Source organism: Candidatus Eremiobacteraceae bacterium (genome assembly GCA_035295225.1).
Taxonomy (GTDB): domain Bacteria; phylum Vulcanimicrobiota; class Vulcanimicrobiia; order Eremiobacterales; family Eremiobacteraceae; genus JABCYQ01.
Window position 1 is genome coordinate 1 of sequence record DATGJI010000023.1, and the last position, 57,671, is coordinate 57,671.

Consider the following 57,671-nt stretch of genomic DNA (forward strand, 5'->3'; position numbering starts at 1 on the left):
TTCTGCATCGTGATCCGGACTGCCGCGACGTTGTCAGACGTGACCGTCACGCCTTGCTGCGCGGTGGTCTCGTACCCGTCGGCTGAAGCAGTCACGGTGTAGGTATCCGGAACGAGAGAGACGATCGTGAAGTGTCCTCCCGAATCCGTCGTCGCCGAACTTGACTGCGACGGCGACGTCGCACTGATTCTTGCGCCCGCGATAGGCGAGCCGTTGGCCGCGTACACGGAGCCGCTCAACGTTCCGGTGGTTCCGGCCAGTGCCCATGTTGCCTGGCAGAACACCGCAACGATCGCGAGCAACGCGACGCGCAGTGACCGAGATCTCATCTGCGTTTCCTCCAAAGAGCAGAAGCGATGGAGCGACATCCGCTCCACCTTGCTGTCTTGGACGGTGTCCGCTAATTTGCTGCGGTGGTCGGTGCCAACATTGTGCCGCGCCGCCGAGGCGGGATGACGCCGCGACCGGAGACGGGGCGGCTGTGCGCGCGCGCAACCGAAAATGCGGCGGCGGTCATCGCTCGTGCATATGCTTCTCGGTCGGCATGGTCGATCGCGATCGCCACGAGCGGCGCGGCGCTTGCCAGTGCTTCCGCAGCGTCAGCGTAAGGACGAGCGGGTTGCACACCGCGCTGTTCGATGGCGTTCGGCAGCGCGGCTGCGAGCAGCGCATCCCGGACGAACGCGCGCTGAACATCTGGAGTTCCCACGGCGCGAAGGCCTGCCGGCGCGACGTCGACGATTGCCGCACAAAAACCATCATCGATCGCGATCGGCCCCACTCCGCGACGTATCTGACCCGAGATCGCGAAGAGGTCGTGATGCAAGACAGCGTCTTCGAGGAGAGCTGCCATGCGCCACGCGCGCACGCGCACGCGTTGCGCGCCGGCGACGTCGCCGCGGCGGTCGAGCACCGCGCCAAGCGTCGCCATCGCGTACGCGATTCCGGATGGAGAACCGTGGCGCTCCGCCAACTCCAGCGCCGCGACCGCGACGGACTCGGCCTCTCCGCACTCGCCGGCGGCAAGCAGGCGGCGCGCGTGGATCGCATCGACTTCGGCTCGAAGCCAAGAGTCGGGATATCGTTTCACCCAATCTTCCGGAGGCTGCCAAGATTTGCCCACGGCGAGCGCGGCCTTACCGGCGATCACCTGCGCGATGAGCGAGTAAGACCTATGACCGCGCAATCCGACCGCAGCCGCGAACGCAAATCGAAATGCACGCTCATACACGCCGCGGATGAACGCGAGACGCGCTTCACCAAGCGCAGAATTCGAGAGCAGGACGGCGTCGCGGCCGGCCATCGCCATCTGCCACGCCTGCTCGAGGCTCTTCGACGCACCGTCGGCGTCACCGCGATTGATCTGCACTTCCGCCTCGGCTTGACGGACTCGCGCCACGCTCCAATCGCCGCCCGCGTTGCGTTTCATCACTGCGACGTGCTGTGCGATCGCCGCAGTGTCGCAGCGCCGGCGCGCGGGCCAGCGCGATGCGTCAGCGATGTCGTAGAGAAGATCGGGCAACGCGGACGCGCCCAATTTCTCGGTCGACTCGCGCACGTCGGCAAGGATGCGTTCTGCGCGCGCGTAGTCGCCGCGGCCGTGCATCTCTCCGGCGATGCGAAGCATGGCCCGACTTCGGAAATGGTCCGAACAGCGCGCGAGGTCATCGTCTGTGACCGGCTGACCGGCCCACACGGCGAGCGTGACGCGAAAATGACCAAGCCGTCCGTAGGGGTCGATGTTGCTGGCATCGAGCAGGGCGAGCGCTTGTTCGGGAGCGGTCATCGAGATCTGATGCGCGATCGTCCAAAGGTAGACGGAGTCATCGGGCGGTGAGCTCAAAATGCGTGCGACGGTTGCGGCGAGGACGTCGAACGCCTCGGCGCGATAGCGGAAGAATTGGCGGCGCGATAAATTGAACTGGTGCGTCGCGGCACCGGTCGTTGCGCCATGGACGTCGCATGTGAAGATGATGTCGCGGAGCAGTTTCGTCCGGTTTCCTGCATCCGTGAACGACATCTCGAGCAGGTGCATGACAGCTTCTTGGCATGTGGCCATTCCGAATGCGTGGCGCAGAAGAAGCGCTAATGGCTGGCGTTCGAGTTCGTGCGGCTTTCCGACCACGCGCAGCATGTTGCGCAGATCTGCGTGCGAATAGCCGTTGCGCCGGTGGTTGCTTTCCATAGTCACAAATCTCCGCCGAAGCCTCGAGAAACGTTGAACTACTAATTCCTTCGGAGATGCCGTCGCGGCATCCCAGCGGCAATCGGCTTGCAAAGCCGCCAATATGTGCCAGCTTTGTGCCATGGCGCAAACCTGCAAAAACGCGACGTGTGCCGTACGTGTGCCCGCGTGCAGGGCGCGACGCATCGCGTTGCGCAAAGACCGCGACTATGAAAGTCTTTCTCGAGTCTAGAACTGTCGCGAACGTCACGCTCTATCCAGACTTGGCGTCGCTCACGGTCGATGGCCGGCCGATCTCGGTGAGTTCCACGGAGTTCGCCTTAGCGCGGGCGCTTTTCGACGAACCGGGAACCATCGTGTCGCGCGAACGATTCTACACCGTGTTGCGCGGCAGCGGCGGTCGCGAGGCAGCGAACTTACTGAATGTCTTCATTCATAGCGTTCGGCGCAAACTGCGCAACGCGGGCGCGCGCGCCAAACTAGCCACCGTGCGAGGCCGCGGCTACGTGGTCACCGCGCCACAACCGTTGGAACAACCTGCCTACCGTCACGCCAGTCCCATTCGGAACGGTCGAAAGGCTCATAACCGGGGACAATGACCTCCGGCGCGTTTTGGTAAACGAGCCTTAAGAGTAAGTTTCGTTTCCGTTCGCGCTTGGAGTTGAAGATGAAACCAGCCGGAGCACACCTCCGCCGCATCGCCATGTCGATCGCCGCGTTCTTCCTGCTTATCATGCCGGGCGGTGCGACGAAGGCGTTCGCCGATCCATTCGCATCGAGACCGCTCTGGGTGCAGATCGGACCGAGTGGCGGAAATGTCGGTTCGGGCAAGCTCAACGCGTTCGCCTTTGTGCAGAGCAATCCGAACATCATGTTCACCGGCGGCGGCTGGGGCAACACGCCGCGCGAATCTCCCTCGCAGTCGGGCGTCTATCGGACGATGGACGGCGGCGCGCATTGGACGCCGGTCAACGCCGGTTTGACGAATCCGGATGGGACGATCTCATCGGTCGTCAACGGGCTCTGGCTCGACCAATCGAACCCCTCGGTCGTCCTTGCGGCGACCGAATTCGGCGGCACATTCCGCTCGACCGACGGCGGCAACACCTGGCACAACGTCGATCTTTCGGAAGCGACGCAGTTCGCGAAGGTCGGGACTTCGCTCTACCTCGCCACCCGGCGCGGCGTGTTGGTCTCTGTAGACGATGGCGCGACATGGGCGGTCTCGCTCGCGGTCACGAACGGCGCGTCGACCGTCGTCAGCGCGTCGGGCGCAACGTATGCAGGCACGGCTGACGGCAATGTCTTCCGGCTGAAAGCCGGCGTTTGGACTTTGACCGGTCATGTGGGCACGGGCCCCGTCCACAATCTTGCGGTGGATCCGTTCAATGCAAAGATCGTCTATGCAAACGTGGACGACCAGGCGGCGTGGAATCAGGATCTCTACGGCTCCGTCAACGGCGGCAAGACATGGAGGTTCATCAACTGCCCGTGCTCCATCGGCGCGCAGGCCATCGCGTTCAGTCTGGTCGTGCCGAACCGCATGTATCTCGGCGACGACGGCGGCGGCGTGATCTACTACTTCACCGCCGATGGCAATCCCAACCCGGCCATCCAGTACGGCGCGCAGCCGTATGGGGTCGACATGCGCTACATCGTGCCGGCGGCCGGCCCGAGCAAGTCCGACGACGCCTGCTACCTGCTGGAGGACCAAGGGTTATTCTACGCTTCGCACTGCACGTCGGGAACCGCCCCGCCGCTGAACAACAACGTCGCCGACACGCTCGCGTATGACGTGAAGGTCACGGCCAGCGGAAAGAGCATTATCGCGCCGCTGCAGGACAACAGCGCCGTGGAAAGCCTTGACGGCGGCAAGACTTGGAACTACGATAACAACGCCGCCGAGGCCGGCGAAGGCGGCGAGGCCGCCATCAACCCCCTCGACCCGACCCGTTGTTACTTCGCGCACCCCGATGTAGGGCTGTACATCTCGAGCAACAGCTGCTCTTCATTCGCCGGTCCGTACACATCGGGCTTCGAATCTCTGACATTCGATCCGGCTTCACCAAAGACGCTCTACGGCATTGTGAATGTGGACACGAGTGCGGCGGCCGTCGCGGTGAGCACGAACGGCGGAACGATCTGGAAAAATACATCCTGGCACTTCAGCAATCCCTACCAAGTGGCGGTCTCGCCTGTCGACGCGAACACGATCGTCGTGGCGACGGGCACTGCGACGTCCGCCCCGCACCTCTACTACACGCACGACGGCGGCGCGACGTGGCATAAGTCCGCCGGTCTGCCGAATGTCGCCGCGCCGAATCAGGGAAGTCAGTGGTTTCCCGTTCATCGCTTCTATGCGGCTTTCGAGCCCCGCGTCGCAGGGACGCTGCTCCTCATCGATCATGACCCGAGCACCGACGACATCCTCGCGTTCAAGAGCGGCGACAACGCACAGACCTTCTCGCACGTGATGACCTTCGTTCAGCCGACACCCTCGCGGCCGTGGCCGCATCTGCTCTTCCCGAACAGCGACGAGCGCGTCATCCGAACGGCGCGCTACTACGCCACGCGATTCTTCGGCAACCGGATAGCGTTCAATGAGGGTGCGACGCCGCCGACGATACCCGCGGTCGTGATCACGACTCGGTTCGGCGCGTTTGTGTCGTACGACGTCGGAGTGCACTGGATGCGCGTGGACACAAAAGCTATCGCGCACCATTTCGTCGGCGCGGATTGGAACGGCGGCTATTTATACCTGGCGTCGTTCGGCCAAGGCGTCATAAGGACGTCGAAACCGCTTCAGTGACACTCTATGGTTGAGTGAATTGAAGGACGCCGGAGACCGTCATGTCTGCTGTTCCGCCTGCACCGACGAGCGTCGGCGTCTGCGAGCTGTTGTTGGGCGGTGACGACTCCGCGAGCGGCCAGTCGGCGCCGATCACGAACGCTGCGTACGACCCGGGCGCCAACGTTCCGGCCGGAACGATCGCAGTCGTATTGTTCGTGGCGACGCTCGCTGCGACCGCGAACGTTGCGTTGTTGACGACGACGACGAGCGATTCCGTGACGCCGGCAGGCTCCGCGACCGTGAACGTACCGCCGCCGCTGCCCGCCGCACCCGGCACGTATGAAGGCGTCGGATCTGCGGGGAGCACGGTCGGCGTTCCGAGCGTCGCGCTCGCAGCGTACGAGAGATTGCGCCCGTTGACCGTTACGGTCGTGCTCAGCGTATAGGTTCCCGCGCTCGGCGCGGGAGGTAAGACGAACTGTTGGCTCACCGGATTGCCGACCGTGCACGAGTTGAAATACACGAGGTACCCGAGATCGTAGCCGATGCCGTTCGAGTTTGCCGGCGATAGAGCCGGAGGTGCGCCGAACGCCGGTGCATAGTTGCCGATGAATCCGGGACCATTGTTCGTGTTGCTGAACGGCGCAAGCATAGCCGCCGGATTCTGTCCGTAGCTGAACAGTCCGCACGTGTTCACGGGCGGGCCGCTTGGCACGGCCAGTGTCGAGTTGCCGGGAAGAATGTAGGCCGACGTGCCAAGCTGATTCCTGAACGTGGACACCGCGTTCAGATAGGTTCCAGGTACGCTTGTGAGCGTGCCGGCCGAGTCGTTGAGCGTGCCGACGGCGAGCTGAAGTTTGGCCTTCGTCGCGAAGACCGGATTGCCGACCGTATTGTTCGTCGTGCAGCCCGCCATCACCGTCACGCTGACCAGCGCGATCAATCCTGCGCCGAGTTTGCGCATCGTTTCGAGTCCTTTCATGGGTGCCGGAAAACGACACGCCCGAAGTTACTTTCGACTAGTATTTTATGTTCACGAACAGCGTATAGGTGCGCGCTGCGCCGACCGGTTCGTTGAGGTAGTAGCTTGGTTGTAGCCGGTATCGGTACGGCTCAAGGCCGAGCAATCCGGAGATGCCGGAATTTGACGCATATCCGCCGAGGCCGTTGTTGTGGTACCGCGCGCTGTCGATCGGCTCGCTGATACTGTAATTTCCCAAGATGTTGTTCGCATTCAGGCCGAGCGACATACGACTCGGGCCGGAACCTATGTCTTGCGAGATCGCGACATTGACAAACGCCTCAGCCGGTCCTTTGAGGGTACCGGGATCGTTGCCGTCCGCCGTGCCAAGCGAGCCGGTGATGTTCGGGTGTTCTATCGTGCCCGGGTTTGATGGATCCGTGAAGTAGTAGTTGCCGACCGGTGATGCGAGGTCTGTATTGAGGACCTCCTCGGGCGTCGTGCCGTTGGGGCCGCCAAACACCCACGTATGCTTTCCGACACCGTAGCGGTAGCCCGATTCATACGGCACTTCGACGCTCGCGTGGAATCCGTGGTGCGATTGATAGCTTAGACCGGCCGTTGCGGTCACCGGCGCGACATACGAGACGTGGAACAGGTGATTCAGGGCGATCGCCGCGTTGTTCACCGCCGGGAAGAAGTCGCTGTCGTAGTTGGCGAGAGTATTGTCGTATGTCGCGGACACGAAACCGCTCAATCCGAAGACCGCGGATTTCTGGATCGAAAGTTCCACACCGGTGTTGAAGTTGATCCCGGCATTCTCTTCGCGGCCCGGACCGAATACTGGAGTTCCGTCGCTGAGCTTGAACAACAACGGCGTACTGACCGCGACGTAGTCGTAGCCCTTGCGGTAATAGGGAGTAACGCGCAACGCAAGGCCTTGGCCGAAGTCGTGATTCCACGACAGGTCGTAGTTGACCGCGCGCTGCGGACGCACGGGCGTGTACTGAGCAAAACTGTTCGTGTTGAGGTCGACCAGGATCTGCTGATAGAGATTTGCGATGTGATTCGTGGTTCCAAAACCGGGGAGCGGCGTGAAGCAGCCGCTTGCCATGTTGCAGCTCGCCAACCTTGGGTTCACGGCGTACGTGTTCTCGATGTTGCTGAGCGGCGTGAATTCGATGTTCTTCCCGAACGAAAAGCGGAGCGCGTCGCGTGAGCCGGCCTGGTAAGCGACGGCGAGCCGAGGGCTGACTTGGCTGGGCCGCGTCACGTCCGAGGTGATGGCAGGCCCCGGCAGCACGTGATAGAGTCCGGCGCTGTCCACGGTGTAGTATTGGTTCAGGGCCGCTGCATTCGACGGCAGGTCGATGACTTCTTGATCCCATCGGACGCCAAATGTGATGTCGAGGCGATCGGCTGGCGTGAAATCATCTTTCACGTAGAGGTCGTTTCGATGCAGAGGATCCTTCGCGAGGCTTGCGGAGTCGGGCAGAGTGCTCAGAGGCAGGCCGGTCGCGGAACTGCCGTCAAGCGCGGCGATGCCCTGAACGTAGCCTTGCGGCGCGTTCGGATTACCGAGCGAACCGGCCAATCCGAGAAGCCCGCATAATTCGCCGCACTCCAGAGGGTCGGTCTGCAATGCGAGCGTCGGACGGCTGATGGCGAAATCGGGCAAGGTGTAGTTCGTGTCGCCGCCGAGCGTGACATCGTGACGCGAATTCAACTGGTTTGTGTAGTCAAATGCCAGCGCCCGGCTGCTCGAGTGCACGAATTCGTATTGACCGGACTGCGCGCCGCCGTTCCAAGGCAAGATGAAGTTCACCAGCGAGTCCGTTCGGGTAACGCGAAATTCGCCAAAGCTCGACGCGCTGAACTGGTGTTTGAGATTGATCTTCTCGATGTTGTGGTCTTCCGTTTGATGATCGTCGTAGCCGATATTCTGAAGGACCGCGACCTGACCAGGGAAGAGCGGGGCAAAATCGGAGACCGCCGCGTTTGGATCGGCGAAAAGGCCGAGGCCGGAACGCAGCCGCGTCACGAGATTATTCGAGTCGTACGGCAGAATCGTGGAATCCTGAGCGTAGCCGAACTGGAACAGATTCGTGCCGGTGTCGGCGAAATATTGGAGCTCGTTTTCTTGGTGGCTGCCGAAGTGATAGACGAAATTCGCGAGCAAGTCGTTGCCGGGAGCATATTTGAGTCCGCCTCCGGCGAGCGGATAGAACGTCTTGTCGTCGCCGTATGTGATGGCGTCCCTCAAACCCGTAAAGGAAAAGTAGTAGCTAAAGCGGTTGTCGGGGCTTGCTTGACCGAAGTCGAACGCCAGGCGATGATCGAAGTTCGGATAATTGATGGAGCCGGTCGACTCGCCGGTGCCTGGGTACGTTCCGCGCTTCACCACGACGTTGACGACACCGGAATTGGTGTTGCCGTTCGTGACATCGTAACCGCCGGTCGAAAGCACGAGCCTCGACACGCCGTTGAGCACGAGGCTGTTGATGAATTGTCCGCTGACCGGTTCGGTCGCATCGACGCCATCGTACTGAAATCCCTCGTCGTTTTCGGCGCCGGCGCGGATCACGGGGTATCCATTTGAGTCGGTGGTGATGCCGGGCAGCGCGTCGAGGACAGCTGTCTCGGACAGATTCTGCGGTGTCCCTGTGATGTTGGTGATCGCCTGGCTATTGATGGTATATGCATCTGCCGTCTGTCGCGGCTGATAGATCGAAGTCGAACCGCGAACCGTCTCCTTGCCCAGAACTCTGACGTCCGCAGCCAAGCGGATATCCGTTCTCACGGTCTGGTCCTGGGTGACCGTGACACCAGGATACTGACTCGTCGCAAAGCCGGTCCGCGACGCCGTGACCGTGTACGTATCCGGCGGCAGGCCGTTCAGCGCGAAAAAGCCGTTTGCGCCGCTTACCGTGTGGCTCGAATAGACGGGCGACGAGACGGAGACCGAGGCGCCCGCGATCGGATGTCCGCTGGCGTCGGAGACGAAACCCTGGATCGAGCCGGTCGTGCCGGCGCGGACCTGGCTTCCTTGCCAAAGCGAGAGGAGAACGCCCACAAAAGCTAACGCGCGCGCAAATCTGACCGCCAGTGCCATGTGTTCCCTCCGAAACAAATCGCTTGCGCACTCTCGTGTGAATGACACGCTTTGTGCACTACCGGCAGTTACGTGCAGTCAATTTGACTCTTCTATCTTGGCACTAGTTTGTCACCGCCAGCCGGCTTTTTCATTTCATAAAGATGCATTCATATACTGAATGGACGGACAATTCAATGAATGGCCGGACGATTCGATGATAGGCTGGACAATTCGGTATGAGCGAAACTGTCAGACGTGAAATGAAATAGTCGGCGTCAACGGGGACTGGGATCGATTTGCGCGGTCTTTAGCCCTACCAGGCGGCCGTTTCTTGCATGTCCGCGCCGCTCGTGACGTGGCCTTCGATCGCCAACCGGAATTCCGTCGGCTTGTCCGCCTTCGAAAAGGCCTCTTTTTCCGTCACCAGACCGCTTTGATAGAGGTCGAGCAGCGACTGCGTGAACGTCTGCATGCCATCGTATTTTCCGGCGGCCATATACTGATACATATCGCCGAACTTGCCTTCGAGGATCAAGCTGCGGATCGTCGGCGTCGCGATGAGCACTTCGACCGCCGGCACGCGTCCGCCGCCGTCGAGGCGCACGAGAAGACGCTGCGAGACGATCGCTCTGAGACTCGTGGACAGCTGCACGGTGAACTGCTTGCGGTTGCCTTCGGGCAGGGCATCCATGATGCGCTCGAGCGCTTGAATGGTGTTCTGCGTATGCAGCGTGGAGAGAACGAGGTGTCCGGTCTCTGCCGCGGTGAGCGCCGTGATGATCGTCTCTGGGTCGCGCATCTCGCCGATGAGGATGACGTCCGGATCTTGACGCAGCGACTGTTTCAGCGCGACGGTGAACGAGCCCGTGTCGATGCCGACTTCGCGTTGCGAGATGATCGATTGCTTGTCGACGTGGATGTATTCGATCGGATCTTCGATCGTCACGATGTGCCGGCGTTGCGTCGCGTTGATGTAGTCGATCATCGCGGCCAGCGTCGTCGACTTGCCGGTGCCCGTCGCGCCGGTCAGCAGGATGATGCCGTCTTGCTGCTCGCACAGCGCCTTGAGCACTTGCGGAACGCGCAGTTCCTCCATGCTCGGAATGTCGAGGCGTACCGTTCGGAACGCGGCGCTGACGGTGCCGCGCTGGAAAAATGCATTGACGCGGAAACGGCCGTGGCCATGCAGGCCGTATGCGAAGTCGAGCTCTTTCGTCTCCATGAACTCTTGCTGTTGCGCGTGCGTCATCGAGGAGAAGACGATGTTCTCGCACTCGGGGAGCGAGAGCGGTTTGTCACCGAGGGGCTTGAGGGTGCCGTGAACGCGCACGATGGGCGGCACGGCTGCTTTCAAATGCAAATCGGAGGCGCCCAAAGCGACCATCTCGCGGAGGAGCGTGTCCAGATCTCTGCCTTGTGAGGCCCTGCCGTTGAAGGTATCCACCGATATATCGTCTCGCCTGCGGAATCGTAGAAGCGGATAGCAATTGCGGCAGGCTTGCGGCCCCCGCACCTCATTTGTTATCGGCTCTTTCCATTATAAAGCGAAGTCGCCGCCGCTCGCGGGACAGAGGACGGATTTCGGGCGCTTTCGAAGGTCGCCAGCACGATGCGGACCTGGACCCGTGCGTTCTCCTCACAAGCACGGGCAAAGTTGAACGTCTGCCTGCACGTCGGCCGAATCCAACCGAACGGTTTGCATGAGATCCGCTCCTTGGCTGCTTGCCTCGAGCTGGGCGACCTGCTCCTCTTCGAACCAGGCGTCGGCGGCTTCACCTTGCAGTGCGAGGGGGTCGATATCGCGGAGCGCGACAACTTGGCGTTTCGCGCGGCTTCGGCGTTGGGAGCGAACTCGGAAAACGTGCGCTTGCGCATACGCAAGAACATCCCCGTGCAAGCCGGTCTGGGGGGAGCGAGCGCCGACGCGGCTGCGACGCTCCTTGGGATCGCTCACATCGCCGCGGAACGGGACTCACGCCACATCGCTGCATCCGAACTCGCCGCGATAGCAGGCGCGCTCGGATCGGACGTACCGGCATGTCTGACGACGGGCTTCAAGACAATGCGCGGCACGGGCGACATCATCCGTCCAATCCGCGTCACCGCGCCGCCGTGGGGCATCGCGTTGCTCAAGCCCGTCGCCGGCATGTCCACAGCCGACGCGTATCTCCGTTTCGATGCGCGTGCTGAAGAACTCGATATTGCGAACATCCCGCTCGCAGAGCGCGATGTCTCGGAAATCGTCGCTGCCGACATCGCAGCCGGTCGCTTCGCCGAATTCTGCGCGCATGCACGCAACGAATTCGATCCGGTGATCTGCGATGTGATGCCGGAGGTGGCGAGCGCGCGCGATCGCCTTCGCCGAGCCGGCGCGGGGGCGACGCTGCTCTGCGGCAGCGGATCGACAGTTGCCGGCTTCTTCCCATCGCGGACGGACGCGCGGCGGGCACTGTCTCGCATCGACCTTGCTCCCGGCGAGTGGTCGCATGAAACGGCGTTCTACGATGGCGAGTGAAGCGCTCACCGCGGTCGCTCTCGCCGGCGGGCGGCTTGAATCAGATTTTGCCGCGGCCGGGCATTCGGTCGCGAATAAAGCGTATCTTCCGCTGGACGGCGTGCTCATGCTCGAGCGAGTGCTCGGTTCTCTGCGCGCAGCGAAGACGATAGACCGCATCCGGTGCGTGACCCCGCGCGACGCGTTCGATGCCGCATTCGGCGAGCGCGGCTCGACGCTTGCAGATGAGATCGTGGCTCCCGGCGACGGCCTGATCGATAGTCTGATCAACGGATTGCTCGGCTTGGCGCCCGAACGGCGCGTGCTTGTCGTCGCCACCGATATCCCGCTCGCTCGCGGCGAGCACTACGATGCCTTTGTCTCGCGCGCCGCGGGCGACCAATGGGACGTGTCGTACGGCTACGTGAGACGCGAGGCCCACGTCGCGCAATACCCGGCGGTTCGACACACGTGGGCCCGCTTGCGGGGCGGCGCGATGTGCGGAAGCGGTGTCACGGTGGTCCGGGCCGGTTCGATGGAAGGTCTCGCGGTCTTGCTGCGCCGCATCGCCGCGGCGCGGAAGTCGCCGCTGCGGCTGGCTGGTATCTTCTCCGCCGCACTCGTCTTTCGGTATGTGTTCGGAACGTTGACGCTTGCGAGCGTTGAGCGGCGAGCGAGCGAGCTCTCCGGTCTGCGATGTCGCGGCGTCGATTGCGAATATCCGGAACTTGCGGTCAATGTCGATCGCCTTTCCGACCTCAGCGAGGTCGAGCGGATTCTCGATGGGCGCGAAGCGACGTAGCGCATCCAAGCGCCGGACGCCCGAAACGCTGACCAGCGACGTGCGCACGCCCGCGACGCAGGCGGGGGCTCAAGCTCTTTTTTTCCTCGCGATCGCATTCGTCGCCGCGCATGAAGGGTTCACGGGGCTGGGCGATCCTTACAGGACGCCGTCGCTCTGGGGGATCGTCGGCGCCGTGTGCCTCGTCGCGTGCGCGCGCCGCGCCGACGCGCGGTTGACCGATGATTTCTGTCTCTCGTTTTCGAGTCGAGCGCGTATCGGCGTGCTCGCCGCGGTCGCGATCAGCGCCGTTCTTGCGATCGCCGGAGTTGGCGACCGCCAACATGGCTTGCTCGCTGCGTCGACGACAGACGCGGCCCTCGTGGGCGGCCTCGTTTTCGCCGCTGCCGCTCTCACCTGGGGCGGTGCTGCAAGCGCGACGCGCACGCTCTTCGGACGCGCGTGGATAGCGGTCGCGGCGGGCGCCATCATGTTCACGATGGCGTTCTTCAGTGGAAATCTCTATGCCGATGCGGCGGTCTTCGTCGCCTCGATCGCGGCGACGATCGCTGCGCAACGCGCGCGCTCATTCGCGTTTCCCGCCATCGTATTCGCGTACGGCGCTGCCGGTGTGCCGGGTGCGATCGTCACGACGATGCTCTACGTCGCCATCGCAGCATATCGCGGTCGCCCGATGTAGGGCGGACGTTTATCGTCCGCCGGCCCGAAGGGGCGATGTAGGGCGGACGTTCATCGTCCGCCGGCGGACCATAAAGGTCCGCCCAACATTCTTATCGGTCGAGGCCTTCGGCGAGATATTCGGCGGTCAAGCGCACGTATGCGTTTGTCGAGACTTGCGACCACGTGCGCGAACTGCCCTCGAGTTGCTTCTTGACTCTTGCGGGCGCGCCGGCTGCGAGGACGTCGGGCGGAATCGTCTGATCTTCGAGCACGACGGTGCCTGCAGCGATCAGCGCGCGTTCGCCGACCTCTGCGCGATTGAGCACCACCGCGTTCATACCGATGAGCGCCCCGCGACCGATCTTGCATGCTTCGAGTATCGCGCCGTGCCCGATCGTGACATCGTCTTCGACGATCGTATCATGACCTTCGTAGACGTGAATGACGACGTTGTCCTGCACCGAGGTGCGCGCTCCGATGCGGATGCCCGCTTCGTCTCCGCGCAGGACAGCGCCGAACCACACGCTCGCTCCGTCGCCGATCTCCACATCGCCGATCAGCGTGGCGTTCGGCGCCAGGAAAACGCCGCGGCCTATCCGCGGCGTCTTGCCTTTGAAAGTGAGCAGGTTGGCCATCAGCCGTTAGAAGTCGTCGTCGCCGGGCGCATCCCATGGAAGCGGCGCCGCGGGTAGCGGGTCCACGACCTCGAGCGCTTCGGCGCGCCTGCGTTCCTCGGCCCGTTCGCGAGCTCGCCGGCGGCGATCTTCAAGCTCCTCCGCATCGCTCACGAAGATCGAGGTGCCGTTCGGCTCGGGAGCGCCGATATGATGGTTGTGCTCCACGTCGAGCGGTTCGATCGCGTCATGCCTATGCGATGGTTCGGACTCGACCGTCGGCTCGGCCGGCGGCGGGTAGAGCTGACGCACTTTGCCCTTCGGCGGCGGCGGCTCGCCGGGACCGCGCATCATCGGGCCGCGAGGCGTGCGTCGCGAATCGAACGGCGGCGGCTTTGCTGCGCCAGGCGGAAGCGGCGTCTCTTCCATATCCGCCGGCGGATAGAGCTGCTTCATCGCCGGGCCGGTGCGCGGTGGTCCGGCATCGCGCCGTCCCCGATCGCCCCCGTCTCGACCCCGGCCCCGCGGCCGGTCGCCGCGTTCGGGTCGATCACCGCGATCGCGACGCGGACCGCGTTCTCCTAACTCGTCCGCTTTGGGAAGCGCGGCGTGCCCCGCGTCGCCGCGTGGCGCGCGCGGGATCGGACCATGCTGTATCTCCACTTCGATCGTCGCGGGCTTGTCGGGCGCGATGATCAAGTCGAGATCGTCTTCCGGTTCGTCGAGATCGGCATAGTCGCCGGGCTTGACGTCCGGTTCTCGAATTGGTCGGCCAAACGAAGGTGCCGGTCGACGGCCTCCGCGATCTCGCGGCGGCGCGGTTCGCTCGCGTGGCCGGTCATCTCGGACAGGAGGTCTGTCGTCGCGGTCGCGAGGTCTGTCGTCGCTGCCGCGCGGTCTGTCGTCACGGACGCGCGGTCTATCGTCGCGCGGTCTGTCGTCGCGATCGCGCGGTCTATCGTCGCGGTCGCGTGGTCTGTCGTCGCGGTCGCGCAGCGGCCGCCGCTCCGGAATCGCTTCGTGACGCGCGCGGTCGCCGCCGGCCGTTCTCGGACTCGCTCCGCGAACGGGCTCGGATCGGTCACGCTGAGGCGGACGTGCGCTGCTGGGCGCGTCTTCTTCGTCGCGATCGACCGTGACCGGCTCACCGTAGAGCTGCTTGATCGGCCCGGTGAATCTGTGACGCGGTCTTCCTTCGGCGCGCTCGCCGCGCTCGGATGCTTCGCTGCGATCCTCGTCAATCGCGCGCTCCGGTGGCCGCACGCCGCGCGCGCGCGGCCGGTCGTCCCGTTCGTCGCGGCGCGCGCGAGGCCGGTCATCGCGTTCCGCTGAACGCGCGCGACCGCGCTCGGGCTCGATCTCAATCGTGCGTGGCCGGCCGGCGTCGACGATCTCGACATCGGATTCCTCGTCGTCGTACGGGACTCGACCAGCTTCCGTTGGAGACGCAGCGGCGGTTCGTCCGCGTCCGCCGCGGCGCCGCCGGCGCCGTGGAGCGTCGCTCTCGTCACGATCTTCTTCATCTAATGGAGTGCGAGCGCGCGGCGCTGCTGCTTCTCGAACCGGTTCGCGTTCCCGGCCGGCGTCTCGTCCGTCGCGCACCGTTCCGCGGCTTCGCGGAGCCGCGGTGCTTCGAGGCGCTCGTCCGCCAGGCACGACGACGACTGCATCGTCTGAATCCTCGAAATCGATATCGCCTTCGCCGCCCACGATCACGGGCTGCGGTCTCGAGCGATCGCGATCGCGATCGTGTCGTTCGGGGGCTCTACCGCCGCGACCGCCGCGGACGGATTCGCGCTGACGCGCGTCACCGCGGCCCGCTCTGCTCCTGTCCTCGCGCTTTGCTGCAGGTTTTTCGGATGATGACGTAGCGCGAGCTACCGCTCCGCCGGCTTGCCGGCCGCCGCGAAGCGTGTAATCCTCTTCTTCGTCCTCGTCCAAGTCCAATCCGTACGGGATGTCGCGCGCCTTGGATCGCGCGCTCTGGCGCGATGCGGCGGCGGCGACGCGCTCGGGCTCACGCCGAACATCGCGCTCGCGATCCTCGTCTCGGTCCTCGTCGCGATGCGCGACAACCGGCGGAGCGATGGGCGCTTCGGTCTCCACCGCGCTCTTGCCGCGGCCGCGGCCGCGACGACGACGGCGTTGCGCCGATTGCAGCGGCTCAGAGAGGTCTGCGGTGGCGATGTTGCCGTCTGCGGCGGTGATCTTCAACTTCACCGTCTGGCCGACGCCGTTCGCCGCATCTTTGACTTCTATGAGATTGCCGTCCACCACGGCGACGCCGGACGACGGGTCGGGCATGCGGACCGCCAGCAGCTCGGTCTCGATTTCCCGTCCTGCCACGAGCGGTTTGCGCGTTCGCCGGCTCGTCTCGATCAGCACGCTTTCGCGGTGGCGCTGCGGCTCGACGAAGACCTGCAATTCGAATTCGTTGGCGGTCCCGAGCTTCTCGAATTCTTCTCTATACCAACCCATGAGCTGCGTCGCGACGGACGGATCGACGACGACGTCGAAACGTTTCATCCGTTCCCCGTTGCGTGCTCGCTGCCGGATGTCGCGCAATAGCTTGATCGCGATAGATTCGCTCGACATCACCGTGCCGAGCCCCGTGCAATACGGGCAGTCCGACCTCAGCTGACCGCCGAGATCTTTACCGACGCGTTTGCGTGTGAATTCGAGCAGTCCGAGGTTGGAGAACACTTGGATCGTGCTTCGCGTGCGGTCGCGGCGCAACGCATCCGAGAGCGTGTCTATCACCTGCTGGCGGCTGCGCTCGTGCGCCATGTCGATGAAGTCCACGACGATGATGCCGCCGATGTCGCGCAAGCGCACTTGGCGCGCGATCTCAGCCGCCGCTTCGATGTTCGTGCGGACAAGCGTGTCCTCGAGATTTCGGCCGCTCGTGAACTTGCCGGTGTTGACGTCGACGACGGTCAGCGCTTCGGTATGCTCGAGGACGAGGTGGCCGCCCGACGGCAGCATGATCTTCGGCTTGAGCAGTTTTTGCAGCTCATCGTCGATGCCGCGCGACTCGAAGAGGTTGCCGGGCCCATCCCACAGCTTGAGCCGGTTCAAATACTGCGGCCCGAGCAGCGAGAGCGTCTGTCTTATCTCATCGAACTGTTCCTTCGAATCTATCGAGACGCTTTCGACGTCGCTCGTCATGAAGTCGCGCACGGCCTTGAAGACCAGATTGAGATCTTTGTGCAGCAGCGACGGCGCGGTCGCGCGTTTGAACGATTCCAGTATTCCATGCCACAGACGCAGCTGAACGCCGAGATCGGCGATGAGCTCGGCTTTGCTCACGCCGCGTGCGGCCGTGCGGACGATCGTCGCCATGCCTTCGGGGCGGACATCCCGCATGATCTGCTTCAGACGGTCGCGTTCGTCTTCGTCTTCGATCTTCGATGAGACACCCGAGTACCGGCCCGTCGGCATGAGCACGAGATAGCGCCCCGGCAGCGAGATGTTGGTGGAAACGCGCGCGCCTTTGAGCCCGCGCGGCTCCTTGACGATCTGCACGAGCACTTCGTCTCCGGGATGGAGGAGCTCGTTGACCGTATGGCCTTTGCGGCGATCGGTGATCTCCGTCTCGCCGATGTTGATGGGATCGCGCATGACGTCGTCGACGTACAAGAACGCGTTGCGGCCGAGGCCGATGTTCACGAAGCTCGCGCCCATTCCGGGCAAGACGTTTTCGACGCGGCCTTTGTAGATGGAGCCGATGACTTTTTCTTCGCGTTCGAAGTAGATCTCGGCGAGGGAACCTTCTTCGAGGACTGCGACGCGGTTTTCCCAATCGTCGCACGATATGAGCAGTTCGGTCTTCAAATGATTTTCTGCCTTTGCGATGGTGTTCGAGGTTCGTCAGGACTGCAGACACGCCGCAACCGCGGTACGCCAATGGCGGCACCGCGGCGAATCGAAGAGATGTGTGGGCTTGCGAACTGAATTTCGCGGGTATTTCGCGTCGGTTGCGGCTGTCGGATCGGCGTCGTGACCTCGATCGTTGGTATACGCACGAACCTCTCGCGCGCTCGCGCCCGCATGCTGCAGGCGGCGCTTTCGCGGCGGTATCGTGCTGACCGGGGCGCTTCGATCGTCCTTTGCGCCTATGGCGGGAGCGTACTGCGCGAGGCGGGCGTTGCGAGAAATCTGGGAATGCGGTTTGGAAATCGTTCTCGGTGGCTTGCGTCGGCGCTGATTTGATCGGCACCGGACGTCTTCGCCGTGGATGCAACGCAAGTTCGGCTCGTGGTACGGGCCTCCGGCCGTCGACCGGTTCGAACCATTGGTTCTCCATGAGGGACGGGGCGGCCTCTTTCAAGACGCGGGCGGGTGGGATGACCGCCGCCGCGAAGCGCCAAACCACTTCCGTAGTTGGGCGACTACCGGTCGCCGTAGCCGTAGTAGGGCGGCCATCGGTCGCCCACGATAAAAAGGATGGTTCTCGTGAGCGTGGATCAGGCAACCGAGCGAAGCGGCATCGTGACATGGAAGGGCGCGCCGGTCACCTTGCAAGGTACGGCGGTGAAAGCCGGCGACAAGGCTCCCGATTTTCGGCTTGCGGCGGCCGACCTATCGAGCGTGACTCGCGACGACGTCATCGATCATGGAAAACGCGCGGCGCTGCTGATCGTCGTGCCGTCGCTCGACACCGGCGTCTGCTCGATCGAGACGGCGAAATTCAGCAAGCTCGTCGGGGAGCTTCCGGCAGAGAAAATCAAGACGTACGCGGTGAGCATGGATCTGCCGTTTGCGCAGAAGCGCTGGTGCGTTGCGGAAACCGTCAGCAACATCGAGATGCTGTCGGATTTCCGCGACCACTCATTTGGCATGGCCTTCGGCGTGCGGATGAAGGAAAAGGGATTGCTCGCGCGATCGATCTTCATCATCGCCGCCGATGGTACGGTGCGTTACGTGCAGGTCGTTCCCGACGGCACGCACGAGCCGGACTACGAGGCCGCGTTGGCCGCGGCGAGATCGGCGGCGGGCATCTAGCCTCCGGCGCGCTTCACACGCCGGCCCTCGTGCTCGAAGAAGGCGATCACCGCGTCGCGGTGGTCGCCTTGCAGTTCCACAAATCCGTTCTTGGTCGTCCCGCCGGTCGCGCAGCGCCGTTTCAATTCCGTGCCGATGCGCTCGAGATCCGTTGCCGCCACACCGGTCACCACCGTCACGGAGCTCGCACGGCGCCGCTCGCGAAATACTCTGACGACGCCGTCGTCCGGCAGACGGTCGTATTTCTCGGGCACGACGCGATGCTTGGGCGATCTCATACGTCGTCAAACGATATCTTATCGCGCTGCACGTGGATATTGAGCAAGATCCCGACGGCCATGAGACACGTGATGAGGCTCGACCCGCCGTACGAGATGAACGGCAGCGGGATACCCGTTATGGGCATGATGCCGATGGTCATGCCGATGTTGACCATGATATGGAACGCGAACATCCCGGTGATGCCCGCCGCGACAAGCGCGCCGTACATGTCGCGCGCGCTCGCGAGCGCGATCAAGCCGCTCGCCACCACGATCGCGTACAGCGCGAGGAGCGCAAGCGCGCCGATGAATCCCCATTCTTCGCCGATCACCGTGAAGATGAAATCGGTCGCGTGTTCGGGCACGAAACCGAGTTGTGTCTGCGTGCCGTTGAACAGCCCTTTGCCGAGCAGCATGCCGGAGCCGATCGCGATCTTCGACTGGATCAGACTCCAGCCGGCGCCCTGCGGATCGCTTTGCGGATTGAGAAACATCAGCAGTCGCGCGCGCTGGTACCCGTGCAGCACGAACGGCGACGTCACCGCGACGGCGCCAAGACCGACGAACGCCGCGGCGTAGGCGGCGAAATAGCGAGCTTTCGGCAGCGCGAAGAAGAACATGGCGGTGAAAATCGCGATGATGACGAGCGCTGTTCCGAGGTCGGGCTGCTTCAGCACGAGCGCAACGGGGAGCGCCAATGCGGCGAGCGGCAGAAGAAAATCTCGGAAGCGACGCAGCGAACGCCGCGGGTCGGCGAGAATCGCGGCGAGTGACAGTGTGGACAAGAGCTTCGCCGGCTCGGACGGTTGAAAGACGATCGGTCCTATGCCGATCCAACGCTGTGCGCCGAGCGCTGTGTGGCCGGCTGCAAGAACCGCAGCGAGCAGCACGATGTTGACGATATAGAGCGGCAGCGCGAAGCGTTGCCAGACATGGTAGTCCACAAACGCGAGCGCGGCCATCGCAAGCACGCCCACGATGAGATACGCGATCTGATGCGCGACGTCGCCCCGAGCGTCGCCTGCGTGCAGGGTCGCGCTCTTGATCACGACGAGCCCGACCACCGATAGCGCTATCGCCGTGATCGCGAGAACGTAGTTAAGCGAGACGTACCAAGGGCGCTCCAGCATCCTTGATACGGGTTATCCGCTGGGCGGCGGCGCCCCCGCGTCGTCGTTCGGCTGCGGCGTCCCCGCGTCGTCGTTTGACTGCGGCGTCCCCGCGTCGTCGTTCGGCTGCGATGCGAGCGGCGCGATCGCGGCCGTGCGTGCCCGCCGTCTCCGGCGGCGACGCGGCACGGTCATCGTTGCCTGTTGCGCGGCGGAGCCGTTTGCAGCATCGGCGGAAGCGGTTTGCTTGGCCGACGTGAATTCGGCCCCTTCGGGCACGGCGACGCGGCGCGCGAGCGCGATCGCATCGTGCGTCTTGACTTCGCGCACTGGGATGTTCGCCATCAGGGCGAATTGGCGCTCGGCGTTCTCAAAGTGCACGTCCATACCACGCTCGTCGATCTCCAGATACCGCCGGAGCACGTCGAGCATCTCGCCCTTCATCGCATCGAAGATATCCGGCGCGAGCGAGACACGATCGGACATCAAGACCAACCGGAGCCGCTCGCGGGCTCTGCTCGAACTCGCCTCTTCGCGGCGGAAAAACTTCGCGAGGAAATCGATCATCAGTCCAGTCCTCTACGAACGGCCAAGGCCGAGCGTGCTCATGATCCGTGTGACGAAATTGCTCTTGTCTTCGAACGATGGGATCGGCACATCTTCGCCGAGCATGCGGCGCGCGATCCTGCGGAATGCCGCCCCGGTCTCGGAGCCTTCGATGTCGATGACCGGTGTGCCGCGATTGGTGGCGATGATGATCTCGCGTTCGTCCGGCACGACGCCGAGCAAGTCGAGACGAAGGATCGCGTTCACGTCGGCGACGCTCATCATCGTGCCCTTCTTGACCATGGCGGGGCGAACGCGGTTGACGACGAGCTTCAACTCGATGTTCCGCGGCAGCAAGCCGATGACGCGATCCGCGTCACGGACCGCCGAGACCTCGGGAGTCGTGACCACGATCGCCTCCTGCGCACCGACGACCGCGTTGCGGAATCCCTGTTCGATGCCCGCCGGACAATCGATGAGGACGAATTCAAAGCGCTCCTGGAGCTGGCGGACGAGCAGCGCCATCTTCTCCTCCGGCACATCGTCTTTCTCACGATTTTGCGCCGCGGGCATCAAGAGAAGATTCCGGCGAACGCGATCCCGCACAAGCGCGTCATCGAGCGAGCATTTCTCTTCGATGACGTCGAGCAGGTGCTTGGAGACGCGGTTTTCGAGACCGAGCACGACGTCGAGATTGCGCAGCCCCACGTCGGCATCAACGACGACGACCGAACGGCCGGCGTCGGCGAGAGCGGTGCCGAGGTTGGCGGTCGTGGTCGTCTTCCCGACGCCGCCTTTGCCGGACGTCACCACGATCGACCGGCCGAGTTTGACGGGTGCGGCCGACGGCGCGTCGAGCTGCAGCTGTGAACTTGCTCCGGCCGGCGCCGCAGGCGCGTCTTGGACGTCGCGTTCGAGATCAGGCATGTGAGCGGGTTCCGATCATCAGTCGGCGCAGGCGGCCGAAGAAGCCGTCGTCGTCGAACGACGGCAGCGGCACGTCCTCTCCGATCAGACGACGTGCTATCGCAATGTAGGTCTTGGCGAGACGCCGGCTCGCATCGAGCACGATCGGCTCGCCCCGATTCGTCGTGTCGATGATCTCTTCGTCGTCCGGCACGACGCCGAGCACTTCGCGACCGAGAATCTCCGCGACGTCCTCGACCGCGAGCATGTCGCCCGTCTTCACCATCTCGAGACGGACTCGATTGACGATCAGACGTGCGCGCCGTTGGCCGAGCATGCCGAGAATCCGATCGGCGTCGCGAATAGCAGACACCTCAGGCGTCGTGACGACGATCGCTTCGTCGGCGCCTGCGATTGCGTTGCGGAAACCATGTTCGATGCCGGCCGGACAATCTATGAGAACGACATCGAATTCCGCCACGAGCAGACGCACGACTTCGCGCATCTGATCCTCTTCGATCGATTCCTTGTTCTTGGTCTGCGACGCGGGCAGCAAGTACAGCCCGTCAAGCCGTTTGTCGCGGATCAGAGCCTGGCGCGGCTGGCAGCGCCCTTCGGCGACGTCGACGAGATCAAAGACGATGCGTTTTTCCAGTCCGAGGACGAGATCGAGATTGCGCAATCCGATGTCCGCGTCCATGAGCACGACTTGCTTGCCGAGCGATGCGAGCGCGCAGCCGACATTAGCGGTCGTCGTGGTCTTTCCGACGCCGCCTTTCCCTGACGTGATGACGAATGCTCTTCCCGGCAACGGATTCTTCCTTCGCTATCGGTGTGGCTGGTCCGCGCGGACGATGACGATCCGGCCGTCGCGGATCGTCGCGATTTCAGGCAGAAGATCGTGGGCGCGTCGCTTGTCCGCAGGCGGGGCCGCCGCGATGCAGCGCGATATGCGCAGCTGCGTCGCTTCAAGCCTCAGCGCGTATACCGATGCCGCATCATCGCCGCGCGCGCCTGCGTGGGCGACTCCCCGCAGAGCCCCCCAGACGATGATGTCCCCGCCGGCGATGAGTTCGGCGCCTGCGTTCACATCGCCGACGACGACCAGATTTCCCTCGGCTTCGAACGACTGGCCTGAGCGCACGGTGCCCTTGTGATAGACGTTTGTGACGGGTTCGTCGGCGTCGCGCGTTTGATCGTGCGCCGCCTGAGATCGCCGTGCTCTTCCGTTGCGCGACGGGGTGGTGCGATCGTCAACCTTCCGCGGCGCTGCCGCAACGCTGGCTGCGACGAGCCGAAGCCCGGCGGACCGGGCGACGGCGGCGGACGAATCGCTGTCGCACACGGCACCGTCTGCTGTGATGCCGTACTGTTCGAGCGTGGCGATGACGGCCGCGAGCTCAGGCGCTTCCGCGCTCTCGCCTCCGAGCATGAGCACGGCGCGGCTTCCGCGATAGAAATCCGGGCTTGCATCCAGCTTTCCACGCAGCTCAAGGACAGCCCCGGCGAGCGGACGGTCGTACAGGTGCAACAGCAGCCCCGACTTCGTCCCCTTGATCTGCATTGCGTCGCGACGCGCCTCATAGCTGCTTGGATGTAAAGCGGAGCCTGCGCTCGGCCTGAACGCGAGGCTGCTCATGTCCCGCCGACTTCAGGGGGACGTTTCGATTCCCTTGTGGAGAGCGCTGTGAATCAATTGTGAATGAGATGTGGATGAGAGCCCGTCACAGCGACGTTCGATGAGAGGACTCTCCCACCGTCCGGCGCATCCAGTACTGCACCACTTCGCCCTCGCACGAGAGGAGCGCTCCCGATGTCTTTGATCAAGCGCGCGCTTGCGGTCGCAACAGCCGTAGCCGTCACTGCCGCAGCTTTCCCGCTCCCCGCCGCAGCGGTCTCCACCGCCACAGAGATCCGCATGGGCCAGCAAGAAGCGCAGCAGATCGACGCGCAAAACCAGCTGATGTCCGACCCGGTCATGAACACTTGGGTATCCGGCATCGAGGACAACCTGGCGAAGTATCGCGCCCGCCCCGACATCACGTACACCGTGAAGATCGTGGATACGAACGAGATCAACGCTTTCTCACTCGCGGGCGGCTTCGTCTACATCAATTTCGGCACGCTCAACTTCGCAAGCTCCGACGACGAGCTGGCCGGCGTTTTGGGTCACGAGACCGGCCACGTTGAACGGCGCCACGTGATCACCGGGAACGCCAAGGCGCAGGTCCTCAATATTCTCTTGGGCATCCTCTCGTTCACGTCCCCATTCGTCTACCGCTTCGGCAACCTCATCGGCGATCTCTCGATGCAGAAGATGTCGCGCATCGACGAGCTCCAGGCCGACCAATACGGTCTGCAGCTCATGAGCCGAGCAGGCTACGACCCGGATGCGATGGTCTCGTTCATGGAGCACATGCAAAAGGAGTTCGGCAACTCGGGCAATGGCCTCGAGAAGTACTTCGAAGATCATCCGGATCCGGTCAACCGCATCGCGCACCTCAAAGGCTACCCGGAATTCACGCAAGCGACGACCGATCAAGTCCTTGCGCAGGCGATGCACGACCAGGACGAGGGCCGGTACGCATACGCTCTCGCCAAGTTCAACTCCGTGCTCGCGAAAGATCCGACGAATCAGCTGGCCTTGCTGCATAGCGGCGAAACCCAGATCGCGCTCGGCAACTTCGATAAGAGCGAGATCGCGTTGAAACAGATCGCACACTCGAGCAGCGCTTCAGCCGACGCCGCCGGGGCCGCCAACCGCGCGCTCGCGCTCCTGCCTCAAACATCGGACAGCCGCAATGCTCTGCTCGCGCCGAATCTCGACCCGGTCCGCAAGTCGCTGACGGACGCGATCGGCCGGGCACGTACCGCGCAGACGGCGGTCGACGACCGCGCCAAACTCGCGAAAGATGATCTACAGCGCTTCAGCGACCGCCTCGACAATCTGGCGTACGAGGTTCCGGATTTCGGCAACGTCGATATCCGGCCCGGCAGCCGGCTGGAAGGCATCGAGAACGATCTCGCTCATATGTCGCGTGCGATCAACGTGATCGGCGACAAGTGCGGCTATCTCAACTCTGAGTCATCCAGCTTGGTCAAAGACGACATCGGCGTGCTCAATGAGATGAACGCGCGCGTCACCGCGCCCGTGATCACCGGCGACACCCTCCGCCTGCTGCCGTTCTATGGCGAAATGACCAGCGGCATGAACGCCTCGACGGGTCAGATCATAGACGCGATCACGGCCGGCCGCGGTGCCCTCGCGCTTGGCTGGCAATCGCTGCCGCCGCTCGACGCCTACTTCCGTCAGCTATCGCGCACGCCGGTTGACTTCGGCGGGGACATCTCGCCGCTCGCGGCGCAGCAGCTCAAACCGCTTGCCACGGCGGCCGAGACTGCGCTCGACGCCGCGGCCCATGCATCGGACGTCGCGCAGTCGCTGTACTTTTCCGCGCAATCGCGGCAGATCCAGGCGCGCATCACGCTGCTTGGCGTCGGCTATCCTGAAGGCCGCTACGATTCGCTCGCGCAGTCGGTCAGGCATCGCTTGGGGATAGAGCCGCCGACCTACGCGCAAGTGCTCAATCTCGGGATGTCGCCGGGCGACGTCGCCGTCGCTTCGTGGCTAGCCGCGGAAGAAAAAGTGCCGGTCAGCACGGTCATCAACGAACAGCGCGCGGAGAGCAAGCCGTTCGTCGATATGGCGCTCGACAAGCATCTCTCGCAAGAATCGCTTGAGGTCGTGCTCGGGCTCTGGTGGCAGGGTTACACGGAGCAGGCCGGCGTCTAAACGCAGAGTACGGATCGAGTCGAAGGGGCCGACGCGCGTCGGCCCCTTTCAGTTGCAGCGTCCCCGCCCCATGCCGTCCAATCTCGCGGACCAAGTGTAGAAATCGCATAGAATCACCCCGGCAGGTCGGCACTTGCGGCGCATCGCACATAGGGGAGTCCATGAATATAGGTGTCCGAATAGCCGCGGTCGCCGTTACCGCGCTGATGCTGACCTCATGCGGCGGAAACAAGCCGTCGGCCGCGCCGCCACCGCCGGCCGTGCACGTAGTTCCGGCGATGCCAAGGACGGTTCGCGCGACCACGACGCTCTCGGGGGTCATCGCGCCGCTGCAAAACGTCGCGCTGACGAGCGACCTCACAGAACCCGCGATCGCCGTGTACGTCAATGAGGGCGATTCCGTCCGCGCCGGTCAACCGCTCGCTCTCCTTTCAACCGCTGACTTAGAGGCTGATCTCGTGTCCGCGCAAAGGACGGCAGCCAGCGCGGACGCGCACGCGGCGCAGATGGAATATCAGGCTTCTGTCGCGTTCTCGCAAGGTCACGATCAGCTCAATTCTGCGGAAGCGGCGCTCGCGCAGGCCCGCGAAAACCTCACGCTCGCGCAATCCACACTCGCGCGCGATCAGCAACTCGTCGGCCAAGGCTTCATCTCCGCGCAGACCGTCGAACAGCAGCGCACGCAGGTACAGGTCAGCCAGCAAGGTGTGGTGAGCGCGCAGGACGCCGTCGACCAAGCTCGCGAGAACGATATCGCCAACGGCACGCCTACGCGCGGATTGCAACAGGCGAATATCGACCAGGCGAAAGCTTCAGCGGCAGCTTCGCACGCGCAAGCCGCTTCGATCGCAGCGCAAATCGCGAAGGCGTCGATCGTCTCACCTATAGACGGCGTCGTCGTCAACCGCAACCTCAACCCGGGCGAATACCCGGGAACGCGTCAGATCTTCACGCTGCAAGAAGTCTCGCGGGTGTACGCAGAGCTCAACGCCTTCGGCACGCAGGTCGCCGGCATCGCGCGCGGCGCCCCGGTCAGGCTGACGTCGCCCGCCGTCCCCGCTCGGAGCTTCAGCGGAACGGTCGTCGCGCTGCTCTCGCCTACCTCGCCGTCTTCATCGGGCTTTATCGTGAAGGCAAGTGTGCCGAACTTCGACGACGCGCTCAAGCCGGGCATGACCGTCGCTGCCTCCGTCACCCAGCCGCCCGAGAGCGGGATAGCGGTTCCGGTGACCTCATTCATCGATGACACGCATGAGCGCATAGTCACGGTGGATGCAGGCGTCGCACATGTCACCAGCGTGACTGAAGTCGCCGAAGACCAGACGTACGCGATCGTCCGGGGGCTCGCGGCGGGCGTCATGGTCGTCGCGAACGGCCAACTCGGTCTTGCCGACGGCCAGAAGGTGGCCACGCGCTGATATGTGGCTGACGCGGCTGTTCGTCGCTCGCCCTGCACTTGTGGTTGTCCTGATCGCGTTTGTGGCGGTCGCCGGCATGATCGGGCTTTCCACGATCACACAGCAGCAGTTCCCCAATATCGATCTGCCCACGGTCACGATCAACGTTACCTATTCCGGCGCGTCTCCGACCGAGATGCGCGACGATATCGTGCGCCCGATCGAAGATGCGATCGCGGGCGCACCGGATCTCGCTTCCCTGAACGCGACCGTGCTGCAAGGCAGAGCGACTATCTCGGCCGTCTTCAATCTCGGCGCCGACACCACGACGTCGCTCGTCGAGATCCAGCGCCGCGTCGAATCGGCCCAGTCGCTTTTGCCGACGGATCTGCGCGCGCCGCAGATCTCGACTTTCGACCCCGGCGAATCCACCGTGGTGACGCTCGCCGCGGCGTCGCGCTCGCTTTCGGCAGCCGCGTTATCGGACGTGGTCGTCAACCAAATCGTGCCGGCGATCGAACAAGTTGACGGCGTCGGCAATGTCGACTCCAACGGATCCGTGACGCCCTCGTTCCAGGTCACCGTCGATCCGACGGCGTTGACGGCCGGCAACTACACGATCAGCGATGTGATCTCGTCCATATCCGGGAACAACGCGCACTTGCCTGGCGGCATTCTCTACGGGCCGCAGCGTGAGACCCTCGTCGACGTGCGCGGCGACATCCAAACGCCCGCGTCCGTCGCGGCGTTGCCGCTCCTGCGAGGCAGCGCGAGCGCCGCATCGACGGCGGCGGCTGCCCCGAGCTCGCTGAATCCGTGGAGCGTTTCCTCGACCGTACCCCGCATCGGCGATGTCGCATCGGTGACCGATTCTTTCGAGCCGCAGCGCGTGTACGCATACGTGAACGGCACGCCTCAACTCTTTCTTTCGGTCCAAAAGACCACCACCGCGAACGAAGTTTCAACGTCGCGCAACGTACTCGCAGCTCTCCCGCGGTTGTCGCAGCAGTTCCCGGCGGTACAGCTGAGCGTCATCCACGTGCAGGCGGACTACACGGAGCAGCAGCTGACGGGCGTGCTGCACACGCTGCTCGAGGGCATCACGCTGACGTCCATCGTCATGCTCTTTTTCCTCGGCTCGTGGCGCAACTCGATCGTCGTGCTCATCGCGATCCCGACATCGCTGATGATCACGATCGCCGTGATGAAGCTGGCCAACTTCACCATAGACACGATCTCGCTGCTTGCGATGACACTGGTCGTGGGTATCCTTGTCGACGACTCCATCGTCGTCTTGGAGAACATCGATAGGCATCGACGCGGCGGCGAACCTCCGCTGTCCGCCGCGATCACCGGCCGCACGGAGATCGGCTTCGCCGCCATCGTGATCACGCTCGTGGACGTCGTCGTGTTCCTGCCGATCGCGTTCCTGCCCGGCGTCGTCGGCAAATTCATGAGCGAGTTCGCGCTTGTCGTCGTTGTGGCGACGCTGACTTCGCTGCTGATATCGTTCACGGTGACGCCGGCGCTGGCCGGGCGATGGTCGATGCGCAGTTCGTGGACTCCATGGTCGCCGATCCGCGCCTTTGAGCGCGGCTTCGAGCGGTTGCGCCTCTGGTACGCAGATTCGCTGCTGCCGAAAGCTCTCGCTCGCCCGCGCTTCGTCGCGGGTATCGCGATCGTCTCGCTTATCCTCGCGATCGCGCTCCTGCCGCTCGGCGTCGTCGGATTCACGTTCATCCCGTCCGTCGACCGCGGCGAGATCTACGTGCAGATCACCTATCCCACGGGAACACCGTTGACCAAGCTCGATGCGACGGTGCGGACGCTCGACCAAAGCGTTCTCCGCGTCTCGGACCTCAAGGCGGTGACCGCGGTGTCGGGCGCATACTCATCACCGTTCGGCGGATTTCTGAATCAAGGCAATATCGGGCAGATCCACCTCTTCCTGAGCGACGACCGGAAGCACAGCACGGATTATTGGGTGGCGTATCTGCGCGAGAAGCTTCGCGGTGAAGCGCCGGGCGCAGACGTCGTCATCATCCCGGCGACCAGCACCGGCGGCGGCAACGCCCAGCCGATGGATTATCTCGTCACGAACGTTCGCGGCGACCCGACGCAGTATGCGGCGACGGTGTTCGACGTGATGCGCGCCACGCCGGGAACGGCCAACGTGACGAGCTCGGTGGAAAACCTCACGCCGCAAGTCAATGTCGAGTTCGATCGCACCGCGGCGCAGGCGCTCGATGTCAGCATCGGCACGGCTTCGAGCGCCGTGCGTGCGGCGCTCGGCGGGGTGGTGGCGACGCAGTTCGAAGCGCCCAACGGTCTCAAGGATGTGCAAGTCATCTTCCCGTTGCAAGATCAGAGGAACCTCGATCAATTGCGCGCGATTGCGGTGCGCGCGAACAACGGCGCAGCCGTCACCATCGGCCAGATCGCGAACATAGTCTATTCGCCTGCTCAACCGGTCATCACGCGGGTGAATCGCGAGACGGTCATCCACGTCACCGCGAACGTCGCGCCGGGCTACGCGCTTTCAAACGTCCAGAACGACTTCGTGCGCCGGCTGAAAGCAAAGGCGCTGCCGGCGTCCGTGATCGTCCGCGCCAACCCGAACGGCAATCAGCAAAACCTCACCGACACCGTCACCGGCATGGGGGCCGCCCTCGGCCTTTCGGTTATCCTCGTCTATCTTCTGATGGTCGCGCTTTACAATGGATACATCACGCCGCTGATCATCATGTTCTCCGTGCCGGTCGCCTCGGTCGGCGCGTTCGGCGCTTTAGCACTGACGCACCAGACACTCAACTTGTTCTCGCTGATCGGCGTGGTCATGCTCGTCGGCCTCGTATCGAAGAACGGTATCCTGCTCGTGGACTACGCCAACACGCTGCGGCGAAGGGGATTCGCCAAAATGGACGCGTTGCGAGAAAGCGCTCGGGTCCGCTTCCGTCCGATCATCATGACCACGTCGGCCATGATCGCCGGCATGACACCCCTCGCACTTGGACTCGTCGAAGGTTCGCAGGTCCGTCAGGCGCTGGGCGTGGTCGTCATCGGCGGACTCGCAAGCTCGCTGTTGCTGACGCTGGTCCTCGTACCGGTGGCGTACGAATGGCTTGCACCCGAACATTTTGATACAGAAGACGAGTTGCCGGCCGAGGACTTCACGCCCCACGTGCCCAGCGAGAACGGCGAAGGCCCTAGCACCGTGCGGCTGACCAAGGATCCGGACGTTGTCAAGGCCGAGGTTTAGTTCGAGGTACGAGGGGTAAAACGCAGTCGTAGATGACGCACTAGCGATAGTGTGCAACTACGATACGAGATGAGGCCCCCAGATTTATCTGCGGGGTCTCTCTCGCGTGGTTCTCGAGGATATCTCTTCGGGGATTCGGGCGGCCTCACGGAAAAGATGACGCGACCATGCCGATTGCGCCGCTGCCATTTCTCGCGGATTGGATGAAGGTCGTCCGCGATAAGGTCAATCTCGACGGCATCGAGACGCGCTCGAAGCGTCCGATTCGTCTGCTCGCCGCCGGGCCGTGGGCCGGCGAGCTCATCGCAGTGCTGGAAGAAGGGCGAACGTCGCCGCAGCCTGTCATCCTCCCGTGGGATCACTCGGCGCAAGCGCCTCCGCACGACGCCGCTTTGCGCGGCGTTTTCTTCGCCGCTTCGGCAGCGACCGACAGCGAACCGGATATCGCGCGTTGCGTCGAGCTCGGCGTACCGGTCTTCGTCCTCGACCGGACGGCGGCGGCGACCGCGCGCGTCAACAAACCCGGCGACGGAATACCCGGGCGCTACGACGTGAGCACGCTCGACGCGCACGAACTGCTGAAGTTCTTCATCCCGGACGTCGTCGACGCGTGCGGAGAGAACGATGTCGCTCTCGCCTGCGCGCTGCCCGTCTTCCGGCCGACGGTCGCTGCGAAACTCACGGTCGACTGCGCTCTGCTGAGTTTAAAAATAGCCGGAGCGTCAGCGCTCGCCGATCACGTCCCCATTCTCGGCATCGTCCTCGGCGGCATCGCTTCCGCCGGCGACACGATCGCGATCACGGCACTGCAGATGAACATGCTGATGCATATCGCCGCTGCATACGGACGGCGTCCGGAACCCGCGCGACTGGTCGAATTGCTCCCGGTCGTGGGCGGCGGTTATGCGTGGCGCGCGCTCGCGCGCGAGTTGTCGGGGTTCATACCGGTCGCCGGCATCGCGGTGAAGGCGGCGATCGCCTATGCGGGGACGCTCATCGTCGGACAGGCGGCCGCATATTTCTACGAGACCGGCACGCCGATGGGCTCGGAGAAGATCGGAGCGGCCTATCGCGAGGCCGTCGAGCGAGCGAAAGCCGTCATGCTCGATGTCGCGGGTCGAATCCGCCCAAAACAAGACGCGCGAAAATGAAATGTAGGGCGGACCTTCATGGTCCGCCTACAACGCGCGGCGGCCTTCGAGCGCGCGCGCAAGCGTGACTTCGTCCGCGTAGTCGAGATCGCCGCCGATCGGCAATCCGTACGCAAGGCGCGTCACGCGGACGCCGGTCGGCGCGAGCAAGCGCGCGAGATACAGCGCAGTGGACTCGCCTTCGGCATTTGGGTTGGTCGCCACGATCACTTCTTCGATCCCCTCGAGGCCGACGCGTTCGACCAGCTCCTTGACATGCAGCTGCGCGACGCCGATGCCGTCCATCGGCGAGATCAGTCCGCCTAACACATGGTAGCGGCCCTTGAAGCTCATGCTTCGCTCCACCGCGTAGACATCTTTCGGCTCACCGACAACGCAGAGCATCTTCGCATCTCTGCGAACATCGCGGCAGATCGAGCACGGGTCGGCTTCGGTCAACGAAAAGCACCGGCTGCACAGGCGTACGCGATCTTTGACCGCGACGATGGCCTCCGCGAGCGCCGTCGCGTCTTCTCGACTCGCACCGAGTATATAGAAGGCTAGGCGCGCCGCGGTCTTCGGCCCGATCGTCGGCAGCTTCTCAAGCTCGCCGATGAGTCCGGAAAGCGGCGGGGCGAGATCGTCCATCGTTTGTGAGGTTATAGACCGGGGATGCCGAGACCGCTGGTGAGCGGACCCATGCGCGACTGCGAGAGCTCGTGCGCCTTTGCTTGTGCGTCTTTGATCGCGACGACCAGGAGGTCCTCAAGCGTCTCGATGTCTTCGGGATCGACGGCGGACGGGGCGATCTGCACCGAACGGATCGCGCCATGTCCGTCGAGCGCGACCGTCACGGCGCCCGAAGCGGCGACGCCTGTGACCACCTCACCGCCCAATTCTTCTTGAACCTTGGCGAGTTGCGCTTGGAGTTTGCGCGCCTGCTGCAGCATCTGTTGCGGATTCATAAGGACTCCTCAGATCAGATCGAGCTCTGATGCCGGCGCGAACGGATCGGCGTGCGCTGCCATGGCGGATTTCCCGACCACGATGCGCACGCTCGGCTGGACGCCGGCGTGCTTCGCGATAGCGTCCGCGATAAGTTTGAGCATCGGCGGATCCGACGCATGATCGCGCGCGAACTTGTTCTGGGCGGTGAGCGTCACGTCCAAACCTTCGACGCCGGCGATAGTCGAGTGCTGCAGCACGCCGAAAAGCATGTTGGACGACGCGCGGATCTCGCTCAATATCATCGGCCACATGCCTTCCAACTTCGACACCGAAAGGACGGCCGGCGTTTTCACCGAGTCGGGGGCTGCGGAGCGCGCCGTCTGACGCGCGCGCGGACGCTCGGCTTCGGCTCCCGTAGGCGGTGCGGCGCTGACGCCGTTCGCGTTTTCGCCGCGCGCCTCAAGCGCGCGCAGCCGCTCCAAGATATCGCGCAGGCCCGACTCTTCACCGGGCAAGATGATCCTGACGAGCGCGAGTTCGAGATCGATGCGGGGCTGCGTTGAAAATCGATTCGAGAGCGCTTCCGACAGATGTTTCAGCGCCGCGTACACCCTGGGCGGCTCGATGCGCCGCGTGAGCGCCGCTATGGCTTGGGCGTCGTCCGGCGGCGTCTCGAGCGCGAGCGTGGCAGGACTATGCTGTGCGAGCAGAACGAGGCGAAAGCGCCTCAGCAGCTCACGTGTGAGCCAGGTCGGATCGACGCCCGCGGCGGAGGCGGCAGCGACATGCTGCAACGCCGCCGACGCGTCGGCTGCGGCGATCGCCTCGACGATGGCCGAAATGGTCTCCCTGTGCGAGGCGCCGAATGCACGATCGAGCGCCGCGTCATCGATCTGGCCATCCCCCGCGAATCCGCGGGCTTGTTCGAGCAACACCAGAGCATCGCGAAGCGCGCCGTCGGCCAAGAACGCCAACCGCGTGAGCGCATCGGCGGAAATGCGGATCTTCTCGCGTGCGGCCACCTCTTTGAGCCGAAGGCCTATCGTCTCGGGCGCCATGCGCCTGAATTCATAGCGCTGGCACCGGGAGAGAATGGTCGCCGGCACTTTGTGCGGTTCCGTCGTGGCCAAGATGAAGACTGCGTGTGAGGGCGGCTCTTCCAGCGTCTTCAGCAGCGCATTGAACGCCGAGGCGCTCATCATGTGGACCTCGTCCACGATATAGACCTTCGTGCGCGAGTATGCGGGCACGACGTCGACGCCTTTGAGCAGCTCGCGCGTCTCTTCAACCCGCGAATTGCTTGCGGCGTCTATCTCGATGACATCGAACGACGTCCCTTGGGCGATCGCCACGCACGATGCGCACTTCCCGCACGGATCGGGCCTCGGCCCTCCGCGCTCGCAGTTGAGGCATTTCGCGAGTATGCGCGCGGCCGACGTTTTGCCCGTGCCGCGTGGACCTGAGAAGAGATACGCGTGGACCGTCCGTCCCGTGCGCAGTGCGGCCGTGAGTCCGTCGACGACGGCCGGCTGACCGACTAAGTCGTCGAAAGCAGCAGGGCGGTGTTTCCGGTAGAGCGCGAGGCTGTGTGCAGGGGATTCGGTGGCCACTACCACGCTTTCGGTCACGGCCGAGCACGGCCCTTGGGCCGCGTGCCGGCGCCTCGAGCCCGACGAACGTCGGAAAGTGATCCTCGCCTTGGCACCTGTAGTGAAGGAAGAAACCGTGCGGAACAGTAGGTTTACGATACGGAAAACAGGGTATATCGCCAGATAAGTGCGCGCAAAGTGCACGGCGCCGTTTGAAGACGGGCCGACATTCGTCATCTCCGTGGCGGCACAGCGGAGCCCGATATCAGGGAAGGTTTGGTCCAACCGCGACATGGCTCTCGACATCGATCTCAACGAAGCGCTGCGGCGACACTTCGGCTACCAGAGCTTCCAGCCTGGCCAAGAAGAAGTCATCAAACGCGTGCTGGAAAAAAAGGACACGCTTGCCATTCTCGCCACCGGCGCCGGCAAGTCGTTGTGCTATCAATTGCCGGCCATGCTGCTCTCGGGCACGACCGTCGTGGTCTCGCCGCTGATCGCGCTCATGAAGGATCAGCTCGATATGCTCGCCGAGGCGGGTATATCGAGCACCGTGGCGTTGAACAGCACGCTCACCGAGGACGAAGAGACGAAGTCGCTGGAGCTGATCTCGCGCGGCAACCTCAAACTGATCTATGTCACGCCCGAGCGTCTCGAGGATGAGGGATTCGTCGAGGTGCTCAAACGTCTGCATATTCCGCTCTTCGTCGTGGACGAAGCGCACTGCATCTCACAATGGGGCCACGATTTCCGGCCTGCATACTTGAATCTCGGGCGCGTCGTCGCGGCGCTCGGACATCCCACCGTGCTTGCGCTGACGGCCACCGCTACCCCGGCCGTGCGCGAAGACATCGTAACTCAGCTGGGCATTCCGCACACCAAGCCGATCGTGCGCGGGTTCGATCGTCCGAACCTCGTCTACGAAGTCGTGCGCGCCTCCACCGACGACGATAAGCTTCGCGCGCTGAAGAAAGCGTTCGCCGGGTCGCTCGAAGACAAGCTCGGCATCATCTACACCGCCACGATCAAGAACACGTACGCGGTCTCGGAATATTTGCGCGAGCAGCTCGGCATCGAGGCCGATGTCTATCATTCGAAATTGCAGAAGGCCGACCGCGATCGCGTGCACGATCACTTCATGAGTGAAAACGTCCGCGTCGTCGTCGCGACGAATGCCTTCGGACTGGGCATCGACAAACCGAATATACGATTCGTCATCCACTACGATCTGCCGGGCAGCATCGAGGCTTACACCCAAGAGGCCGGCCGCGCCGGGCGCGACGGCGAGGAATCGCTCTGCCTGCTTCTCTACCGCCAGAGCGACACGCGCGTGCAGAATTATTTCCTCACCGGCAAGTATCCGGACGTCGAGGAAGTCCAGCGCGTCTTCGGCACGCTGCAGCTTTTCGACGGTCAGGACAACGGCGTCTCGCTCACCGATCTGCGCAAGATCTTGCAGCTGCCGCTGACCAAGCTCAAAGTCATCCTCGCGCTGCTCAAGAAGGGCGGCTTCATCCAAAGCGTCACCAAGGGCACGTACGGCCTCGCGCCGCGCATCAAAGGCAGCCCGAAGCTCACGCTCAATCTTGCGAGCTACGAGACCAAGCGCTCGTACGATCAGAGCAAGCTCGCGATGATGCTGCAGTACTGCGAAACGCGCAGCTGCCGCCGGAAGTTCATCCTCAACTACTTCGGTGAAGACTTCGATCGCACCAATTGCGGCGCGTGCGACAATTGCCGCGCGCGTCTCGCGGCTGCCGCCGCAAATCCGGCTGTCGTCTCGGTTGGCATCGCAGCGGCCGAGGAGTCTGACCATGACATCAGCGACTATCGCATTGGAGACGTCGTCTACCACCGCAAGTTCGGCCAAGGTACGGTGGAGCGGACGGAACGCGATCTCGTCACCGTGCTTTTCCCGAGCCACGGCTACAAGACGCTGCTGATCGATGCGGTCAGCCGCGACGCGCAAGCGATCGCGTAGGTGCTTGGCCGCCTCATCCGCGGCGCCGCGGCAGGCGCGCTCTGCATCGCGCTGTACGCCGGTGCGTCGCAAGCGAGCCCGCACGGCTTCGTTGCGCGACCGCACCGACACGGACATCTAGACGGCGTTCGTTCCGCCGACACTGCTGCGCCGGTCATCACACCCTCACCAGCCGCCACCGAGAGCCCAGCGCCGAGCGGGTCCCCGACTCCTCCGGGACCCGCACCGACGATTCTGCCAAGCATGCCGACGGTCACGCCGCCGCCACCGCCGCCGCAGTCGGTGTCGCTTGCCGTGTCCGCGATCGTCTTGCAGTATGGCCGTTCGGCGACCGTGCACGTCGACTCGCCGCCGAGCGGCATCCTGACGCTGTCCGGCTTCGATCCTGGGATCATCTCGGCGACGTTCAACGCCGTCGATAGGACGATCGATGTATCCGGATTGCACACGGGCACGACAACGATCACCGCGACGGATCAAGACGGGCTTAGCTCGTCACTGACCGTCACCGTCGAGGTTCTCGCGGGCCGCATCGGTGACACCGCGTCGGCCACGATCACAGGCGACCCCGCAAGTCCGGATTTCGTCGCCGAGGCCGCCGCGAATGCCGCGGCTGCGGTCGTCTACCCGGAGGCAGGCGCTCGACTGATCATCGATCCGAATTCGATAGCCGACGCCCACACGCTCGCGCCGGATGATCTTGCCACGGTCCACGTGCCTGTCTCGGTCGAAGGTTCCGGGATGCTGCGCGCGGCCAAAAACGTCGCGGTTGCAGTGAGCAATGTCGCGCAACCGCGCCTACCGCCGCAATACCTCTTAGTCTCCGACTTCCCGGAGACGCTCGTGGAGAACGGCACCCTCTTCTATGCCGATGTGAACGCCGATGCGCCCGCGCGGCTGCTGTACTATCATTACGCGGCCAAGCCGGAGACGCGACGCGTGCTCGTGAAAGTGCAGAACAACGGTTTGGATTCCAGTTTGATCCAACTGATCGCCGGCATCGCCGGGCCGGATTCCAACGTGTTGGCGGCCGGACACCTCGCAACGAGCCGGTATCTCATCCGCGAGGCGGCGAACGAAGGACAATTGTTCGAGTTGCCGCCGCACGCCACGATCAACGTGGTGGACCAGGCGCTGCCTCCCGACACGCTCGTGACGGGTGTGATGCAGTTGCGCGTGGTGAGCGGCGATGGCGTGCGTGTGGCGCTCGTCGCGCAAGACGCGCAAGACCCGCCGGTGCAGCCCATCTCCGACACGCTCTTGCAGAGCGCGGTCCGTCACGCCCGCGGTGTCTACAGCGTGCCTGATTTTCTCTACGACGAGACGTATCGGGTCGGTGACGATGCGACCGTGCTCACGATTGGAAAGCTGCCGCTGCCCAATCTCGTCCAGGGAGAAGTTCTCGGCGGCGATTACGGCGTCAAGCAGTCGGCGTCGATCACGCTTTTGAATCCGTCGAGCGCCGATGCTCGCGTCGGCATGTGGTTCGAGCCGCGCGGCGGCCGAGCGACCGGCACGTTCTTCATCGACGGCGGGCTCGTCCAGATCCACGCCGCACCCGCCGACGCTGCGCAGCTCGTAGAATCGTTTCTCGTTCCGGCCGGCGGCTATCGTCAGGTCTCGGTCGTGACGATGCCGGAAGGCGGCTCGTCGTATCCGGTCAATCTCGTCTTCTCATCGAATGCGCCGGCCAACGGTTCCTGGACTCAATCTCCGCTCGTTTATTGACGCATTCGTCCGTCGGCTTCGGCGACGAGCGCTTCGACAATCGCGATGTTGCGCCAGCTGCTGCAGCTTCGCATTCAGGCGGACCATAAAGGTCCGCCCTACTTGAGCGTGCGGTAGAGGCCGGCGAGCCGCTGGGCTACGGCGGCCCAATCATACGAACGAGCATGTTCGCGCGCTGCGGTGATCTGGGCATGGTCATCACCATGAGCGGAAAGCGATGCCGCGAGCGCTGCGCCGAACTCGCGATCGGCGCCCGCTTCGCAATAGCGCACAGACGGTCCGAGCACTTCTCTGACGACGGGAATGTCGGATGCGACGACCGGCAGACCCGCCGCGCACGCCTGCAGCGGCGGCAAGCCGAAGCCTTCGTAACGCGAAGGAAACACGAACGCGCTTGCTCGCGAGTACAGATCGAGAAGGTGAGCGTCGTCGACATACCCCAACAGCCGCACGCGCGAAGAAACGCCGAGCCGATCCGCTTCGCGCAGCACGGTTTCCGCGTATGGCGTGTGCGGTCCGGCGGCCACGAGCGCTATCTCCGCAGGGAGGGATGCGATCGCTCGCACCGCGGTGATCAGATCTTTGCGCTCTTCGACGGTCCCGACCGCAAGTATGAACGGCGCTGACGTATCGGGATCGCGCACGACCTCAAAAAAACGGCGGTCAACACCGGCTCCCGCGACGAATATCCGATCGCGTTCGATACCGAGACCGTCCGCCACATCATCGCGCGCCGCGTGTGTGTCGACGACGATGCCGGCGGCGCGCCGGACGAGTGCGCGCTGCATGTCGCCGAAGTACCAATGCACGTATGGCCGTCCGCGGTTCGCGCGCCTGCTCCACACCAAGTCGTGGACGGTCACGACCGCACGGCGATGCAGCAATGCGGGCACGGTGCCCCCGGTGAAGTGCACGACGTCGGCTCGCGCACGCTTGGCGAGCGTCGGAACGCGGATCTGATCCCAATACACGCGCCGATCAAAACGCCAGAGATCGAAGCGCGGATCCTCCAACGAAACGGCATCGATGCCGATCGTCTGGCTCAGGGCGTCGAACAGGTTTCGCGCGTAGACGCCAAGTCCGGTCGGCGTGCCGATCGCGAACTGCGTCTCGACTGCGACGCGCATGTCGCCGATCAGCGAACCGGCCCGAGGCGGTCGAGACCGCTCTCGGCGTCGGCCTGCGTGGGGTGCAGTTCGAGCACTCGCTCGAACGCTCGCCGCGCCGCCTTTCGATCGCCCCACTGCATCTGCGCGTAGCCGAGTGAAAGGAGATAGCCTTCGTTCAGCGGCGCAAGTCTATTCGCCGCGGCAAAAGCTGCGATCGCGGCATGATGCCGCCTTGACGCGTCGCGTGGGTCCGATTTCGCGGCGGTCACTTCGAGCGCTCCGACGCGCGCGTCGGCCGCTGCGATATCCGCCTGCTCGAGCAGCGGGTCGAGGTGATCGATCAGCGCCTGCTCGAGCGCGATCGCTGCGTCGAAATGCCCCGCATCCGCCATGCGGCCAACCGTGTCGCCCAAACGCGTCGCGGCTTTCGCTGCGAGATAGTCCGCCACCGCCGCATTCGCGCGGCCAAGGCGCGCCTCTGCATCGCCGCGTTCGGCCAAGCATGGCTCGCCGCAATCTGCGCGCGAGAAATCGTCGAGCGCAGCCGTAGGATCGGAGACGAGGACCGCGCGACCGAGATCTTCGCGTAACAATCGCGACGCCGGCTCGATCGAGAGTCCGCGCTGGAACCAGATCACGGCTTGTACATTCGACCCGCGCGCCAGCTCGACGTTTCCACGATCGTCGCACCATGAAGCGGCGACCGGACGCGCAGCGATCAATGCCGCCGCGACGGCAAAGCAGATTCCGATCACGAGGATGGGTTCCCGGGTGGTCGCGCCCGCTAGAATTTCACCGTGAAGAACAGGTTTTGACGGTTCTGCACCCAGTTGTAACCCGGAAGCTGATCGTTCTCGAACGTGGACTGATTGAAATTGAGGTTGATCGCCGCATTGGTGTTCGGGATCTTATAGAGCACGCCAAACGTCGACGTGATCTTCTGGACGTTGACGCCGGAGGTCACCGAATTGAGCGGATCGCCGCCGAAGCGCTGATCGACGTATTGCATGTTAGCGGTCAGCGCCTTGCCGATCGGCAGAGCGACTGAATACGCGCCGACGTACTGCCGACCCGTGGCGAGATTCTGATAGGCGCTCAAACCCGCGAGCGCGGAGGTGGCCGGCGCGTTCGACGGTCCGTACAATCCGAGCGCGGGCGGCGGGGCCGAATTGTCGGCGATCGTCTGGCCCGAATCGTTGACGAGCCTCGAAAACACGCCGTCAAGTGAAACTTGCGCTTGGTGTTTGAACACCGGCACGCCGACGGTGACGCCGCCGCGCAACTCCTGGTACTGCGACGAGAGCGAAGAGACCGCAGGCGCGTTGAACGAACCGGGCGACAGACCGCTCGGGCGATTGTTCTGGACGCTGCGGCCAGATAGGCTGAGCCGCGCATCGACGTTTCCAAGCGTCAGCGGCAGCTCGAGCTGCACGTCAGGTCCGCGCGACGCCTGAGCGAATCGCGAACCCGCCGACGCGCCTCCACTGAGCGGAGAAAGCGGGGCGGCCTGAAGGGGAACGTCGCCGGCCGCGCTCAAGAGCGGACCCGCGTTGGGATCGCCGAGCGCGATGCTGTCAAGTTGCTGGCCTACCGAAACGCCGTTTGCTGCCGGCACATTTTCAAAGGCGAAGAGCTGGCGGCCGGCGCCGGGCCATACGATCGGCGAGCCCGAGATCGGTTGCAAATCATCATCGGCGTCGTTGTCCGACCCGCGACCGGGAGCGACTTGGAACGCGAGACCGGCGATCGCGCCGGGAACCGAGGCGGCATCGTTCAGCGACGTCGAAAGGTTAGCGTCTGCATCGACCGAGAGTGCCGGCGAGCCTGCGAACACCGCGGCCCCGACAGCGGATTTCTGGCGAGAAGTGCCGGCTATGAGCGAACTCGCATCGGCGCCGGTCAAGCGGGTGACGTCATCCGGCGAAAACGCAAACGCGGTATCGCGCGACTGCGCCGGCACCGACGTGACCGCAAACGCTACGTTTGATTCTGCTCCGACGATTTGATCGCCGATCGAAGCGGCCCGATTTGCCGACGCGGCATTGAAAAGCGTGAGAGGGGATGCGGACGCTGATCCCGCCGATGCAGCCACGAGCAGCGCGCAGAGCACCGACCCGGCCGCGTGCCGGATGGCAATTCTCTGAGATCTACCGCGCGATGCAGACATCGTCATTTCCCGAATCATTCGCCGGCGACGCTGGAATAACACCGCCGAACCGGCCGCGTTTGCGCGCAAAGCCGCTACTGAAGCGGAAGAGTCGCCGTCCCGAATCATGGATTGCACGTCATTTTCGGCCTATCCTTTACTCGTAAATACCCAGAACACGCCGGAAAGTCGCATCTCGCACACAGGGACGCTAGTCGGGCTGCTGCCCTCGTGATGACAGCCAGCGTTCGAGAATGATGAGCGCCGCGTATCCGTCCATCGGCTCCTTTGGCGTGAGCAAGCCTCGAGGGATAAGGCGCATCAGGCCCTTTGGCGGATGCTCTTCAAAATATCGGCCGCGCGCTTCAAGCGACGTATTGGTCTCATCCACAATCGTGCGCGGGATGTCCGGCCAGCGCTCGCGGCAGAGCCGCTCGACGTCTCGCGAGCTGGTCGCGTGACCGATGCAGATCATCGCGATCGGACTGCGCGAGATGTCCGCGCCGACACGTCGGCCAAGCTCGGTGATCGGTATCACTTCGAGCGCGAGCCGCTCGCCGGTTAGGGTTGCGACCGCGTATCCGCATTTCGCCCGGCCGGGATCGATGCCGATCACGCGTTCTTCGGCCGGCGCCGTCATGGGACGTTCGCCGGCGCCACCACCAGATTCGCCGTCAGCGGACCTGCAGCGTAGATGTCGTTCGCCGCTACAGCGCGCACGACGGTCGGACCATGTGACGACGTGAGCGCGGCGAGCGAAGAATCGATCGCGTCCAATGACGTGATCGGATTTTCTGCGATGGTCGGCGGCATCTCATGCGAGATCGCGCCGAGCTTGATGTTCGCGATCAATTGCACGAGCGCCGAGCGGTCTTCGTCGCGGTCTTGTCCGTTGGCCACGCCGACCGACGCGATCGTCTCGCCTTTCCTGTAGAGAAGCTTGTTCGGGTACACGCGCAAGCCGATGCGCAGAGCGCCGCCCCGGATGATGTTCTCGCTCGCCTCGGGCACGACGATCGCGTCGAGCGGTGCCTGCGATTTGATGCCAAGCGCGGCTGCTTGAATCGACGCTTGTGCCGGCCCTGTGAGCGGATTCTTCGGATACGGCTGCACGGGCAGCGTTTCCGATACCCTCGCAAGCGCGACGAAAAGATCGCCGAGTTCGCGTTCGATGACGGGCAGCGGATCGGTGGACTTCACGACGAAGGGCTGCGTGATCGCATCGCCCGCCCGGAATATGATCGGCGCCCCGAGCAGCATGTCGCGCTGCGCCGACAATTCCGCTATCTGCGTATCGAGCTTGTCGATCGAGAAGACGGCTTGCCTGACCTCGCTTGAGATCACCAGGAAGAACGTGACGACCACGATCGCGATGAGCATGCCGAACCCCACGGCAAATATCGTGCTCGTATACTTCGGACGCAGGTTGAACAGCGTCATGCGACGCCGGCCGACGATGTGACCGACGCGATCGCCGAAATACGCGATCGCGCCGGCGACGATGACGATCATCAAGATCGTCGCGGCGCCGCGCAGATCGACTGCCGCAAAAGCCAGCGTGGGGTTCACAAGTTCACACCTTTGCCGCTCTGCCGAGCAGCCAGAGGCCGGTTCCAAGGAAGAGCACGTTCGGCAACCACGCCATGATCAATGCGAGCGACGGCGTCGTGCGCCCGATGCCAAGGCAGACCGTGGTGACGACGTAGAATCCGAACACGATGAGGATGCTGATGCCAAATCCGGCGCCCGACGACGACCGCTGCGGCCGGATGCCGAGCGGTATCGCAAGCATCGTGAAAACGAGACTCGCAAACGGCCGCGCGAGTTTGTTGTCGTACGTGACCAAAAGCAGGTCGTAGCGCGACGTGTCGCCCTGTTTCACGCCGCTTTTCAGCAGCTGCGCAAGCTCGGCCCGGCTCATGTCCTCCGGCTGCTTCTGTATCTCCACAAGCCGGCTCGGGTCGGCACCGATGTCGATGTCGACGATGGGCGCGAAGTTCTGCCGGCAGCAGTCGGGCGCGAGCGTATACGATGTGGCGTTGTAAAATCGCCAAGACGAATTGGCGTACGTCGCACGCGGCGCGTAAAGCACGGTTGTCAGATCGCCGTTGTGGATCTCTTCGATCGTCACGCCTTGAAGCTGGTCGGTCAGCGTATCGAAACCTTGGGCGTACGTCACGCGGACACCGCCGTCCGGAAGCGGGTTCGCGACGACCTGATTGCCGAGAACGCCCGATCCGCCCGCCTGGATCTCCGTGCGCAATATCGCGTTGGCTTGCTCTGTGGCGCGCGGCACGACGTATTCCTGAAAAAGAAGCGCGACGATGGACGCTGCGAGCCCGACCCCCACGAGCGGCGCGGCGATCCGATAGAGGCTGACGCCGCCGGCGCGCAACGCGGTGATTTCGGACTCGCCCGAAAGCCTGCTCATGGCCATGAGAACGGCCAAGAGCATGGACATCGGAAACGTCAGCACGAGCGTCGCGGGCAACGTGTAGACGAAGTACTGCGCGGCGGCCCAAATGCTCGCGTGCTCGTCTGAGACGAGGCGGGCGATGTTGAGCAGATTGCCCGCGACGAAAAGCAAGGTGAACGCCGCCAACCCGAACACAAACGGTCCGATCAACTCGGAGACGAGATAGCGGTCGAGCGTTTTCAAAGCCGAAAGCTCTCGCCGAGGTAGAATTGGCGCGCGATCGGCGACTCCGCGACTTCCGTCGCCGTGCCTTGGACGAGGATCCTTCCCTGGCTCAGTATGTTCGCGCGGTCGACGATAGCCAGCGTTTCGCGCACGGAGTGATCCGTGATCAGGATGCCGAGGCCTTTGGCTTTGAGGAGACGGATGATCTCTTGGATGTCGGCGACCGCGATCGGATCGATCCCGGTGAACGGTTCGTCGAGCAAGAGAAACGCCGGATCGGTCGCGAGCGCGCGCGCGATCTCCACGCGCCGCCGTTCGCCTCCGGACAGCGTCTCCGCCAGGTCATGTGCGAGCCGCTCTAAGCCGAACTCGCCGAGGAGCGCGGGCAGACGCCGCTCCTGTTCGTCGCGCGAGACGCCGCGCTGTTCCCAGATGAGTTTGATGTTATCGGCGACCGTCAGCCGCCGGAATACCGATGTCTCCTGAGCGAGATAACCCAGCCCTTCGATGGCGCGGACGTGCATCGGCTGGTGCGTGATGTCCGTTTCCGCCCCGTCGGCGCCGATAAGCGCCACCATCCCCGCATTCGGGCGAACGAGTCCGACGACCATGTAAAACGTCGTCGTCTTGCCGGCTCCGTTCGGGCCGAGCAATCCGACGACTTCGCCGACGTTCACATCGAGACTCACACCGTCCACGACGGTGCGCTCCCCGTACATCTTCGTCAATCCGCGAACGTCGATCTTGACCGGTCCGGTGGTGTTGTTCAAAGGTTCTCCGATTGACACGAATCGTCAAGGTTGCTGCATCGCGCCCGTCACGGGAGCACCGGTGATATTGATCGTCTGCAAATCGAGATCCGCCGTCGCGCGATCGCCGGTGACCACCATGCCGGAGGAGCCGGTCGCTATGACGTGGCCGTCTGCGTGCAAGAGTTTCGTCTTCCCGTTGTAGTCCATCGAATCGGATGTGAGCGTCGTGCCGTCGTTTGAGCGCGCGTGCACGCCGCCGCGCAGTTTGATGTCGTACGTGACGCCGTCAACGGTTGCCGTAGGGGCCGTTACCGTGAGGCGCACCACGCTTCCTTTGTAGAAATAGATCGTCGCCGTCTGGAATCGGCCGGATTTGCCTGTCGTCGTATAGGCGACGCCGAGTGCCTTCAAGAGATAGACGAGTTTGCCGCGCTCGAAGTTCTTCACGTACGGAGCTTGGCCGCCCGACGCCGTCTCGAAGAAGCGATAGTTCGGTTCACCGCTCACCGCGGGCTGCGGGGTACCCGGCGTCGCAGATGGCCGAACCGCTGCACCGCGGCCGCCGCAGCCCGAAAGCGCGACGACCGTCAGCGACACGAAAAGAGCATCACGCAGCCGCAGGGCGCACCTCCGCCGCGGTATCGCGGACGGACTCTGCGGCCGGACCGAGACTGAGCATGAGTCCGAGCATGGGCCACCAGAGCAAGAACACGAACGTCGAAACGAGGTCTACCAAGTTCTGCACCGCCGAAGCCGCAAATGCAGCCGCTAACGCGGCGAAGAGAAGCTGTCGCTCGCCGTCATCGGATGGAATGCGCGCCTTTGCTTTGCGCGCTTCCCGAACGGAGCTCACGATCACCCAGATGAGCGCGGCGAGCCCGAAAACGCCGTTCTCGACCAGCGTGTTGAGCGGGAGGTCGTGCGCGTGGACCTCATCGACTGCCGCGTCGGGCATCTTCAGTGTCGGGTAGATCCGGCTGAAATTGAGCGGACCGACTCCGGTGAGCGCGTAGCGTTCCGCGATGCGCAGTGCGCCGCGCCAGACCGCGATTCGCGACGCATTCTCGCTCGGGTCGTGCGCGACGTCGCGCAATGTCATCACGCCGATGATGGATCCGGCCACCGCCACGACCGCATACGTCATGACGGCGCGCCGGCCGAAGCGCGCGATCAAGATCGGCATTCCGATGCACGCGCCGAGCCATGCGGCTCGAGAGAACGAAAGCGCGAGACCGGCGCAGCCCACGACGGCGGCAAGCAGGCCAAGACGCCGTAACGCCGGAGGCGCCGTCAGCTGCCCTATGCCGAGGGGTATGAGGAAGAGCATATACCCCGCGAACTCATTCGGCTGAAGAAACGTTCCCGCGGCGCGGCCGTGTTCGTACGCGAAGGCGGCGGGCGGATGGCGCGAAAGCGTGAGCCCGACCGCGAACACCGCTGCGAGAATGCCGGTCACGAGATAGCACGCGATCACGCGATGGCGCAGGGTCGCGTCTCGCATCGTATGCCAGAATGCCACGAAGACGATGAGATTCGCGATCTGACACCCGATCTCAAAAAGTCCGGCTTGCCAGTACACGCCGAGTGCGGCGGCGACGATCTCGGATGCGATGAGCACACCGATCGGCCCGACGAGCGGCACGTGGGCGAGGACGCGCCGTCCAAAGACGGCGAGCATCCCCACTATGCCGACGATCAGCGCGGCTGCCATAAGCAGCGCGAGCACGGTGGCCGATCCGCGTCCGCCGATTGCGACGCCTTTCGGTGCGACGTCCGCCAGTTGCACGAGCGTCGGAATGAGCGGCCATGCGATCGCCATGGCGTACGGGATTATCTGCGCGGCGACGCGCGCGGCCCGCGACGACGAGATCACGATGGCGCAACGTTGGCGGCGACCGCGAGCACGGCCTCTGCAATCGCGCGCGCTGCACCCGTGCCGCCCATGCGCTCGCGCCCCGCTTGCGACATCTTCGCTCGCCGCGCGCTATCGTCGAGCAGTGCGACGACACCGTCCGCAAAGGTCGTATCGTCGGTCGGCAGCACGAGCAGCGCATCGCCGAGCAGACGTTGCTGGCGCATGCGATACCAGCCCACGCTCTCCGGCCGACCTCGGCGGACGTCCGCGGCCGAGACGACGGGCTTGCCCAGTCCTACAGCCTGTTCGTTTCCGGTGCCGGCTTGGCCGAGGACGATGTCCGAGGCGCGCAAGAGGTCGCCGAGCGCACCGCCGACCAGAGCGATCTCCAGGTTTTCGCCGCTCGCGCGCGCCATGACGCCCGCCGCCGCGCCGGTACATTCGACAGTGAGACCCTCCGCTTGCACTCCCGCGATGAGTTCGTCGGCGGCGATCGTCGGCGCTTGCGAGATATACGCCTGCACCGACTCGCCGCGCGGCGCCAATCGCGCGGCGATGAGTTTCAGACGCCGCACGGCAGCCGAGACGTTTGCTCGTGCGTCGGAACGGCTGCCGGGAAGGACCGCGATGCGAACGGCATTCGCTGACGCAGGCAGCGAAAGACCTTCGGATGCGAGTCCGTCCATCATCACGTTGCCGCTGAAAACGGCATGGATACCGCGGCGCTCGAGGGCCTGCGCCGTGGCCGCGTCGCGCGCGAACACGATGCGGGCGCGCCGGGCTATCGCGCATTCGAGACCCGAGTGCGGCGCGACGTATTCGGATTTCGCGGTAGCAACGAAGACGGTCGGACGGCGCGCGAAAAGCAGACACGCAGCGACGCAATAGATATCGCCTACGGCGACGACGGCGTCATCGCGGCGGCGGCGCAAGAATGCGAATTGGCGCACGCTCAACGATCCGAGACCCGCGCGGAGATCCCGCACGATGTTCTTCAGATTCCAGAACGCGATCAAGCCGCCCGACGGCATAGCCGCGCGCGGCCCGACAGCGGGCGGCCAGCTGTCTTGGGCGGGTTCACCAACGAGCGGCAGGTGCTCGACCACCGCATTCGGCCGCGCAGCGGCGACGGCGCGCGCGATATAGCCGGCGATGGCCATCTCGCCATGACCGTTGCTGACGAAAAGTATCCGAGGCGCGGTCACGTCGTCTCTTCCGTCAGCGCGTGCAGACGATACGAGACGACGGTCGCCCGCTCGCCGGATAGCGACAGCACGAGGTTGCCGGCGTTTCTCGCAAATGCGCCCGCGTGCACGATCGGCACACCGCCCACGATTTCGGGCTCCGTCAGCGTATCGTGGCTGTGGCCGCCGAGAATCGCGCTCAAACGGCCGAAGCGCGCCGCGATGCTCCGGTCGGCCTTGAGTCCGAGATGCGAGAGCAGCAGCGTCGCCTCTGGTTCCGAATCGCGGGCGCCGCCTGAAAACGCGCGCGAAAGCGCGACGTCGGGCGCGAGAAAGCGCCATCCGAACAATCGCTCCCAACCGCTGCGCGTGCGATATTGTGGGACGAGCAACGCGAGCAGCCGGACGCGCACGTCGCCGACGGTCAGCCGAAGTTCGCGAACGAACGGCGACGGATCGCGATGCCGGAGATCTTCGAGGTTCGTGCATACGAGCGGCATCGGAAGCGCCTGCGCGCGCGCCGCGAAGCAACGGTAGAGATAGTGGAACTCGCGATTGCCCACCGCTTGCGCGCGATACGGCGCACGCGCAAATTCTTCGACGACGCCCTCTCGCGCGCGATAGACCGTCGACGATCCGCGGAGCGCGTCTCCGCAATCCACGAGCAGGTCGTCGGGGCCGACGAGCTTGGCGAGCTTCCCGCCGAAGCCGCGCCTGTCGTGGACGTCCGAGGTGAACCAGATGGAGAGCGTCCGCGCCATGCCGTTACGTTCGCTCGGGTTCGAGCATGCTCGCCGCGAAAGCCGCGATCCGCTGCAGGCTGTCCGGTGCGCCCAAGAGCCTTCGCACTTCGGCATAACCGCGCACCTGTTCCGCCGCGCTCGCGTCATTCTGCAGAAGGTCGCGCGTCGTCGCGCACAGATTTGCCGGGGTGAGTTCGTCCTGCAGCAGTTCCGGCACTACCGCGTGCCCGGCGATGAGGTTCGGCAGCGTCACGGGACCGCGCACGATGTGCGGGTGACGACGCTCGACGATCGCGTAGAGCGCCGGCGGCAACTTATAGAAGGCCACTTGCGGCACGCAGCGCAGCGCGCCTTCGAGCACGGCAGTACCAGATGCGGTCCATGCGATGTCTGCTTCCGCGAAGACCGACGTCGCATCGCGGCGCTCGATTCGCGCGTCGGCCGGGCCGCTATTCTCGGCCCACAGTCGCCTGATCTGCGCCGCGCGAGCGTCCGTTGCCGCGACGACGAGAAACTCGGCTTTGAGTTTTTCCCCGATCGTCGTCGCGGCGCGCGCGAGCATTGGGAGCATGAGCGCCACTTCGTCGCGCCGGCTGCCGGGGAGCACCGCGATCCGCGTGACCGGCCCTCGCGCAAGCGGCTCTCGCGGTTCGATGGCGGACACGAGGGGGTGGCCGAAATACTCCACGGGCAAGCCGCATGCGCGATAGAAATCGCGCTGGCGGACGAACGGCGTCACGGGCGTGGCGACCTTGCTGACTTTTTGCGCTTGCGCACGATTGTCGAGCCAAGCACCAGGCGGAAAATAGTATATCGCCCGCCCGCGATAGCCGGTGAAGCGAAGCCATTCCAGCATCCGAAGGTTGAACGCGCCGAAATCCACACAGACCAGAAGCCGAGGTGGTCGCGCGCGCAGCCGCTGAGCAAGACCGAGCATCACGGCGAGCAGCCAAGGGATCTTCACATATGCGGACAGCGGTCCCATGCTCGCCCATTCGGCGCGCACCGAATCGAGCACGATGTCGACGCCCGCTTCCCGCATGCGACTGCCGCCGACACCGGCGAACGAAAGGTTCGGATCGCGCGCGCGCATCGCCCGAACGAGCAACGACGCCTGCAGGTCGCCGGATGCTTCGCCAGCGACGATGAAGACGTCGGCGCTCATCGCTTCAGCGCTTGAGAACGCCGCGGTCGGAATCGTGCTCGAGGAAGCTGAGCAGTTCTTGGCCTTCGACCGACTGGGTCTGGCCGCGCAGCTGCTCTACTGCGGTTGCCAGCGTCATGTTCGGATGGCGCAGCAGACGGTACGCCTCTTTGAGTTCCGATACGACCTCGACCGCGACGCGCGCGCGCTCGAGACCCTTGAGATTGAGACTGCGCAGCGTCGCCGGATTGCCTTCCACGGTCGCGAACGGCAGCACGTCCTTCTTCACTTTGCTGTAGCCGCCGACCATTGCCATGCGCCCGATGCGCACGAATTGTTGGATGCCCGCCATGCCGCCGATATTCGCGCCGTCGCCGACGGCGACGTGTCCGGCAAGCTGACATAAGTTCGACATCACCACGCGGTTGCCGATGATGCAATTGTGCGCGATGTGCACGTATGCCAGGAGATGATTGTCGTCGCCCACCACGGTGGACGTGCCGGCTCCGGTGCCGCGGTTGATCGTGACGAATTCGCGGATCACGTTGCGGTCGCCGATGCGCACGTACGAGATCTCGCCGCGGAACTTCTTATCCTGCGACGTGCCGCCGATGACGGCGAACGGATAGATCTGGCAATCTTTGCCGATGTGCGTGTAGCCGTTGATGACGATGTTCGCGTAGAGTTTTGTGCCCGCGCCGATGTGCACGTTCTCGCCCACCAGACAATACGGACCGATCTCCACGCCGCGGCCCAACCGCGCCGACGGGTGCACGATCGCTGTCGGATGGATGTTGAGCGAGTAGATGTTCACGGACTCTGCTGGGCTCACGTGGCGGGCCTTCTCATTGGTGAAGAATCGATGCGTCGAGGCGGAAAAGCCTTGTGTCGGACACGATTGAGAACGCCAATTCGCCGGTGCAGACCGTCTGGTCGTCCACCCGCGCTTCTGCGCTCAGCCGTCCGATGTTTCGCCGCACCCAGAGCACGTTGACCTCCATGACGAGTTTATCCCCTGGCACGACCGGCCGGCGGAACTTCACTTTATCGACGCTCGCGAGGTAGGGGACGTTCGTGGTCTGGCTGTTCGGCTCGAGAATCGCGGTTCCGCCGAGCTGGGCCATCGCCTCGATGATGAGCACGCCCGGCATGACCGGGTTGTTCGGGAAGTGGCCTACGAAAAAGGGTTCGTTGAAGGTCACGTTCTTGAAACCGACCGCCCGCTTCTGCGGATCGAGCTCGGTGATGCGGTCGATCAGCAGCATCGGATAGCGATGCGGCAGGATCTCCATGATGGAGCGGATGTCTACGTAGGTCAATCAGGCCACCTCTGTTATGAGGCCGCCGCGATGTGCGGCCGCCGAACTCTCGCGCGCGCTAGACGATCGCGCGTGCACCGGCCACCGGCGCGAGCAGCTCGCGCACGGCGGCGACGTGCAGCGCATGACCGGACTTCATCGCGATCACTTCGAACTGCGGACGCATGCCGAGCAGCGCGAAGTCGCCGATGAGGTCGAGCACCTTATGTCGCACGATCTCATCCGGGAATCGCAGCGGGCCCATGTAGCCGTCGCTCTCGATGACCACTGCGTTGTCGAGCGAACCGCCTTGGGCCAATCCTTGCGCGTAAAGCCGGTCGATCTCCGCGCGGAATCCGAACGTGCGGTTCGGCGCGATCTCGCGGAAGAAATACTCCGGCGTGATCGGACCCGTCGAGATGAACTGTTTTCCGACCGGATGCGGAAACTCGACGTAGAACGACACCGCGAAATGCGGCGCGGGAACGATGACGAGCAACTTGTCGCCGTCGCGGATCCAGAGCGGCGCGCGAAGCTCGAGCACCCGGCGCGGCGTGCGCTGTTCGACGATGCCGACGGCAGCAATGGCGTGCGCGAAATCCAGCGCGCTCCCATCCATGATAGGCACTTCTTCGGCATCGAGCTTGATGACGGCGTTGTCCACGCCCATCCCGGCCAGCGCGGCGAGCACGTGTTCGACCGTGTTGACCTCGGCCGTCGCGGATCCTAACGTGGTGCACCGCACGGTGGAGCGTACGAACTGCGGCGCGGCCGGCAGTCGTGAATCGTCGGCGAGGATAAAGGAAAAGCCGGCATTGGCCGGCGCCGGAGCTACCGTGACATTGGTACGGCAGCCGGTGTGCAGACCGACGCCCGAGAGGACGAATTCGCGCGCTAGCGTCTGCTGGTATTCCACATCCACCACGCGAGCGAGCTTAGCGGTGTTTGCGTAGCTCCTCAACCGCATCTGTCAGCGCTCGCAACTGTTCGGCGAATTTAGGCAGTTTCCGCAGCATGACCTGCTGTTCCATCGTGGTGCGATGCGGCTGCGCTGGGAATCCGGAGACGCGCGAGTGCGGCGGAATCGAATGCGTCACACCCGCTTGCGCGAGAACGAGCGAGAACTCTCCGACTTCAAGGTGGCCCGCGATGCCGGCTTGCCCGGCTGCGACAACGCCGACACCGATCTTCGAACTTCCCGCGATGCCGACTTGTCCGCAGAGCGTGGCGTTCTCGCCCACTTGAACGTTGTGCCCGACCTGAACGAGGTTGTCGATCTTCGTGCCGTTGCCGATGACGGTCGAACCGGTGACGGCTCGGTCGATGCATGAGCACGCGCCGATCTCGACTCGATCGCCGACGACGACGTTGCCGATCTGCGGTATCTTGATCTGTTCTGCGCCGACGCGCACGTAACCAAATCCGTCGGCCCCGATGACGCAACACGAGTGAAGGATGCAGTCGTCGCCGATCACGCAATCATCGAGCACGACCGCGCGCGGATGGAGGAGCGTCCGCCGTCCGATGCGCGCGCGCTGACCCACGTACGCGCCCGCCAGCAGAATCGTGCCGTCTCCCAGGCTCGCCCCCTCCGCGACCACCGCGCCCGCGCCGATCCAGACGTCTTTGCCGCGGTTCACGCCCTGCGCGACGACGGCCGTGGGATGCGTGTGATCGCCCGACGGCAGCTGCGGGGCGAACAGTGTGAGAATGCGCGCGAGGGCGGCGCGCACGTCCGCCACAGCCAACAGCGCCTTCCCGTGTGTCTCCTGCGTGTCGAGATCTTGCGGCACGATGACTGCCGCCGCCGGCGACTCGAGCGCTTTGGTGAGCCAGCGACCATCGATCGCAAACGTGAGCGACGATCCGTCCGCATCATCGACCGATGCGACGTGGGAGATCGCGACTTCGCCGTCGCCTATGAGCCGCGCATCCGCGGCAGCGGCGAGTTCGGCGAGCCGGCGCGAGCCGTGCGTCACATCCGCCGACCTCGTTATTGGCTCGGGGAGGGCGACGTCGGTGCGATATGCAGAGCGGCCTGGACGTCGGACGTGATGTCGTCTCCGCCGTAGGCGATGCCTTGCCGCGTCACGACGAGCGAGTAGTGCTTGTCCGCGGCGATCTGCTTGACCGCCGCCTTGACGTCGTTCGTCACTTCCATCTGCCAGCGCGCGGATTGCTGATTGAGCTGCAGCAGCTCGCGCTGCTTGTCGGCCTGGCTCAGCTTGCTCGACTGGATCGCGTTGAGGTTCGCCTGCAGCTGGTTCTGGTAATTGATGAACTTCGGCCACGTGCTCTGGAGCACGGCGACGTTCACGAACGCCACGGTGGAGCGCGGGTGCAGCCCGCAACCGCTCAGACCGATGACGATGGCCACGGCGAGCACCGCTGCCCGCATGTATGTATGATTACGCATTCAACCCCCGGGAACCGGTGTAGGCGTCGCAGACGGTAGCCCAGCCGCCTCTTTCGCCACTTGGTCGGTAAGATCGACGGCGCTCCCGGCGCCGGCGATGGAACTGAACACGACGCCGATCCCGTCGCGATGCGCGACGTCCGCGACGAGCGTCTGGATCTGACGCACCATGCCGTCGTAGAGCTGTTGACGGGCTTGCGCCAGCGATTGCGCCTGCATCGCGAGCGCGACATTGTCCTGGAATTGCATGTGTGCGACGTCGCTGTATTTCGCGACGAGCGCCTTGCGCGTGGACTGGTACGAATTCAGCGCGGCCGTCGCATCCGCTTGGTAGCGGGCCATGATCTTCGTGTGTTCGTCCGCCAGCTGCGCCTGGACTTGCGGGTTATTGCCGAGCTTGGCGTTGGCGGCGTTCAACTGCGACTGGAATTGGCCGCCGAGCTTTTGCGCCTGGTCGCGAATCGTGGATTCCAGATCCGCTTGACGCGCGGCGAGCTTGGCGTTGGTGTCGTTTTCGGTCGCCTTTCGCTCCGTGTTGAAGCGAAGCTCGGCTTGCGCCTGCACGCTTTTCTCAAAAGCGGCGAGGGTGGACGCATCGGCGGATTTCTTCGCCGCGGCGAGCGTGGCTTCGCGGCTCTCCAATGCCTGGAGCTGCGCGCTATAGTTCTGACGGTCGGCCGGAGAGAGCGAGAGGTTGTCGAGCTTGGCCGTGAGATTCAGACGCTGATCCTGATCTTGGCGGGCGATCTGGATCTGATAGGCGGTCTCGGCTGACGAAAGCTGCGACTCTTCAGAGCGGATCTTCGCCTGCGCGTCGGCGCCGATCAACTGGCGTACGTGGGAGAGGTGTTCGGCATCTTGAGCGTAGAGCGAAGTCCGGTACGCGGCGAGCGTCGCGCGAGCATCGTTCTGCATGGCGGTGAGCTGCCGCGAGAAGTCGGCCTGCATGCCGCTCATGATCCCGCCCGGGCCTGCGTTGGGAATGCCGAGCGCCTTGGCGGTGATATCCGAATCGGCGCGCGCTTCTTCGTCGCGGAACGCTGCCTGCCGATCCGCGAGATCTTTCGTGTAGGCGGCCTCCGCGTCGGCCAGCTGCCGCTGCAGATCTGCCTGAGCCTGCACCTGGACGGGCGTGACGGGTTTGGGACCGACGACGGTGCTGGCGTTCAGTTCGGTGATCTGGTCCTGAAGCGACTGCAATTCCGCGTGCAGCGGATGCGCGGCTATGACTTTGTCGATGTCCACGTATCCGGCCGCAGTACCGCCGCCGCTCAATCCCGACGTGTTCACGCCCAAAAGTCCGCGCACGCCTTGTTCGCTCTTCGAAGCGCAGGCGGTAAGCGCGAACAGCGCGGCGCAGAGCAGCGCCGGACCGATCCGGTTCACGGCTATTGAAGCGCCTTCACGACATCGGCGGTGACGTCCGTGCCGCCGTAGATGCGGCTCGCCTGATCGACGACGAGCAGCAATCCCTTTTTCTTGGCGACGTCGGAGATAGCTTTGGTCGTCTGGTCGACCAGCGGCTGGATGACTTTCTTCTGATCGTCATTCAGCTTCTGATTGAACGTCTGGATGATCGCCGGCTTCTCGGCGTCGGTCTTGCCGGCGAGCGCCTGCGTCAGTTGAGCCTGGAGCTGCTGGCGATCTTGCATGAACGTATCGTTCGCGGCCTTCAGCTTCGGCAGCGCGTCGATCTGCTGCTGATCGACGAACCCGATCTCCGACGGCGAAGGCGAATTCACCGGCGGAACGATCGGCCCGGGCTGACTGATCGCGTCCGTGACGTCTTTAGTGATGTCCATGCCGCCGTAGATGACGATGGACTTGTCGACGACCACGTTGAGGCTCTTGTTCGCGGATACCTCGGCGATGGCGGTCTGCGCGCGAGCGAAAAGATTGTCGAAGATCTGATGCTGCTCGGCCACGACTTTCTGCTGGAACTGCGCCGAGATGGCTTGCTGATCCGCCGGATTCTTGCCGCGGATCGCAGCCTGATATTGCGCCGTCACCGATGCTTGATATTGCGTGAACTGCTGTCGCGCTGCTTGGAACTGCGGCAAGTCGCCGATGGCGCTCTGATCGACGAAACCGACATCCGAGATATCGGTGGCGAGCGCCTGCGGAGCGACGAACAGCGCGACGGCCGCCGCGATGCCGGCGGCGCAGACATACCGTAAGTGCGTCATACGTCTGTCAACCCATCCTTATGAGTGATTTGATGCGTTCAAAACGATTGGCTCAAGCCGAACGACACGTGATGGCCGCCCTGGCCGAAGGCGAAGTCGATCCGGATCGGCTGCGGCACGATCGGCGTTTGCACGCGGATTCCGAAACCGAAATCCATTTTCAAGTGGAACGGCGCCTCCACGTAGGTCGTCGTGGGAGTCAGCGGCGGTCCGGGCGGGCAGTGAGGTCCGCACGGCGGTATCGGCGTCGGCGACGGTGCCGGGCCGACCACCGGAGTCACATACGGTACGTCACCGGAGTCCGCGAAAAACGCGACGGTGAATTTCTTGTCTTGCGTGACCGGAATCCGCAATTCGGCTTGCCCCAAGACCTCGCGGTCGCCGTAGAATACGAACGTCGTATTGCGCAGCTGCTGATCGGTCAAGCTGAAGAGGTCGTTGTACGGCAGCGACGCGCCGCCGCTCGACCAGCCGTAGTTGAAGTGCAGCGCCAGCGTCGAGTGATGGCGGACCGGGAAGAACTTCGTGAGGTCGTAGTCCGTCTTCGTGTAGTTATAGTCGGATCCGAAGCTCTTCGACGACCACTCGGACGATATGCTCGAAGTGCCGCCGTAGCGCGGGCTGAGCGGGTCGTCACGATCGTCGCGGAACAGGCCTGCGTTGAAGGAGAACAAACGCGACGAACCCGGCCTTGCGGCGCCGCCGACGATGCCGCTCGATTGATTGGGCGAGACGAGCGCACCGCGCAAGTCGAGGAACTGTTGCGGAAAACCGCTCGCGCCGAAGGACTGTGAAAGCCGCGTCGCGCTGAACCCGTACGACATGCGTGTGTAGTCCGCGACCGGATGACCGAGCCCGATGGAAATGCCGGCTTGGCGCGTGCTGTACAGCGCGAACTGGCTCGTGCACGGTGTGGGTCCTGCGGCGCAAGGGCCGCCGGTCGTTCCGGGCGTGCCCGTCGTGGCTTGTGAAGCGGCGCCGAGCTGCGGCGTGATCGTGAAGAACGGATTGTTTCCGGGTTCTTTGTACACGGGGTACGGCTGCTGATCGACGACGTTGTTGAAAATGCTGAACGACGCAGAGTCCGGCTTGAACTTGTGCACGTACGGAACGCTCACGCTCAGCGAGACGTCGCTGATGTGCAGACCGCGCTGCAGGGAGATCTGCGCGCCGTTGCCCGTGCCGTTGATATTCGCTTCCGAATAACCGAGGTTGCCCGACAGACCTTGGCCGTATTGGCCGCCGCCGCCGTACGAGACGCCGACGCTTGCCGTGCCGGTGCGTTGTTCAACGACGGTCCAGACGAGCGTCACGTAGCCGCACTTGTTGCCGAACGGTTTGGTCGAAAGGTCGACCGATTTGAAGAACTGCGTGTTGTTGATGAGCTCGTAGTCGCGCTTGAGCCGCGACTCGGTGATGAGATCGTTCGGGCGCATGCGCAGCAGGCGCCGGATGACGTAGTCTTTCGTCTTCGAGTTGCCGGCGATCTCGATCGCGCCGACGCGCACTTCGCAGAGCGCAACGTCCACCGCGCCGGGCTTCGCCGGATCCGGTCCGGTGTTGTTGTCGAATGTGACGTTCAGACCGAGGTCGGTGTACAACTTCGAAATCGCCTGCAAGTCGGCATCGAATGTCTGCTGCGAGAACACGCTGCCCTGCTTGGTCTTCATCACGTTCAAGATCGCCGGCGGCGGCAGAACGGAATCACCGGTCAGAACGATCGCCGTGACGGTGACGCCTTCTTGTATGTCGAGCGTGACCGTGCCGCCCGGATTGATGGCGATGTTCTTGACGTGCCGCGTGCCGACGTAACCGAGCTTGTCGTAGTACGAATTGATCTTCGTGACGTCATCGCGCAGCGTGTTGGTGTTGAGCACGGCGCCGACGGTCGTATCCATGAGCGCGCTCAAGATGTCGTTCGAGACGTGCTGGTTGCCGTTGAAGACGATCTTCGACACGACGGGATTCTCGATGACGATGAAGTTCAGGCTGACGCCGCCCGGCGTGGGCCGGACGTCGCTCTTCACATCGGTGAAATAACCGAGGCTGAGAATAGCCGCTTGGTCCGCGGCGACCTGCTTAGGATCGAGCGGCAGGCCGGCTTGAGAGCGGACGACCGAGGCGATTCGGTCGATCGGCACGTGCGCGTTGCCGCGCACGTTGATCGCGGTGACTATCGGTTGGGGCGCTGCGGTGAGCAGTTGTGGAGCAGCGGCAAAGGCGACGACGGCGGCCAAGAGCGCGACGCCAGCGATTCGAAAGGCAAATGCCAAGGGTTATGCGCTCCTGAACGATGTGTCGGCGAGAGCATGGACGGCTTGACCGCCGCGATTGCAGCCGGTGATTCCACCGCCCATGGGAGCATGATGGCCGCGATTGCAAGCCGAAAGACTCGCGCCTTCGTTGGCATGGAGACGCTTGTTTTCCTCCATCGCAAGCGGTCTGACGCGTTCTCATGAACGTCTCAGACGACCTCAGCGAAACGTGAAACTCAAGTCCATCGTCGCGGTCGAAACGCCGGTCGGCGACTGTGTCTGCAGAAACTCTAAGGAGGTCGTGTCTCGCAAGAGATAGGCGACGCCGAACGATTGCGTCACAGGGAGTTTCACGGTCGAACGGTAGATGCCGTAGATCGTGGGCGTGAAGAGCTTGCGGATCTCGACCGCCGGTTGTCCGTTTTGATCGAAGATGAAGTTGATCTGCTCGATGTCCAGCGTTTCCGCGAGATACGACTCGAGCGGGAACAGCAAGCTGCGCGTCAGCTGGGCGTTGAAGTACGCCTGCGCTTCGCCCGTGAGCACAGCCTGCGCTTGCGACGGTGAGCTTGTCAACCCGGTCACGACCGATGCGTGCAGCAAGGTCGCTGCGATCTCGTCGCGCGTCATCGATGGATTGGACGACATGTCGGTGTTCAGGCGGTCCACGCGGCCGCTGATCGCGAGGGTG

General features: G+C 63.8%; 49 protein-coding genes (1 of these 49 running past the window's edge). 12 read left to right on the forward strand and 37 right to left on the reverse strand.

The window, feature by feature from the left end; all coding sequences use genetic code 11:
• Both VKT51_03070 and VKT51_03075 read right to left on the reverse strand, forming a co-directional pair.
• On the reverse strand, positions 1-329 hold a 329-nt coding region (locus tag VKT51_03070), incomplete at its 3' end, for a carboxypeptidase-like regulatory domain-containing protein (GenBank protein ID HLJ83143.1).
• Positions 330-400: 71 nt separating this feature from the next.
• Positions 401-2,185 (reverse strand): hypothetical protein, encoded by a 1,785-nt coding sequence (locus tag VKT51_03075; GenBank protein ID HLJ83144.1) that lies wholly within the window; start codon positions 2,183-2,185, stop codon positions 401-403.
• 209 nt (positions 2,186-2,394) lie between these two features.
• Between VKT51_03075 and VKT51_03080 the strand changes: the two genes are divergently transcribed.
• Complete coding sequence (locus VKT51_03080; protein ID HLJ83145.1) at positions 2,395-2,784, forward strand: winged helix-turn-helix domain-containing protein; 390 nt, start codon at positions 2,395-2,397, stop codon at positions 2,782-2,784.
• 68 nt (positions 2,785-2,852) lie between these two features.
• The gene (locus VKT51_03085; GenBank protein ID HLJ83146.1) at positions 2,853-4,994 is read left to right on the forward strand and encodes a hypothetical protein; all 2,142 of its coding nucleotides are present in this window, start codon (positions 2,853-2,855) and stop codon (positions 4,992-4,994) included.
• Positions 4,995-4,998: 4 nt separating this feature from the next.
• Here the strand turns inward: VKT51_03085 and VKT51_03090 are convergent, their stop codons facing one another.
• The 3 genes from VKT51_03090 to VKT51_03100 all read right to left on the reverse strand — a co-directional run bounded on the left by VKT51_03090 (position 4,999) and on the right by VKT51_03100 (position 10,475).
• Entirely contained in the window at positions 4,999-5,958 is a 960-nt protein-coding gene (locus VKT51_03090; protein ID HLJ83147.1) for a hypothetical protein, read from the reverse strand.
• A 37-nt stretch (positions 5,959-5,995) separates the two neighbouring features.
• Complete coding sequence (locus VKT51_03095) at positions 5,996-9,049, reverse strand: TonB-dependent receptor (GenBank protein ID HLJ83148.1); 3,054 nt, start codon at positions 9,047-9,049, stop codon at positions 5,996-5,998.
• A 295-nt stretch (positions 9,050-9,344) separates the two neighbouring features.
• A complete protein-coding gene (locus tag VKT51_03100) occupies positions 9,345-10,475 on the reverse strand; it encodes a type IV pilus twitching motility protein PilT (GenBank protein HLJ83149.1) in 1,131 nt (376 codons plus the stop codon).
• 165 nt (positions 10,476-10,640) lie between these two features.
• Between VKT51_03100 and VKT51_03105 the strand changes: the two genes are divergently transcribed.
• From VKT51_03105 to VKT51_03115, 3 genes are read left to right on the forward strand one after another with little or no spacing between them, the layout of a single operon-like run.
• Positions 10,641-11,546: a hypothetical protein gene (locus tag VKT51_03105; GenBank protein ID HLJ83150.1), complete on the forward strand. Its 906-nt coding sequence runs from the start codon at positions 10,641-10,643 to the stop codon at positions 11,544-11,546.
• On the forward strand, positions 11,518-12,327 hold the full coding sequence (locus VKT51_03110; protein ID HLJ83151.1) for a nucleotidyltransferase family protein: 810 nt from the start codon (positions 11,518-11,520) through the stop codon (positions 12,325-12,327). Before VKT51_03105 ends, VKT51_03110 begins: the two co-directional genes overlap by 29 nt.
• A complete protein-coding gene (locus VKT51_03115) occupies positions 12,308-13,006 on the forward strand; it encodes a hypothetical protein (GenBank protein HLJ83152.1) in 699 nt (232 codons plus the stop codon). Before VKT51_03110 ends, VKT51_03115 begins: the two co-directional genes overlap by 20 nt.
• Before the next feature lie 91 nt (positions 13,007-13,097).
• On the opposite strand, the gene VKT51_03120 is transcribed toward VKT51_03115, so the two are convergent.
• Positions 13,098-13,622, reverse strand: a complete 525-nt coding sequence (locus VKT51_03120; GenBank protein ID HLJ83153.1) for a gamma carbonic anhydrase family protein — start codon at positions 13,620-13,622, stop codon at positions 13,098-13,100.
• A gap of 6 nt (positions 13,623-13,628) precedes the next feature.
• A complete protein-coding gene (locus VKT51_03125; GenBank protein HLJ83154.1) occupies positions 13,629-17,435 on the reverse strand; it encodes an Rne/Rng family ribonuclease in 3,807 nt (1,268 codons plus the stop codon).
• Between the two features lie 627 nt (positions 17,436-18,062).
• On the opposite strand from VKT51_03125, the gene tpx reads away from it, so the two are divergent.
• A complete protein-coding gene (tpx, locus tag VKT51_03130; GenBank protein ID HLJ83155.1) occupies positions 18,063-18,605 on the forward strand; it encodes a thiol peroxidase in 543 nt (180 codons plus the stop codon).
• Here tpx and VKT51_03135 read toward each other — a convergent pair.
• The 6 genes from VKT51_03135 to minC are packed head-to-tail and all read right to left on the reverse strand — an operon-like array spanning position 18,602 to position 23,065.
• Positions 18,602-18,883 (reverse strand): hypothetical protein, encoded by a 282-nt coding sequence (locus tag VKT51_03135; protein ID HLJ83156.1) that lies wholly within the window; start codon positions 18,881-18,883, stop codon positions 18,602-18,604. The genes tpx and VKT51_03135 overlap by 4 nt on opposite strands.
• Positions 18,880-19,995 carry a rod shape-determining protein RodA gene (rodA, locus tag VKT51_03140; GenBank protein ID HLJ83157.1) on the reverse strand — a complete coding sequence of 372 codons (1,116 nt, stop codon included), beginning with the start codon at positions 19,993-19,995 and terminating at the stop codon, positions 18,880-18,882. The genes VKT51_03135 and rodA overlap by 4 nt, the downstream gene beginning before the upstream one ends.
• 12 nt (positions 19,996-20,007) lie before the next feature.
• On the reverse strand, positions 20,008-20,541 hold the full coding sequence (gene minE, locus VKT51_03145) for a cell division topological specificity factor MinE (protein ID HLJ83158.1): 534 nt from the start codon (positions 20,539-20,541) through the stop codon (positions 20,008-20,010).
• A gap of 12 nt (positions 20,542-20,553) precedes the next feature.
• Complete coding sequence (gene minD, locus VKT51_03150) at positions 20,554-21,447, reverse strand: septum site-determining protein MinD (protein ID HLJ83159.1); 894 nt, start codon at positions 21,445-21,447, stop codon at positions 20,554-20,556.
• Entirely contained in the window at positions 21,440-22,237 is a 798-nt protein-coding gene (minD, locus tag VKT51_03155; GenBank protein ID HLJ83160.1) for a septum site-determining protein MinD, read from the reverse strand. Before minD (VKT51_03155) ends, minD (VKT51_03150) begins: the two co-directional genes overlap by 8 nt.
• Before the next feature lie 15 nt (positions 22,238-22,252).
• The gene (gene minC, locus VKT51_03160; protein HLJ83161.1) at positions 22,253-23,065 is read right to left on the reverse strand and encodes a septum site-determining protein MinC; all 813 of its coding nucleotides are present in this window, start codon (positions 23,063-23,065) and stop codon (positions 22,253-22,255) included.
• Positions 23,066-23,239: 174 nt separating this feature from the next.
• Here minC and VKT51_03165 point away from each other — a divergent pair, with 174 nt between their 5' ends.
• The 4 genes from VKT51_03165 to VKT51_03180 all read left to right on the forward strand — a co-directional run bounded on the left by VKT51_03165 (position 23,240) and on the right by VKT51_03180 (position 31,026).
• The gene (locus VKT51_03165; GenBank protein ID HLJ83162.1) at positions 23,240-25,219 is read left to right on the forward strand and encodes a M48 family metalloprotease; all 1,980 of its coding nucleotides are present in this window, start codon (positions 23,240-23,242) and stop codon (positions 25,217-25,219) included.
• A 161-nt stretch (positions 25,220-25,380) separates the two neighbouring features.
• Positions 25,381-26,637, forward strand: coding sequence for an efflux RND transporter periplasmic adaptor subunit (locus VKT51_03170; GenBank protein ID HLJ83163.1), 1,257 nt, complete (start codon positions 25,381-25,383; stop codon positions 26,635-26,637).
• A 1-nt stretch (position 26,638) separates the two neighbouring features.
• On the forward strand, positions 26,639-29,875 hold the full coding sequence (locus tag VKT51_03175) for an efflux RND transporter permease subunit (GenBank protein HLJ83164.1): 3,237 nt from the start codon (positions 26,639-26,641) through the stop codon (positions 29,873-29,875).
• A 167-nt stretch (positions 29,876-30,042) separates the two neighbouring features.
• On the forward strand, positions 30,043-31,026 hold the full coding sequence (locus VKT51_03180) for a hypothetical protein (GenBank protein ID HLJ83165.1): 984 nt from the start codon (positions 30,043-30,045) through the stop codon (positions 31,024-31,026).
• 27 nt (positions 31,027-31,053) lie between these two features.
• Here VKT51_03180 and recR read toward each other — a convergent pair whose 3' ends face one another.
• From recR to dnaX, 3 genes are read right to left on the reverse strand one after another with little or no spacing between them, the layout of a single operon-like run.
• Positions 31,054-31,653 (reverse strand): recombination mediator RecR, encoded by a 600-nt coding sequence (gene recR / locus VKT51_03185; protein HLJ83166.1) that lies wholly within the window; start codon positions 31,651-31,653, stop codon positions 31,054-31,056.
• Positions 31,654-31,664: 11 nt separating this feature from the next.
• Complete coding sequence (locus VKT51_03190; protein ID HLJ83167.1) at positions 31,665-31,970, reverse strand: YbaB/EbfC family nucleoid-associated protein; 306 nt, start codon at positions 31,968-31,970, stop codon at positions 31,665-31,667.
• Between the two features lie 9 nt (positions 31,971-31,979).
• On the reverse strand, positions 31,980-33,563 hold the full coding sequence (gene dnaX / locus VKT51_03195; protein HLJ83168.1) for a DNA polymerase III subunit gamma/tau: 1,584 nt from the start codon (positions 33,561-33,563) through the stop codon (positions 31,980-31,982).
• 271 nt (positions 33,564-33,834) lie between these two features.
• Here dnaX and VKT51_03200 point away from each other — a divergent pair, with 271 nt between their 5' ends.
• Complete coding sequence (locus VKT51_03200) at positions 33,835-35,523, forward strand: RecQ family ATP-dependent DNA helicase (protein ID HLJ83169.1); 1,689 nt, start codon at positions 33,835-33,837, stop codon at positions 35,521-35,523.
• Entirely contained in the window at positions 35,524-37,251 is a 1,728-nt protein-coding gene (locus VKT51_03205) for a hypothetical protein (protein ID HLJ83170.1), read from the forward strand.
• Positions 37,252-37,349: 98 nt separating this feature from the next.
• Here VKT51_03205 and VKT51_03210 read toward each other — a convergent pair whose 3' ends face one another.
• From VKT51_03210 to VKT51_03310, 21 genes are all read right to left on the reverse strand, one after another.
• Positions 37,350-38,378, reverse strand: a complete 1,029-nt coding sequence (locus tag VKT51_03210; protein ID HLJ83171.1) for a glycosyltransferase family 1 protein — start codon at positions 38,376-38,378, stop codon at positions 37,350-37,352.
• A gap of 8 nt (positions 38,379-38,386) precedes the next feature.
• Positions 38,387-39,115, reverse strand: a complete 729-nt coding sequence (locus VKT51_03215) for a hypothetical protein (GenBank protein HLJ83172.1) — start codon at positions 39,113-39,115, stop codon at positions 38,387-38,389.
• Between the two features lie 29 nt (positions 39,116-39,144).
• A complete protein-coding gene (locus VKT51_03220; GenBank protein ID HLJ83173.1) occupies positions 39,145-40,527 on the reverse strand; it encodes a hypothetical protein in 1,383 nt (460 codons plus the stop codon).
• 190 nt (positions 40,528-40,717) lie between these two features.
• Positions 40,718-41,146: a hypothetical protein gene (locus VKT51_03225; protein ID HLJ83174.1), complete on the reverse strand. Its 429-nt coding sequence runs from the start codon at positions 41,144-41,146 to the stop codon at positions 40,718-40,720.
• Positions 41,143-42,075, reverse strand: a complete 933-nt coding sequence (locus VKT51_03230) for a DUF3084 domain-containing protein (GenBank protein ID HLJ83175.1) — start codon at positions 42,073-42,075, stop codon at positions 41,143-41,145. The genes VKT51_03225 and VKT51_03230 overlap by 4 nt, the downstream gene beginning before the upstream one ends.
• Positions 42,076-42,079: 4 nt before the next feature.
• Complete coding sequence (locus VKT51_03235; GenBank protein HLJ83176.1) at positions 42,080-43,165, reverse strand: LptF/LptG family permease; 1,086 nt, start codon at positions 43,163-43,165, stop codon at positions 42,080-42,082.
• Entirely contained in the window at positions 43,162-43,917 is a 756-nt protein-coding gene (gene lptB / locus VKT51_03240) for an LPS export ABC transporter ATP-binding protein (GenBank protein HLJ83177.1), read from the reverse strand. Before lptB ends, VKT51_03235 begins: the two co-directional genes overlap by 4 nt.
• Positions 43,918-43,941: 24 nt before the next feature.
• Positions 43,942-44,496, reverse strand: coding sequence for an LPS export ABC transporter periplasmic protein LptC (gene lptC, locus VKT51_03245; GenBank protein HLJ83178.1), 555 nt, complete (start codon positions 44,494-44,496; stop codon positions 43,942-43,944).
• 10 nt (positions 44,497-44,506) lie between these two features.
• Positions 44,507-45,772 (reverse strand): O-antigen ligase family protein, encoded by a 1,266-nt coding sequence (locus tag VKT51_03250; protein HLJ83179.1) that lies wholly within the window; start codon positions 45,770-45,772, stop codon positions 44,507-44,509.
• Positions 45,769-46,959, reverse strand: coding sequence for a lipid-A-disaccharide synthase-related protein (locus tag VKT51_03255; protein ID HLJ83180.1), 1,191 nt, complete (start codon positions 46,957-46,959; stop codon positions 45,769-45,771). The genes VKT51_03250 and VKT51_03255 overlap by 4 nt, the downstream gene beginning before the upstream one ends.
• Positions 46,956-47,699 (reverse strand): hypothetical protein, encoded by a 744-nt coding sequence (locus VKT51_03260; GenBank protein ID HLJ83181.1) that lies wholly within the window; start codon positions 47,697-47,699, stop codon positions 46,956-46,958. Before VKT51_03260 ends, VKT51_03255 begins: the two co-directional genes overlap by 4 nt.
• Before the next feature lie 4 nt (positions 47,700-47,703).
• The gene (locus VKT51_03265) at positions 47,704-48,846 is read right to left on the reverse strand and encodes a hypothetical protein (protein HLJ83182.1); all 1,143 of its coding nucleotides are present in this window, start codon (positions 48,844-48,846) and stop codon (positions 47,704-47,706) included.
• Between the two features lie 4 nt (positions 48,847-48,850).
• Positions 48,851-49,657: an acyl-ACP--UDP-N-acetylglucosamine O-acyltransferase gene (gene lpxA, locus VKT51_03270; protein ID HLJ83183.1), complete on the reverse strand. Its 807-nt coding sequence runs from the start codon at positions 49,655-49,657 to the stop codon at positions 48,851-48,853.
• 13 nt (positions 49,658-49,670) lie between these two features.
• A complete protein-coding gene (fabZ, locus tag VKT51_03275; protein ID HLJ83184.1) occupies positions 49,671-50,144 on the reverse strand; it encodes a 3-hydroxyacyl-ACP dehydratase FabZ in 474 nt (157 codons plus the stop codon).
• A 58-nt stretch (positions 50,145-50,202) separates the two neighbouring features.
• Complete coding sequence (gene lpxC, locus VKT51_03280; protein HLJ83185.1) at positions 50,203-51,084, reverse strand: UDP-3-O-acyl-N-acetylglucosamine deacetylase; 882 nt, start codon at positions 51,082-51,084, stop codon at positions 50,203-50,205.
• Complete coding sequence (gene lpxD, locus VKT51_03285; protein ID HLJ83186.1) at positions 51,059-52,102, reverse strand: UDP-3-O-(3-hydroxymyristoyl)glucosamine N-acyltransferase; 1,044 nt, start codon at positions 52,100-52,102, stop codon at positions 51,059-51,061. Before lpxD ends, lpxC begins: the two co-directional genes overlap by 26 nt.
• Positions 52,103-52,116: 14 nt before the next feature.
• Positions 52,117-52,539, reverse strand: coding sequence for a hypothetical protein (locus VKT51_03290; GenBank protein HLJ83187.1), 423 nt, complete (start codon positions 52,537-52,539; stop codon positions 52,117-52,119).
• Entirely contained in the window at positions 52,540-53,925 is a 1,386-nt protein-coding gene (locus tag VKT51_03295; GenBank protein ID HLJ83188.1) for an OmpH family outer membrane protein, read from the reverse strand.
• Positions 53,926-53,927: 2 nt separating this feature from the next.
• Positions 53,928-54,725, reverse strand: a complete 798-nt coding sequence (locus tag VKT51_03300; protein HLJ83189.1) for an OmpH family outer membrane protein — start codon at positions 54,723-54,725, stop codon at positions 53,928-53,930.
• 38 nt (positions 54,726-54,763) lie between these two features.
• Positions 54,764-56,998 (reverse strand): POTRA domain-containing protein, encoded by a 2,235-nt coding sequence (locus VKT51_03305; GenBank protein ID HLJ83190.1) that lies wholly within the window; start codon positions 56,996-56,998, stop codon positions 54,764-54,766.
• Positions 56,999-57,199: 201 nt separating this feature from the next.
• Positions 57,200-57,671, reverse strand: the final stretch of a protein-coding gene (locus VKT51_03310) for a translocation/assembly module TamB domain-containing protein (protein ID HLJ83191.1). Its footprint extends 4,754 nt past the window's final position; the window shows 472 of its 5,226 coding nt (coding positions 4,755-5,226); the start codon falls outside the window, past its right edge — the gene reads right to left on this strand; the stop codon is at positions 57,200-57,202.

Excerpts from the sequence above, each read along its gene's own strand:
- VKT51_03190 (HLJ83167.1), bottom strand. The coding sequence starts at position 31,970 with ATGAATCCGCAACAGATGCTGCAGCAGGCGCGCAAACTCCAAGCGCAA.
- minD (HLJ83159.1), bottom strand. The coding sequence starts at position 21,447 with ATGCCTGATCTCGAACGCGACGTCCAAGACGCGCCTGCGGCGCCGGCC.
- VKT51_03290 (HLJ83187.1), bottom strand. The coding sequence starts at position 52,539 with ATGCGTAATCATACATACATGCGGGCAGCGGTGCTCGCCGTGGCCATC.
- VKT51_03300 (HLJ83189.1), bottom strand. The coding sequence starts at position 54,725 with ATGACGCACTTACGGTATGTCTGCGCCGCCGGCATCGCGGCGGCCGTC.
- VKT51_03105 (HLJ83150.1), top strand. The coding sequence starts at position 10,641 with ATGCGGACCTGGACCCGTGCGTTCTCCTCACAAGCACGGGCAAAGTTG.
- VKT51_03265 (HLJ83182.1), bottom strand. The coding sequence starts at position 48,846 with ATGAGCGCCGACGTCTTCATCGTCGCTGGCGAAGCATCCGGCGACCTG.
- VKT51_03080 (HLJ83145.1), top strand. The coding sequence starts at position 2,395 with ATGAAAGTCTTTCTCGAGTCTAGAACTGTCGCGAACGTCACGCTCTAT.
- VKT51_03115 (HLJ83152.1), top strand. The coding sequence starts at position 12,308 with ATGGGCGCGAAGCGACGTAGCGCATCCAAGCGCCGGACGCCCGAAACG.
- minC (HLJ83161.1), bottom strand. The coding sequence starts at position 23,065 with ATGAGCAGCCTCGCGTTCAGGCCGAGCGCAGGCTCCGCTTTACATCCA.
- VKT51_03180 (HLJ83165.1), top strand. The coding sequence starts at position 30,043 with ATGCCGATTGCGCCGCTGCCATTTCTCGCGGATTGGATGAAGGTCGTC.
- minE (HLJ83158.1), bottom strand. The coding sequence starts at position 20,541 with ATGATCGATTTCCTCGCGAAGTTTTTCCGCCGCGAAGAGGCGAGTTCG.
- VKT51_03170 (HLJ83163.1), top strand. The coding sequence starts at position 25,381 with ATGAATATAGGTGTCCGAATAGCCGCGGTCGCCGTTACCGCGCTGATG.
- VKT51_03110 (HLJ83151.1), top strand. The coding sequence starts at position 11,518 with ATGAAACGGCGTTCTACGATGGCGAGTGAAGCGCTCACCGCGGTCGCT.
- VKT51_03175 (HLJ83164.1), top strand. The coding sequence starts at position 26,639 with ATGTGGCTGACGCGGCTGTTCGTCGCTCGCCCTGCACTTGTGGTTGTC.
- VKT51_03225 (HLJ83174.1), bottom strand. The coding sequence starts at position 41,146 with ATGACGGCGCCGGCCGAAGAACGCGTGATCGGCATCGATCCCGGCCGG.
- VKT51_03095 (HLJ83148.1), bottom strand. The coding sequence starts at position 9,049 with ATGGCACTGGCGGTCAGATTTGCGCGCGCGTTAGCTTTTGTGGGCGTT.
- VKT51_03220 (HLJ83173.1), bottom strand. The coding sequence starts at position 40,527 with ATGTCTGCATCGCGCGGTAGATCTCAGAGAATTGCCATCCGGCACGCG.
- VKT51_03260 (HLJ83181.1), bottom strand. The coding sequence starts at position 47,699 with ATGGCGCGGACGCTCTCCATCTGGTTCACCTCGGACGTCCACGACAGG.
- VKT51_03165 (HLJ83162.1), top strand. The coding sequence starts at position 23,240 with ATGTCTTTGATCAAGCGCGCGCTTGCGGTCGCAACAGCCGTAGCCGTC.
- VKT51_03090 (HLJ83147.1), bottom strand. The coding sequence starts at position 5,958 with ATGAAAGGACTCGAAACGATGCGCAAACTCGGCGCAGGATTGATCGCG.
- VKT51_03135 (HLJ83156.1), bottom strand. The coding sequence starts at position 18,883 with ATGAGATCGCCCAAGCATCGCGTCGTGCCCGAGAAATACGACCGTCTG.
- VKT51_03120 (HLJ83153.1), bottom strand. The coding sequence starts at position 13,622 with ATGGCCAACCTGCTCACTTTCAAAGGCAAGACGCCGCGGATAGGCCGC.
- recR (HLJ83166.1), bottom strand. The coding sequence starts at position 31,653 with ATGGACGATCTCGCCCCGCCGCTTTCCGGACTCATCGGCGAGCTTGAG.
- VKT51_03210 (HLJ83171.1), bottom strand. The coding sequence starts at position 38,378 with ATGCGCGTCGCAGTCGAGACGCAGTTCGCGATCGGCACGCCGACCGGA.
- VKT51_03085 (HLJ83146.1), top strand. The coding sequence starts at position 2,853 with ATGAAACCAGCCGGAGCACACCTCCGCCGCATCGCCATGTCGATCGCC.
- rodA (HLJ83157.1), bottom strand. The coding sequence starts at position 19,995 with ATGCTGGAGCGCCCTTGGTACGTCTCGCTTAACTACGTTCTCGCGATC.
- VKT51_03075 (HLJ83144.1), bottom strand. The coding sequence starts at position 2,185 with ATGGAAAGCAACCACCGGCGCAACGGCTATTCGCACGCAGATCTGCGC.
- VKT51_03200 (HLJ83169.1), top strand. The coding sequence starts at position 33,835 with ATGGCTCTCGACATCGATCTCAACGAAGCGCTGCGGCGACACTTCGGC.